A 57,296-nucleotide genomic window follows, 5' to 3' on the forward strand; every position below is an offset into this window, starting at 1 on the left:
CCACGCATGAAGCGGGTAAACCCATCGCCTATGAAGACGATAGCGTGTTGGCAAACGGCCCGGTCAGACGACTGCTGTCACGCCCCGACGCCCTGCACTGCAGCTACAGTGAATTTCACGAAGCCTGGCCGCAGCTGGCCCACAGCGGGCTTTACTCGCCGTTCGGCCACTACTGCCTGCTGCCGCTGGCGGCGGAGGGACGCATCTTCGGCGGCTGCGAGTTTATCCGCCAGAACGACCAGCCGTGGAGCGAAAAAGAGTACCAGCGCCTGCACACCTTTACCCAGATTGTTGCCGTCGTCACCGAACAGATCCAAAGCCGGGTGACTAACAACGTCGATTACGATCTGCTGTGCCGCGAGCGCGATAATTTCCGTATTCTGGTGGCGATCACCAACGCCGTGCTGTCGCGCCTCGACATGGACGATCTGGTCGGCGCGGTAGCCAAAGAGATCCACTACTACTTCAATATCGACGCCATCAGCGTGGTGCTGCGCGGCAACCGCAAAGGCAAGCTGAACATCTACTCGACGCACTATATTGACGTCAACGATCCGGTGCACGATCAGAGCGAAGTGAACGAATCCGGCACGCTGACCGAACGCGTGTTTAAGAGCCAGGAGATGCTCAAGCTCAATCTCCACGAACAGGACAAACTGGCCCCGTACGAGCGCCAGCTGTTTGAAATGTGGGACGATAAAATTCAGACGCTGTGCCTGCTGCCGCTGATGTCGGGCGACAAGATGCTCGGCGTGCTTAAGCTTGCCCAGTGCGACGAAAAAGTGTTCTGCGCCGCCAACCTGAAGCTGCTCAAGCAAATTGCCGAGCGCGTCTCCATTGCCGTCGATAACGCCCTCGCCTATCAGGAAATACACCGTCTGAAAGAGCGTCTGGTGGACGAGAATCTCGCGCTGACCGAACAGCTGAACAACGTTGACGGCGAGTTTGGCGAGATAATCGGCCGCAGCGAAGCGATGTTCAACGTGCTCAAGCAGGTTGAGATGGTGGCGCCAAGCGACAGCACCGTGCTGATCCTCGGCGAAACCGGCACCGGTAAAGAGCTGATTGCCCGCGCCATCCACAATCTGAGCGGCCGTAACAGCCGCCGGATGGTGAAGATGAACTGCGCGGCAATGCCGGCTGGCCTGCTGGAAAGCGACCTCTTCGGCCACGAGCGCGGCGCATTTACCGGTGCCAGCGCCCAGCGCATTGGCCGCTTTGAACTGGCGGATAAAAGCTCCATGTTCCTCGATGAAGTGGGCGATATGCCGCTAGAGCTGCAGCCGAAGCTGCTGCGCGTGTTGCAGGAGCAGGAGTTCGAACGCCTCGGCAGCAATAAGCTGATCCAGACCGACGTACGCCTGATCGCCGCCACTAACCGCGATCTCAAGCAGATGGTGCTGGATCGCGAATTCCGTAGCGATCTTTACTATCGCCTGAATGTCTTCCCGATCCACCTGCCGCCGCTGCGCGAGCGCCCGGAAGATATTCCGCTGCTGGTCAAAGCCTTCACCTTTAAAATCGCCCGCCGTCTGGGGCGCAACATCGACAGCATTCCGGCGGAAACGCTACGTACCCTGAGCCAGATGGAGTGGCCGGGTAACGTGCGCGAGCTGGAGAACGTGATTGAGCGTGCGGTGCTGCTGACCCGCGGCAGCGTGCTGCAGCTTTCTCTGCCGGAGCTGACCTTTGCCCACGAAGAGCCGGAGCCGATGCCGATGGCGGAAGCACCGAAAGAGGGAGAGGACGAATATCAGCTGATTGTTCGGGTGCTGAGAGAGACCAACGGCGTAGTGGCCGGGGCGAAAGGCGCAGCGCAGCGTCTGGGGCTTAAGCGCACCACATTGCTCTCAAGAATGAAACGCCTGGGCATTGATAAAGATACGTTAATGTAAAAACTGTGGCTATACTGACCTCTGATTCAATAACGAGTGAATGGAGGCAGTATCGTATGGCAGTTTCAGCACGTAACCAATTAACAGGCACCATCAGCGCAGTCTCAACCGGCGCGGTCAACAACGAAATCGAACTGACCCTGCCGGGCGGCGCAAAGCTGGTAGCTATCGTCACTCACAGCAGTAAAGAAGCGCTGGGCCTGGTCAATGGTAAGGAAGCCATTGCGCTGATTAAAGCCCCGTGGGTCACGCTGGCAACCGAAGACTGCGGTCTGAAGTTCTCCGCCCGCAACCAGTTTGCCGGTGAAGTCACTCAGGTGACCGAAGGCGCGGTGAACGCTACCGTACATATCAAAACCGATGCTGGCTTTGAGATTGTTGCCGTGGTCACCAACGAAAGCCAGAGCGAGATGAAGCTGGCGAAAGGCAGCCGCGCGATTGCGCTGATCAAAGCGTCCGCGATTCTGATCGCCACCCGCGCGTAAGTTGTCCCCGGCGTCGCGTTGCTCGGCCGGGCTACATTCGGTTCGTAGCCCGGCCGAGCAACGCGACGCCGGGAATAGCACCCACCTCACACCTTCTCGTTTCTCTATTTATGAAACATCGTTTTGTGAATTCATTCCCGTTCTCACGATGTCATGGATGATAAATAAGCGTTTTCCCCGTGGAGACGTCTATGATTCGCTTACCTCTGTCCGCCGCTCTTGCCCTGGCATTTTCCGTACAGACGGCTGTTGCCGCCCTGCCCGTTTTTTCCATCTGGCCTGGTGGCGAAGCGCCCGGCGCTAAAAACAGCCCGGTGAGCTACGCGCTGGTTGAACGCAGCAAAGACCCAAGCCTACCGGACCGTGCCGTTACCGGCATCCGCGCCCCGGAAATCACCGTCTACGCCCCTGCGCATCCGAACGGCGTCGCGCTACTGGTCACCCCCGGTGGCTCTTATCAGCGGGTGGTGCTGGATAAAGAAGGCAGCGATTTAGCCGCACCGTTTAACGCCAAAGGCTACACCCTGTTCGTGATGACCTACCGTATGCCCGCCGATGGTCATGCCGAAGGGGCCAATGCGCCATTAGCTGACGCCCAGCGGGCGCTGCGCACGTTACGCGCTAACGCCACGAAGTGGCATATTGATCCGCAAAAAATTGGCGTGATGGGCTTCTCGGCGGGTGGGCACGTGGCCGCAAGCCTGGAGACGCGCTACGACGAGGCGGTTTATTCCCCACTTGATGCCGTCGATAAACAGAGCGCGCGCCCCGACTTCGTGGTGCTCGGCTACCCGGTTATCTCGATGGATAAAACCATAGCTCACCCCGGCTCGCGCACGGCGCTGATTGGCGACACGCCAACGGCCGAGCAGATTAAGCACTACTCTCCCGAGCGGAACGTCACCGCGCAAACACCACCAACCTTCCTGATGCACGCAGTGGATGACCCGTCGGTACCGGTCGATAACTCGCTGGTGATGTTCAACGCCCTGCGCGCGCACAACGTGCCGACCGAGCTGCATCTGTTCGCCGAAGGGAAGCATGGATTTGGTATTCGCGGTGCCAAAGGCCTGCCTGCCGCCGCATGGACGGATCTGGCAATGAACTGGATTGCTTCGCTGCCGTAAAACTCCCCCGGCGTCGCTGCGCTCGGCCGGGCTACATTCGTTTCGTAGCCCGGCCGAGCAACGCGACGCCGGGTATTGCACCCAGACAAAATTGAGATCTCATTTTTCCCTTTTGATCACAATAATCCAGTAAATCACCTCATTCTCTTCTGTCTCCCCGCCCCGCATTTGCCTAACGTAGATCCCATAACAAACGTCAGGTTAATCCTCCGAGGAGCCCGCAAAATGACTAATCGTATTCAGCGCCTGAAAGACGCCCTCTTCGCCAACCCGCGCGAAATCTCCCTTGAACGCGCCGTCCTCTACACCGAAAGCCATCGTCAGACCGACGGCGAGCCGGTGCTCATTCGCCGCGCCAAAGCCACCGCCCATATTCTCGATAACGTCGCCATCAGCATTCGTGAAGATGAGCTGATTGCCGGCAACCGCACCATCAAACCGCGCGCCGGGATTATGTCGCCGGAGATGGACCCGTACTGGCTGTTAAAAGAGCTGGACCAGTTCCCGACTCGCCCGCAGGACCGCTTCAACATTAGCGATGACGATAAGCGCCTGTACCGCGACGAACTGTTCCCGTACTGGGAAAAGCGCTCGATGAAGGATTTCATCAACGCCCAGATGACCGACGAAGTAAAAGCCGCCGTCAGCACGCAGATTTTCAGCGTCAACCAGACCGACAAAGGCCAGGGCCATATCATTATCGACTACCCGCGACTGCTGAATAACGGCCTGGACGCGCTGGTTAATGAGATGCACGCCCATCTGCGCGAGCAACCTGATAACGTCTTTTATCAGGCGGTGCTGATTCTGCTGGAAGCCTCCCAGCGCCACATCCTGCGCTACGCCGCGCTGGCCGACGAGATGGCAAGCGGCTGCAATGACCCGCAGCGTCGTCAGGAGCTGGAAACCATCGCTAGCATCTCGCGCCATAACGCCGCGCAGAAGCCGGAAAACTTCTGGCAGGCCAGCCAGCTGTTCTGGTACATGAACATCATTTTGCAGTATGAGTCGAACGCCAGTTCCATTTCGCTCGGCCGCTTTGACCAGTACATGCTGCCGTTCTGGCAGGCGTCGCTGAACCACGGCGAAGACCCGGCGTTTATGCAGGAATTGCTCGAGTCCTTGTGGGTGAAGTGCAACGATATCGTGCTGCTGCGTTCCACCAGCAGCGCCCGCTACTTCGCGGGCTTCCCGACCGGCTACACCGCCCTGCTCGGCGGCCTGACCGAGAACGGCCGCAGCGCGGTGAACATCCTCTCCTTTACCTGTCTGGATGCCTACCAGAACGTGCGCCTGCCGCAGCCGAACCTCGGCGTGCGGGTCAACGAACTGATTGACCGCCCGTTCCTGCGCAAAACTGCCGAAACCGTGCGCCTCGGCACCGGTATTCCGCAGATCTTCAACGATGAAGTGGTGGTGCCCGCATTCCTCAACCGCGGCGTGTCGCTGGAAGATGCGCGCGACTACGCGGTGGTCGGCTGCGTCGAACTGTCGATTCCAGGGCGCACCTACGGGTTGCACGATATCGCCATGTTCAACCTGTTGAAGGTGATGGAAATCGTCATGCTTGAGCACGAAGGCAATGCGCAACTCACCTACGACGGCCTGCTGACGAGCATTCGCGACAAGATTCGCCACTACATCAAGCTGATGGTGGAAGGCAGCAATATCTGCGATATCGGCCATCGCGATTGGGCGCCGGTACCGCTGCTCTCCTCGTTTGTTGAAGACTGTATCGCCAACGGCAAAGACATTACCGACGGCGGCGCACGCTACAATTTCTCCGGGGTACAGGGTATCGGTATCGCCAACCTGAGCGATTCGCTGCATGCGCTGAAAGGGATGGTGTTCGACCAGCAGCGCATGAGCTTCGACGAACTGCTGGCGGTGCTGAAGGCCAACTTCGCCACGCCGGAGGGCGAGAAGGTTCGCGCACGGCTGATTAACCGCTTTGAAAAATACGGTAACGACATTGACGATGTTGATAATATCAGCGCCGATCTGCTGCGTTTTTACTGCAAAGAGGTGGAGAAATACCGTAACCCGCGCGGCGGCCAGTTTACGCCGGGCTCCTATACCGTCTCTGCCCACGTGCCGCTGGGGTCGGTAGTTGGCGCGACGCCGGACGGACGTTTTGCCGGTGAACAGCTGGCGGACGGCGGGCTGTCGCCGATGGTCGGCCAGGACGGTCAGGGGCCAACGGCGGTGCTGAAGTCAGTGAGCAAGCTCGATAACTATCTGCTCTCTAACGGCACGCTGCTGAACGTCAAGTTCACCCCGGCGACGCTGGAGGGGGAAAGCGGTCTCAACAAGCTGGCGGATTTCCTGCACGCCTTTACCAAACTCAAGCTCCAGCATATTCAGTTCAACGTGGTGAACGCCGAAACCCTGCGCGAAGCCCAGCAGCGCCCGCAGGATTTTGCCGGGCTGGTGGTGCGCGTAGCGGGCTACAGCGCCTTCTTTGTCGAACTGTCGAAGGAGATTCAGGATGACATTATCCGCCGCACCGCGCATCAGCTGTGAGGTGATTGAGGCGCGCGCCGACACGGCGCGCATTTTCAATATCCAGCGCTATTCGCTTAACGACGGTCAGGGCATCCGCACGGTGGTGTTCTTTAAAGGCTGCCCGCATACCTGCCCGTGGTGCGCCAACCCGGAGTCGATGTCGCCGAAAATCGAGACCGTCCGCCGGGAGAGCAAGTGCCTGCACTGCGCCACCTGTTTGCAGGATGCCGAGGAGTGTCCGTCCGGGGCGTGGGAACATATTGGCCGTGACGTGACGCTGGAATCGCTCGAACGGGAAGTGCTCAAAGACGACGTGTTCTTCCGCGCGTCGGGCGGCGGCGTAACGCTTTCCGGCGGCGAAGTGCTGATGCAGGCCGAGTTCGCCACCCGCTTTTTACAGCGTCTCAAGCAGTGGGGCATTCGCACCGCCATTGAAACCGCGGGCGATACCTCCCCTCGCCGCCTGCTGCCGCTGGCGCAGGCGTGTGATGAGGTGCTGTTTGATCTGAAAATCATGGACTGCGCGCAGGCTCGTCAGGTGCTCAGCATGAACCAGCCGCGGGTGCTGGAGAACTTTCGCCTGCTGGTAACGGAGGGCATCAAGGTGATTCCACGGCTGCCGCTGATCCCCGGTTATACCCTTAACCCCGAGAACGTCGCGCGGATTCTGGCGTTTCTGGCGCCGCTGCCTATTGAGGAAATACATCTGCTGCCTTTCCATCAGTACGGCGAGCCGAAGTATTCCCTGCTGGATCGCGAGTGGGCAATGGCGGGGATAAAAGCGCCGGAGCCCGAGGAGATTGCGCCGATTCAGGCGATGGTGGAACAAGCGGGATATCGGGTGGTGATGGGGGGTTAACGATACCAGACCGCACCGTACAAGTCCCCTCGCCCCTTTGGGGAGAGGGTTAGGGTGAGGGGAACAGGCCAGCACGGTGATAAACCCTCACCCCAGCCCTCTCCCTTAGAAAGGGAGAGGGGGCCGTCCGTGCCAATGCGTTAAACTCTCATTCCACATCCAACAGCCACTTCTGCGCCGGGGTCAACCGGCTCGCCGTTTCCGGCGTTAACCAGCGGCGCTGATCCTGCTGCGCGGTATCCGCACGGTCGATATACAACCCGTGAAGTACCCGGCGGCGCGAGCCTTCGCGGTTGGTGGTGCCGCCGTGCCAGGCGTGGGCGTTGTAGATCATCACGCTGCCTGCCGGCGCCTCAAAAATCACCTCATCCGGGTGCGGTAATCCCACATCCTCCAGCACCTCTTCCGGCAGTTCCGGGCGCAGATGGGTTGCCGGAATAATCCGCGGCGCGCCGTTGGCGGCGTAGAGATCGTCAATCGCCCAGATGGTGTTGACCAGGTGAACCTTCGGGAAATCCGGACGCGGCTTTTTCCAGTCAGCGTGTAGCGGCTGATGGCCGCCGTTGTACAGCGCCTCGCGGGCGTTGAGGCTGGAAATTTTAAACTCGCCCTCAAAGATATAGCGGCAGGCCGACAAAATCAGCGGATGCGACCACACCTTCTCCCACACCACGCCCTTGTTGACGAGGTTCGCCACGCGCGTCGCCGTCTCTTCCTGATGGTGCTCCACCGCCAGGTTCTCCCCTTCTTTCTCCACCAGATAGTCAATGCGCTCGCGCATCGCCGCCAGCCAGTCGGCATCCGCCACGCCGTGGACGATGGTGTAGCCCTGAGTATCCAGTTCATGTTTCATTGTCGCTGACAGTTCGCCACTCGCGCCCAGCGCCTCCAGCCAGAATGCCGCTTGCTTGTCCATACCGCCCTCTCTTTTGTTAACCATTTCACAACATGTATGAAAAGTTACTGCACGAGCGGCTGGCATTCTGTATGAGATAGCTACACAACACTGGATTTTTGTGTACAGCAAAATAAAGTGTGATGAGATTCAAAATCCAGAATAATAACCAGGACATGAGCATGTCAGAACAATCCCTCGTCCCCGTGCTGGAGCAGCTGCTTGCCCGGCAAAGCGACCTTGTCGTGCGGTTTCCGCAAACCTCGCAGCCCACGCCGGAGCTGGCGATGAGCGTGTCGTTTCCCCGTCTGGAGATCGTGCTGGAAGGCGAGCTTGCCGACGGTTGCCTGAGCGCGCCGCTGGGCCCGCTGCAGGCGCTCTATCTGCCCGGTGGACGCTGGAATGCCCCGCAGTGGCAAGGCCCGGCCACCACGCTGAGCATTCTGTTCAGCAAACAGAAGCTCGGCTTCAGCCTGCAGCGGTACGACGGCAAAAAATTCGTGGAAATTCGTAAGCAGCACGTGGCGCGGCTGGGCCCGCGGGTAGGATCGTATCTGCTGCTGGCGATGAACGAACTGGCTATTCGCCCGGTGATGCCCACGGCGCAGATCGTGCTAAGCGGGCTGCTGAGCCACTGTATCGATCAGCTTACCCATCTGGCGGATACGGTGAGCAAGAGCAAAGAGCTGTTTCTCGCCGTTCAGGAGTATATCGACGAGCACGCCGCTGAGGCGCTCAGCCGGGAGACGGTGGCGAAGAAGTTCCATATTACGCCGAACTACCTGTCGCATCTGTTTCAGAAGTCCGGCTCGGTGGGATTCAATGAGTATCTGACCGCCGTGCGGCTTGAGCTGGCGAAGAAATTACTGCGTGGGTATGAGATGAAAATCAAAGAGATAGCCCATCACTGCGGCTTTGAAGACAGCAACTACTTCTGCCGAATCTTCCGCAAGCACACGGCGCGTTCGCCGTCAGAGTACCGCCGTCACTGCCGCACGATGTAGCTATTTTTTCGGGCGATATTTTTCCGGTAGCTCCGGCACCGGGCGACGGTCGTCAATCAGATGACGGATGGTCAGGATCGGGTGACGCCACAGCATACGCGGGCCAGCCCAGCGCATAATCTGCTTCATTTCTTCGCGTTTGGCGGGCTGATAGCAGTGCACCGGGCACTGCTTGCAGGCTGGTTTTTCCTCGCCAAACACGCATTTATCCAGCCGTTTATCGGCATAGGTATTCAGCGCCTGGTAGTGCTCTGCATCGTCCTGCGCCTGCGGGCAGCGTCGCTGATAAAGCGCAATCATGCTGCGGATGGTCCGTTTTTCACGGTCGATGCGTTTGCCTGCCATAGCCTGTTCCTCACCAATAAAGATGCATTAATAATACACGTTTAATGGTGCTTTCGCAGCCGCTTTATGCCTCGTGCTTGTCCACGTGGCCCAGCGGTTTTTCCGGGAAGCAGACGTCGCGCACCCGGCGTTTCAGCTCGGCGGCATCCGGGAAACCCTCGTCGCGCTTGCGATCCCAGATAAGCTCCTCGCCCACGGTAATGGTAAAAATTCCACCGGTACCGGGCACCAGGGTCACCGAGGCGATATCGGTGCTGAAGGTATGCAACAGCTCCTGCGCCATCCAGCTGGCGCGCAGCATCCAGTTGCACTGGGAGCAGTAGGTGACCGTAATAGCGGCTTTCTGCGTCATAACATTCTCACAATGAATTAAAGGACTAATTGTAATCAAATTGTTGCATGCATAGAGATTTATTTGCAAACTTTATTGCAAATGATAATTCCTATCATTACTATTCGCATCACATTAAACGGAGTCGTTCGAAGCGCTTATGGAAAAGCCGACTTCTGGAAGTAGCGAGTGAGCCAATACTAATAACGATGAAAGGCATGGCAACTATGTACAAATCCATTCAATCAGAGGCGTGGTGCAAGAAAAGCCTACTGGTAACCTCTTTGCTTGCAGCGATTTACCAGACTTCCGCCGTTGCGGCTGACACACAGGACAAAACCGCGGCGGTAGACACCGCCGAGCAGATGACCGTCACAGCGCCAGCTCCGGTACTGAAGTCGGGCAATCAGCACGCCATTAGCGCGCAGGAATTGCAGGACAAAGGGGCCAACGACTTTGGTTCCATCATGCGTTATGAACCTCTGATTGGCGCGACCGGCTCCAGCGGCGGCTCCGGCAACGGCAAAAGCGGCTTCGACCGGGGCGGCTACACCGGCTACAACATTCGCGGGCTCGAGAGTAACCGCGTCGGTATCGACGTGGACGGTATCGCCCAGCCAAACGCCACCGGCCGTAGCTACGTTAGCCGCGCTGGCCAGAACACCTTCGGCATTGGCCGCGACTACATTGACCCGTACATGTACGGTAGCGTCGATATTCAGTCCGGTGCCACCGACACCGAAACCGCCAACTCTTCTATCGGCGGCAACGTCTCCTTCCAGCCGAAATCGGCGGACGACTATCTGCACCCGGGCAAAACCAGCGCCTTTAGCTACCGCAGCGGTTATGACTCCGCTGACCGCAGCTGGCACAACGGCCTGACGGCGGCGGGCGGTGATGAAACCCTGCGCGGGATTTTCGTCTACAGCCGTCGTGATGGTCAGGAGACCACTACCAATAGCTCAAGCGTCGACGCTTTCCCGGCAAACTGGCACTCTGACGCATTTATGACCTCGGGGATCTGGCAACCAAACGATCAGCATAAACTGACCAGCACCCTCGATTACTACCATAAAACCAACCATACCCATTACGACGTCTGGAACGACAGCGGCAGCAAGACCATTGGTAACGCGCAGCAGACCAGCCAGACCCGTCGCTGGGGGCTGAGCCTGAAAGATGACTGGACGCCGATGAACGACTTCATCGACAGCATGTCCACCAAGGTGTACTACCAGCACACCGAAGCGCACGACCAGACCTACATGCCGGACAGCTTCACCAGTACCATGGAAACGGTCTACTCGAACTACGATACCGATACCTGGGGTATGCAGACGGCATTGGCAAAAACGCTTGGCCGCCACGATCTGAGCGCTGGCTTCAACGCTAGCACCACCAAAACCCAGCGTCCGTTCAGCCAGTCGCCGATCCCGAGCGTCTTCAGCGAGATCATGCAGCCGGAAGCAGACAGCCGTGAATACACGGTAGCCGGCTTCCTGCAGGATCAGATCAACTTCGATCTCGACGGCCATAACGCGGCGGTGATCCCAGGCGTCCGCGTGGTGCATCAGTCCACCAAGCCAGAGAACCTTAGCAGCCTGACCACTAACAGCACGGTGCTGACGGAGTCATCGGTTTCTAATCTGTATGGCAAAAATTCAGATACTCAGGCGCTGCCGTCGCTGACCTTCCAGTACGACATCACGCCGCGCATGATGACCTATCTGCAGTACAAACGCGGCGCGGAGTTCCCGAACACCAGCCAGCTGTACGGTTCATGGAACCTCGGTTCCAGCTACGCGGGCCGCGGCCAATACGCACTGATCGGCAATACCGATCTGAAAACCGAGACCAGCGACAACTTCGAATGGGGCATGAAGGGCGAGGTGACCGAAGGGATCACCATGCGTACCGCGCTGTTCTACAACAGCTATAAAAACTTTATCGCTTACACCCGTTACACCCGCGCGAACAACCCGGGTCAGTTCACTAACGTACCGTCAAACATCTACACCATTTACCAGGCGGAAAACCGCGATAAAGCCTATATCTACGGCGGTGAGATCAGCGCGAAGTTCAACTTCGGAACCTGGTTTGAACAGGTTGATGGCCTGAGCGCCACCCTGGCTTACGGCTACAGTGAAGGGCAGTCAAAATCCAGCTACAACGGCGACAAATATGTCGACCTCGATAGCGTTGCGCCAATGAAAGCCATCGTCGGCGTGGCGTGGGATGACCCGTCCAAAGTCTACGGTACCGCGCTGACCGCCACCTTCGTGAAAGGCAAACGCGCTACCACCACCAACCGCGAAAGCTACACCAACACCGGCAACACGCTGACGGATTCCACCAAAGAATATATGCGCGTACCTGGCTACGGCATGCTCGACTGGACGGCTTACTGGCGCGTGGCGAAGAACGTCCGTATCAACGGCGGGGTGTATAACCTGACCGACCGTAAATACTGGGACTACCTGAGCAGCCGCAACATTGAAACGTCCACCAACCAGGACGCCAATGATAAATCGCTGGCGGTCATGCCGGGCCGTACCTGGCAGCTGGGCGTTAACGTCGATTTCTGATAACAACATCAATGAAACCTGCCCCCGGCTACTGGCCGGGGTAATTATAAGGAAGAGAGCTATGCAAAACGCACCAACCGAACTGTGGCAGCGCTATCAGGACGTTAAAGCCAACGGCACTGCCAAATACGCTCGCGACATCGCTGCCGTGATGGGTATCAGCGAAGCGGAACTCACCGAAGCGCGCGTCGGCCACGATGCCGTTCGCCTGCAGGATAATGCCCGCGCGATCCTCGCCGCGCTTGAAAGCGTGGGCGAAACCAAATGCATCTGCCGCAACGAATATGCGGTTCACGAGCAGGTTGGCGCTTTCACCCACCAGCACCTTGACGGCCATGCAGGCCTGGTGCTGAACCCACGCGCGCTGGATCTGCGTCTGTTCCTGAGCCAATGGGCCAGCGCGTTTCACGTCAACGATCAGGGTCGCGAAAGCATTCAGTTCTTTGACCCGCACGGCGACGCGGTGCTGAAGGTTTATACCACCGACGCTACGGACAGCGCGGCCTGGCAGGCGCTGATTGCTGAACAGACGCAATCAACCCCAACGCCGCTGGCCCTTCGCCCGGTAGAAAATGCCCGCTACGCCGAGACGGCAGACGGTGCGGCGCTGGAAAAAGAGTGGCGCGCAATGACCGACGTGCATCAGTTCTTCGTGCTGCTGCGCAAATACAACCTCTCACGCCAGCAGGCTTTCCGTCTGGTGAGCGATGACCTGGCCTGCCGTATTGACACCGAAGCGCTGCCTCGCCTGCTGGAAACCATCCAACAGGACGGCAACGAATTTATGATTTTCGTCGGCAACCGCGGCTGCGTGCAGATCTTCACCGGCACGCTGGAGAAGCTGACGCCAATGCGCGGCTGGATCAACATCTTCAACAGTACCTTCACCCTGCACCTGCGCGAAGAAACCATCGACGAAGTGTGGGTCACGCGCAAACCGACCGTGGACGGCCACGTGACCAGCGTGGAACTGTTTGCCAAAGACGGCACCCAGATTGCGCAGCTGTACGGCCAGCGTAGCGAAGGTCACCCGGAGCAGACGCAGTGGCGCAACCAGGTAGATAGCCTGACGGCGGAAGGCCAGACCGTATGAAACGCCTGCTGATACTGTTAGCTGCGCTGCCGCTGTTCTCCAGCGCCGCCGAGCGCATTATCACCCTTGGCGGCGACGTCACCGAAATCGTCTACGCACTGGACGCGCAGTCTCAGTTAGTGGCGCGCGATAGCACCAGCACCTGGCCTGCGGCAACCCGGTCGCTGCCGGATGTCGGCTACCTTCGCCAGTTGAGCACCGAAGGCATCCTCTCGCTGCGCCCGACGCTGGTTCTTGCCAGCAGCCAGGCGCAACCGTCGCTGGTGCTGCAAAAGGTGGAAGGCAGCAAGGTTAAGGTGGTGAACGTGCCGGGCGGCTACGACGCCACGGCAATGGATAACAAAGTTCAGGTCATTGCCGACGCGCTGGGCAAGCAGACGCAGGGCGATGCGCTGCGTAAAACGCTGCACGACGATATGGCAAAAATCCCGGCGCAACCGCTGAACAAGCGCGTGCTGTTTATTCTCAGCCACGGCGGTTCCGGCGCGCTGGTGGCCGGTCAGCAAACGGCGGCAGACGGCGCCATCAAGCTGGCTGGCTTACAGAACGCCATGCAGGGTTTCTACCACTACCGCACCATGTCGCAGGAAGGGGTCATTGCCAGCCTGCCGGATCTGGTGGTGATCTCCGCTGATGGCCTGAAAGGTATGGGCGGCGAAGCCGCGCTGTGGAAGCTGCCGGGGCTGGCGCAGAGGCCTGCCGGGCGCAACAAGCAGGTGCTGGTGATTGACGATATGGCGCTGCTGGGCTTCGGCCCGCGCACGCCGCAGGCGCTGCAACAGCTGCGCCAGAAAGCGGAGCAGTTGCACTGATGAACGTCACCGCCTCACGCCAGCTGTGGCTGATGGTGCTGCTGCTCGTTGCCCTGACGCTGTTTGCCACCACGCTCGGCGCGATGCGCCTGCCGCTGGCAAGCATCTGGCCGTCGGGCGATGAGGTACTGCGCCATATCTGGCTCACCATCCGCCTGCCCCGCGTTCTGCTGGCGCTGCTGGTTGGCAGCGCGCTGGCGCTCTCCGGCTGCGTGATGCAGGGGCTGTTTCGCAACCCGCTGGCGGACCCGGGTCTGCTCGGGATCAGCAGCGGCGCAGCGCTGGCGGTTTCATTCTGGGTGGTGCTGCCGATTTCGGTGCCGGTGCTGGTGGCGCTCTACGCGCCGATGCTGGCGGCGTTTATCGGCAGCCTGGCGGTGATGGCGGTGATTTTTGTCCTCAGCAAAGCGGGAGACGGTTCGCTCTCCCGCCTGCTGCTGGTCGGGATTGCGATCAACGCCCTGTGCGGCGCGCTGGTGGGCATGCTGTCGTGGATTAGCAACGACACGCAGCTTCGCCAGATGTCGCTCTGGGGCATGGGCAGCCTGGGGCAGGCCGAGTGGCCAACGCTGCTGGTCGCCGCCACGCTGATTATCCCTGCGTCGCTGGTAGTCTGGTGGACGGCAGCGCGTCTGAATTTACTTCAGTTGGGTGATGAAGAGGCGCACTACCTCGGCGTTAACGTGCGGGTACTGCAACGGCTGTTGCTATTGTGCAGCGCGGTGCTGGTAGCCGCTTCGGTGGCGATCAGCGGCGTCATTGGTTTTATCGGGCTGGTGGTGCCGCACCTGATGCGAATGTGGCTAGGGCCGGATCACCGGGGGCTTATCCCCGGTTCTTTGCTGGCAGGCGCGATTTTACTGCTGATTGCCGACACCCTCGCCCGCACCATCGCCGCGCCTGCCGAAATGCCGGTTGGCCTGCTAACCAGTCTGCTCGGTGCGCCGTGGTTCCTGTGGCTTATTTTCCGTCAGGAGAGGGGGATGCGTGGATAACCAGTACATTGCACGTTCGCTATCGCTGAAGCTCGGTAAACGCCGGGTGATTGATAACGTCTCGCTGGCGCTACAGTCTGGTGAAGTCACGGCGCTGATTGGCCCTAACGGCGCAGGGAAATCGACCCTGCTGCGGCTGTTGACCGGGTTTTTAACCGCCGACAGCGGCGAGCAACATATCGAAGGTAAAGCGCTTAGCGCGTGGTCCGCCCCCGCCCTCTCCCGCCGCCGCGCGGTGATGCTGCAACGTACGCAGCTCAATGCCAACTGGCCGGTTGAAACGGTAATTGCCATGGGGCGTGCGCCGTGGGGAACGCAGGTTGACCCGGCGCTGATTGCGCGGGTGATGGCCGAAACCGGCTGTACGCACCTGGCAGGCCGCCTCTATCCGGCGCTCTCCGGTGGCGAACAGCAGCGCGTGCAGTTGGCGCGAAGCCTGGCGCAGCTGTGGGGTGAAGATGGCCCGCAGGGCTGGCTGTTTCTGGATGAACCCACTTCGGCGCTGGATCTTTACTATCAGCAGCATCTGCTGCGCCTGCTGAAAAAGCTGACTCGTCGCGGCAAGCTGCACGTCTGTATCGTGCTGCACGACCTCAACCTCGCCGCGCTGTGGGCCGACTCAATACTGCTACTCCATCAGGGAAAGCTGGTGGCGCAGGGCACACCGCAGGAGGTAATTCAGCAATCGGTGATCCACCGTTGGTATGGCGCGGATATCAGCCTGAGCCAACATCCGGATGCCGATGTACCCCAGGTTTATCTGGCGCCATAACGCGCGACACCACTGCGGATTTCCTGAGATAAAGCGGGTGACCGATGCCACCCGCTCACCTCGGTTACTTCACGGAAATGACAATTCGGCGGTAGGAGGTCAGCGACGGTTTACCGTCATCGGTCACCGCCAGAATCAGATGCTCAGTCCCCGCTCGTTTTGCCGTTACCTCAACCGTCGGATGCCCGTTTTCCCCCATCGTTAACACTGCGGGAGCGTTGAGATTATCTTCCCCACGACGTCCCTGTACATCAGCCACCGCCACCGGCTGAGAACTGGCAGAACCCGCTTCAGGATAAAGGAACCAGTTGTAGCCTAACGCGTTGCCATCCGGGTCTTTGGTACCGTCCGCGCTTACCGTCACCACATCACCTACCCTGGCTGTCAGGTAAACCACATCCTGCCCGCCCTGACCGTTCACCACCACCTGCGGATTATGGTTGGCAGATGCAAAGTTCTTCACGCTCCAGTCCATTCTGGCCGCAAAGTCGTGCTGGAAGGCTTCACGCCAGCGCCAGATAGTGGCCTGATTCGAGGTGTACTGCTTACCGTCAACGCCGGTTACCGTATCCGCCGCATTAGGGTTGCCTGGATAAAAATCACCGCCGCTGGTCCAGATAGGCCTCGTTTCATGCTGCGGTTGGCGCACGATATAGCGCCCGCCCCATCCGCCCCAGCCCGGGTTCATGTCGCCGTTAAGGCCGTTGCGAATCAGGTTGAGGAAAGCCGGGGTATCGCCTTCCATAATAAAGAGGTAATGCAGATAGCCTTTCCCCATTGGCCCTTTCGCGCGGATATTTTCATCCAGCCAATGCTGAGACACCGTAGTGAAATCAGCGCCCGGCGCATTACGGTAATACATATCGCCGCTGATACCGGTCCAGGTCGCGCGAGCATAGTCTTCCCCGTTCTGGCTCGATGGATCGACAATATAGGTGATGTCTGGGTAATGTTCACGAACCCAGCTCCCGGCATCATCCTGATCGGAAATGGAGTACACCACCAGATTACGGGTCAGCGCTTGTACCTTTTGCGCTGGCTGCTGGCGAGAGAGATCCTGCAACGCTTGCGCCAGAGTATTCGCACCGCCCCAGAGGTTAATAAACAGCGGGTGCTGCGCGTCTGTACTGCGTTCAATGGCTTTGAGTAACAGGTCGGAACCCGCCGTATTTTTCCCCTCCCCCGTTGCCGCCATGCCATAGCTGGCAAGGCCTGGTGCGACGACTGATTTTAACTGCGCTGACGTCGGGAAACCGGCTGCATGTTTCAACAGGTTAGGTTGCACCTCTGCATAGTGCCCCACCACCAGGTCAATCATATCGGTATGCACTTTTTCACGCTGCCAGGTGGAAGTCGTTGCCACCAGTCCCTCGACGTTCATCTCATTGGAATAGAGTAAAAAACGGGTGAGCGACATCTGGTCATCGGGTTCGTTGCCGATATCCGACAACACGAAAACGCGCGGTTTTGCCTGATACGGCAGCACCTTACCGGCGATCTGCTGGATAGTGGTGTCGGCATGGGTCAGCAGCGGCGTGGCTAACGCCATCATGCCGCTCATTGCCAGTAATACACCTTTCGTTAGCTTGCTCATTCGTTGGTTAATCACGTAAACCTCAATGCGGTGTGTCGGATAGAAAGTACAAACAACATAGTAAACTAAGGAAACAAAGTAAACTGCGCAGGCCGGTTCTGTGATCAAACACACATTGGGATTTTATGATTAAAGGGAAATACGCCCTCGCCGGACGGCGAGGGCGACAGGTTACTTCTGGATTAAATAGCGGATGGTTGGCCCATCCTGCTGGATGTCGAGCACGGTATAGCCGTGATTGCGTGCATCCACCGGGATGTTATTAATCGACTGCGGACAGTCGCTCACCACTTCCAGTATTTCGCCTTTCTTTAACTGCGGCATCGCTTCAAGCGTCGCGACGGCCGGGTACGGACAAGGTTCGCCCACCATATCCAGACGATAGTCCGGGACGATCGTTTTCATACACTCTCCTTCGTAGGAATACTGGCGGAAGCCTGACGGCGGAAGAACCGTTTTTCCCAGCCAAGAATTAACAACAACGCAATCAGCAACAGGCCATAGGTGACCAGCAGGCCGCCGAGCGGGCCAAACGTGGTCAGCAGGTTAACTTTGTCCCAGCTCGTGGCGAGCGACGGGGAAATGTCGTCCCAGTAGTAGGCCAGAATGGTCGAGCCAATCACGTTGCCGAGCCCTACCCACCAGTAGTGCACCTGTCCTTCAACGGCACGGTACATCCAGCCGGTTTCGCAGCCGCCAGCCAGCACAATGCCGAAGCCAAACAGCAGGCCGCCAATTACCGCATTCGGGCCAGCCCACATAATTTTTGGCGCCACGCCCAGCTGCACGTAGCTGAAGATACCGATGGCGCTTACCGCCATGCCGAAGATAATGGCCTTCGCCATTTGTGTGCGGCCGGTGATCCACAGGTCGCGGAACGCCGAGGTAAAGCAGATTTGCGCCCGTTCAATCAGCAGGCCAAAGCCCACGCCGAACAGCATCGCCAGCCCCAGTTTCGGGCTGCCCGCCGCCGTCAGCAGCGCCCAGCCAACCATGCCGATAAACACCAGCATGCCCAAACGGAAGCGGCGGCGCGCCTGCTCAGGACGCTGTGTCAACGGCGATGCCGCCGAGACTTTGACCATTTTGACCGGAATACGGAAGATAGGCAGCAGCGTGAAGCGTGCGCCAAACCATGAGCCGAGGGCCGTCGCCAGCGCGAAGAACCAGGCGTGCAGCGAGAACTGCGGAATGCCCGTAAAGAAGGCGGCGAGGTTACAGCCCATCGCCAGACGTGCGCCAAAACCGGCAATCATGCCGCCGACAATCGCCTGCACAATACGGATGCGGCTTTTCGGCAGACGCAGCTTAACGTTATTGGCCCACAGCGCCGCGGCAAAGCAGCCGCCGAACATGCCGATAATCATCATGCCGTCGATACGCGTCAGCGGCGTGCCGTCGAGGCCAATCAGCTTGTAATAGCCCCAGGTCTCAGTATGTACGCCCGCCAGTTGCAGCAGTTGCCCGCCCCAGCGCGTGAACTCGCCCGTCACCGCCCAGAAGGTGCCGGTGATGCCGAAGTAATAGGTGGAGAGAATACCGGCCGCGATTACCGCGGGAACCGGAGACCAGAATTTGATCAGGAAGGTGTGTTTAAATTGTTGCCATGTCATCGATGTTAGCCTCTGAACTCAGAAGGAGCCTTGTACGAAGAACCGCACAAGAGCCGGGGATTATAGCGGCTAACGCTTTCAGGAGAATGACAACCGTCGCAAAAGGTCGGTGAGATCAATTTGCCGACGAGGCCATTTCAGGACGAGGCCCCCTCTTCTGTTTTCCTGTCCTTCAGACTCCGTTATCATGCAAGTGAAATTCAAAAAATGGACATCACAAACCAATAACTCCCCATCAGCGCAGGATGTTTCTATGAGCCGATACCGTGCCTCAGGCAGTGAAGGAGAGTATGAGAAAAACTCTGATGACCAAGTCCTGACAAATAAGCTGGGGATTACTGATTCTGGCGAGATGGACGAAGCGGAGCTTGTGCTGTTAGAGAAGCTCTATCATTGTATTTTTGAAGAACAGTTTCCAACGGGACAGATGACCGTTGCGTTGTTGAGAAACTGGCATCGCCGCTGGCTGGGAAACATCTATAAGTGGGCTGGGCAAGAAAGGACGGTCAATATCAGCAAAGGGGGCTTTATGTTCGCGCCTTCTGTACAGTTACCAAAACTACTGCACGAATTCGACGTTAAATATCTCGCCCGATATACGCCATGCTCCAACATGAGTGAAGAACAGCTCATAGAGGCTATTGCTGTAACGCATGTAGAGCTGATACTCATCCACCCCTTCCGGGAAGGCAATGGGCGTTTATCACGACTTTTAGCTGATGTGATGGCGGTTCAAGGAGGACACAGGCCGCTTGATTATCAACGCTGGGAGCAAAATAAAACCGAATACATTTCAGCTATCCACGCAGGGATATCAATGGACTACGGCCCGATGCGCTATTGGGTTGGCGCTGCGTTGAGACGAGATTAAACAGCAAGCCGAAGATGGGCGAACTTTTTACGCATCGCTTCAAGCGATGCTTCAATCTTCTCAGAAGACTGCCCCGTCTCAACGGCGGTTGACGTCGCTACCGAACGAACAATGTCGGCGCGAGACGGTTTAACGTAATACACCGGCGTTTTCTTGTCATTGCTCATCACGATTCCTCAGCGACCAAATATGTAATCAGTACTTATTATATCAAGGTTTCGACACGACTTCACACCATCTATAGCCCCAGGCCTCAAGGAGCCATTGCGCCATCAGAAGGCCGTCCTCCGCTTCTGCATCTATAAATGCCGTTACACAAGATCGGTGGCGACGAGGCCATTTCAGGACGAGGCCCCCTCTTCTGTTTTCCTGTCCTTCAGACTCCGTTATCATGCAGCCTACGTACTCATGAAAAAAGAGGCCGGATTTCATGAGATCCACGGCACCAGATGAGTCCGAACACATTACGCACTCAGTAAAATTCAAGAAAATGGACATCACAAACGGATGAGTACAATCGACAATTTCGACGCACACACGCCGATGATGCAGCAGTATCTGAAGCTGAAAGCGCAGCATCCCGAGATCCTGCTGTTCTACCGCATGGGTGACTTTTACGAGATGTTTTATGACGATGCGAAACGCGCATCGCAGCTGCTCGACATCTCGCTGACCAAACGCGGGGCTTCTGCCGGTGAACCTATCCCGATGGCGGGTATCCCGCACCACGCGGTAGAAAACTACCTCGCCAAGCTGGTGAATCAGGGCGAATCCGTCGCCATTTGCGAACAGGTTGGCGACCCGGCCACCAGCAAAGGTCCGGTCGAGCGCAAAGTCGTGCGTATCGTCACGCCGGGTACCATCAGCGATGAAGCGCTGCTGCAGGAGCGCCAGGACAACCTCCTCGCCGCCGTCTGGCAAGACAGCAAAGGCTATGGCTACGCCACGCTGGATATCAGCTCCGGGCGTTTTCGCATCAGCGAACCGGCCGACCGTGAAACCATGGCCGCTGAACTGCAGCGCACGAACCCTGCCGAGCTGCTGTACGCCGAAGATTTTGCCGAGATGGCGCTGATTGAAGGTCGCCGCGGCCTGCGCCGTCGCCCGCTGTGGGAGTTCGAAATCGACACCGCGCGTCAGCAGCTGAATCTGCAATTTGGCACGCGTGACCTGGTTGGCTTTGGCGTTGAAGGCGCACCACGTGGGCTTTGCGCCGCGGGCTGTCTGCTGCAATACGTGAAGGACACCCAGCGTACCTCGCTGCCGCACATCCGTTCCATCACCATGGATCGCCAGCAGGACAGCATCATTATGGATGCCGCCACGCGCCGTAACCTGGAGATAACCCAGAACATGGCGGGCGGGCTGGAAAACACCCTTGCCTCCGTGCTCGACTGCACCGTCACGCCGATGGGCAGCCGTATGCTTAAGCGCTGGCTGCATATGCCGGTGCGCGATATCAAAACCCTGACTGAACGTCAGCAGACCATCGGCGCACTACAGGATGTCACCGCCGATCTGCAACCGGTGCTGCGCCAGGTCGGCGACCTGGAACGTATCCTTGCTCGTCTGGCGCTGCGTACCGCCCGCCCGCGCGACCTCGCCCGTATGCGTCACGCCTTCCAGCAGTTGCCGGAACTGCGTGCGCAACTGGAAAGCGTCGACAGCGCGCCGGTGCAGATGCTGCGCGAGAAAATGGGCGAGTTCACCGAACTACGCGAGCTACTGGAACGGGCGATTATTGATGCGCCACCGGTGCTGGTGCGCGATGGCGGCGTGATTGCCCCAGGTTACCATGAAGAGCTCGACGAGTGGCGCGCGCTGGCCGATGGCGCGACCGACTACCTCGACCGTCTGGAAATTCGCGAACGCGAGCGCACCGGGCTGGATACGCTGAAGGTAGGGTATAACGCCGTCCACGGTTATTACATTCAGATCAGCCGCGGTCAGAGCCATATGGCGCCAATCAACTACGTGCGCCGCCAGACGTTGAAAAACGCCGAACGCTATATCATCCCTGAGCTGAAAGAGTACGAAGACAAAGTTCTGACCTCGAAAGGCAAGGCGCTGGCGCTGGAAAAACAGCTTTATGACGAACTGTTCGACCTGCTGCTGCCGCATCTGGGAGACCTTCAGCAGAGCGCCAGCGCGCTGGCGGAGCTGGACGTGCTGGTGAACCTCGCAGAGCGCGCCTATGCGCTCAACTACACCTGCCCAACGTTTATCGATAAGCCCGGCATCCGGATTATCGAAGGCCGCCATCCGGTGGTGGAACAGGTACTGAACGAGCCGTTTATTGCCAACCCGCTAACCCTGTCGCCGCAGCGTCGAATGCTGATCATTACCGGTCCAAACATGGGCGGTAAAAGCACCTATATGCGGCAAACGGCGCTGATTGCGCTGCTGGCCTATATCGGTAGCTATGTTCCGGCGCAGAGCGTGGAGATTGGCCCTATCGACCGTATCTTCACCCGCGTGGGCGCGGCGGATGACCTGGCTTCAGGCCGCTCAACCTTTATGGTGGAGATGACCGAAACCGCCAATATTCTGCATAACGCCACCGAAAACAGCCTGGTGCTGATGGATGAGATTGGTCGCGGTACGTCAACCTATGACGGTCTGTCGTTGGCCTGGGCCTGTGCGGAGAATCTGGCGAATAAGATCAAGGCGTTAACGTTGTTTGCGACCCACTACTTCGAGCTGACACAGTTGCCGGAGAAAATGGAAGGCGTGGCGAACGTCCATCTGGACGCGCTGGAGCACGGCGATACCATCGCCTTTATGCACAGCGTGCAGGACGGCGCGGCCAGCAAGAGCTATGGTCTGGCGGTAGCGCAACTGGCGGGCGTGCCGAAAGAGGTTATCAAGCGTGCGCGTCAGAAGCTGCGCGAGCTGGAAAGCATCTCACCAAACGCAGCAGCGACGCAGGTCGATGGTACGCAGATGTCGCTATTGTCGGCTCCGGAAGAGGTCTCCCCGGCGGTAGAAGCGCTGGAAGGTCTGGATCCTGACTCGCTGAGCCCACGCCAGGCGCTGGAGTGGATTTATCGTCTGAAGGGAATGGTGTAATTATCCGCGCCGCTTCGCTTATGCTGAAGTGGCGCCTTTATCGCGGTTGAATTTATCGAAAAATAAAAATGTACGCATACGTCAAATGAAAAAAAGCCCTCACCAGTACGGCAAGGGCTTTTAGAATACTACAAACTTCAGGTTTAACATTAATTAACTTACTGAATTATTAATACAATTTATGCTGCTTTCAAATGCACCCGTTTACTACAGATAATATTGGGCATTAAAACTTAAAAACCTCCCTCCATTTATCCTGTTGCACATACCGCCAGCCTTATCACGAACTTAAGCATGGCGCCTTAAACAAGTACATTCCCCCAGCGCGACATATACTCTTTGATGCGTTGCCTTATTACCGTTGCGTTTACCATGGTACGATAATCGCAGCAAATCAATTTAAAACAAGACCTTACATCGTCGCGCATACTCTACCATTTTGCGTTCCAGCACAATCACTACGAGGCCTTAAAACATATTGCATCCCAAACTACAAACTTCGTGGCCTTATTTACAAAATGGTTAACCCCAGTACTTCTGAATAAACACTTACTTTTATTGTGCTGTTAATACTTAATCTACGCATTTATCGCACGGTGTCAACACTGTTTTTAAAACCATGGCTATATTTACATATCCTGGAATATTGAGCGTCTCAGAAATAAGAAAAAAACCAGAATATGAGCAGCGATCCTCGTATAAAAAAACTACAGCGACGAGGCGAAACCCCATCGCTGTTGAGTGCATTAGCGCTTATCTTCCGCCAGCAGCGGTGGAATGCTTGGCACCATTGGCGCGTCATCAATATCTTTCTGCGTCATGCGGAACGCTTCCGGATAATGTTCGCGGCTGGTGCGGCGTAGCGGTTCGGTATCGCGCCAGGTGTACAGGCAATGCTGGCACTGGTATACGGTCCAGACATCTTTTACCGGCGATTTCGCCATCACTTCAATATGTTCATCGGCGCAACGTGGACAAATCATCTTTTCCTCCTTACTTACGGTTAGCCAGCATAGCGGTCAGTTTTTCAGCCCAGGCCTTGGTTTCAGGTAAATCCTGTACCGGCTGGCTGTAGTGACCACGGTTGTCCGGCGCAACCGGCGTGGTAGCGTCGATAATCAGTTTGTCGGTAATCCCCGCCGGGCTTGAGCCGGGGTCGAGCTCCAGCACCGACATATTCGGCAACTGCACCAGATCGCCCGCCGGGTTCACCTTCGACGACAGCGCCCACATCACCTGCGGCAGGTTGAACGGGTCGACGTCTTCATCGACCATAATCACCATCTTCACGTAACCCAGACCATGCGGCGTGGTCATGGCACGCAGGCCAACCGCGCGGGCAAAGCCGCCGTAGCGTTTTTTGGTGGAGATGATCGCCAGCAGGCCGTGGGTGTACATGGCGTTGACCGCCTGCACTTCCGGGAACTCGGCTTTTAGCTGCTGATACAGCGGTACGCAGGTGGCCGGGCCCATCAGGTAGTCAATTTCAGTCCACGGCATGCCGAGGTAGAGGGATTCAAAAATCGGCTTGGTGCGATAAGAGACCTTATCAATTCGCACTACCGTCATGTTGCGGCCGCCGGAATAGTGGCCGGTAAACTCACCGAACGGGCCTTCAATTTCACGCTTACGCCCTTCGATAACCCCTTCGATGATCACCTCAGAGCCCCACGGCACGTCAAAGCCGGTTAGCGGTGCGGTGGCAATCGGGTACGGGCTTTCGCGCAGCGCACCGGCCATCTCATATTCGGACTGATCGTATTTCAGCGGCGTGGCGCCCATCAGGGTAATAATCGGGTCGTTACCAAGGGTGATAGCAATCGGCAGGTCTTCACCGCGCTCTTCCGCTTTATGCAGGTGCAGTGCGATATCGTGCATCGGCACCGGTTGCAGGCCGAGCTTACGCTTGCCCTTCACTTCCATACGGTAGATGCCGACGTTCTGCTTGCCGAAGTTGTCCGGGTCCAGCGGGTCGCGAGAAACGACGCATGCTTTGTCGAGGTAGAAACCGCCGTCACCATCGTTCAGGCGGAACAGCGGCAGGATATCGAACAGGTTAATATCGTCACCATCAACGGTATTTTCCGCCCACGCCGGGTTAGCACGACGCTCCGGTGTAATCGGGAACTTGTCCCAGCGGCGAATAAACTCATCAATCTGTTTTTTCACCGGCGTATTCATCGGCAGACCCAGCGAAATCGCATGGTTCTGCCAGGAGCCGATGGTGTTCATCACCACGCGGGCATCCGTAAAGCCGCGGATATTGTCAAACCATACGGCTGGCGCACCGTCGCCAATACGTCCTGTCGCATTGGCCGCGGCCGCCAGATCCGGTTCGGCGTTTACCTCTTCACTGATTTTGAGCAGCTGCCCCTGGTCTTCCAGCGCCTGCAAAAAACCGCGTAAGTAATCAAAAGCCATTATGCATTCTCCTGTGAAAGTTGTTTCGTCGCCGGTAACCCCTGCCAGCGGCGCGCTTTATCGTGTTTGAGTCCGAACTGATCGAGCACTCGCGTCACCACATGCTGAACAATGTCGTCTACCGTTTCCGGGTGGTTATAAAAAGCCGGCATCGGGGGCACCATCGCCACGCCCATGCGGGAAAGCGCCAGCATATTTTCCAGATGAATAGTGCTGAGCGGCATTTCGCGCGGCACCAGCACCAGCTTGCGCCCCTCTTTCATCACCACGTCGGCAGCGCGCCCAACCAGCCCTTCGGCATAGCCTGCCCGGATACCGGCCAGCGTTTTCATACTGCACGGGATAATAATCATGCCGTCGGTCTGGAAAGATCCGGAGGAGATAGTGGCCGCCTGATCCGCCGGGCTGTGGTTGAAGTCGGCCATGGCCGCGACGTCGCGCGCGCTCCACGGGGTCTCCAGTTCAATGGTAGTTTTCGCCCATTTCGACATGACCAGGTGAGTCTCCACCTCCGGCATCTCGCGCAGCGCCTGGAGAAGCGCAACGCCCAGCGGTGCGCCGGTCGCGCCCGTCATGCCAATAATCAGTCTCATTACTCACCCCAATTTCGTTCGTGTACGAACAATATATTTCAACTTACTCCTGTCGAATGAGGCTGACAAGACGGTTCGTCTTTGCTCGCATTTTTTGTTCAAATTGCCGGGAACGGCTATCATAGGCACCCGCCCCTGTAGGAGAGCCATCATGAAAATCAAAAACGAAGCGTTCCACCTACTTCGCCATCTTTTTCAGCAGCATACTTCACGCTGGCAGCAGGAATTACCCGAACTGACCAAGCCGCAGTATGCGGTGATGCGCTCGATTGCTGAAAGCCCAGGCATTGAACAGGTGGCGTTAACCAGCGTGGCGGTCAGCACCAAGGCCACGCTCGCCGAGATGCTCAGCCGGATGGAGCTCAAAGGGCTGGTGAGACGCGAGCACGACCCTGACGATAAACGTCGCCGGTTTGTCTTTCTGACAGAAGAAGGTGAAGCGCTGCTGGCAGCTAGCCAGCCGGTGGGAAATCGCGTCGATAACGAATTTTTGCAGCGTTTAACGCCCGAAGAACGCGAGCAATTTACGCACCTGGTGCGTAAGATGATGGAATAGCACGGAAAAAAGGCAAAGAAAAAGGCCAGCATTGCTGCTGACCTCTTTGAACAAAACTTTATTACTCGCGGAACAGCGCTTCGATATTCAGCCCCTGAGTCTGCAGGATTTCACGCAGACGACGCAGACCTTCAACCTGAATCTGACGCACGCGCTCGCGGGTCAGGCCAATCTCGCGACCGACATCTTCCAGCGTAGCTGCTTCATACCCCAACAGACCAAAACGACGCGCCAGCACTTCTCGTTGTTTGGCGTTCAACTCGAACAGCCATTTCACGATGCTTTGCTTCATGTCATCGTCCTGCGTGGTGTCTTCCGGACCGTTTTCATTTTCATCGGCCAGGATATCCAGCAGCGCTTTCTCAGAATCCCCGCCCAGCGGCGTATCAACTGAGGTGATGCGTTCATTGAGACGCAGCATACGGCTTACGTCATCAACCGGTTTATCCAGCTGTTCGGCAATCTCTTCCGCACTCGGTTCGTGATCCAGCTTGTGCGACAGTTCACGCGCGGTACGCAGATAAACGTTCAGCTCTTTAACAATATGGATTGGCAGACGAATGGTACGGGTTTGGTTCATGATAGCCCGTTCAATGGTCTGACGGATCCACCAGGTGGCGTAGGTTGAAAAACGGAACCCACGTTCTGGGTCGAACTTCTCTACGGCACGAATCAGCCCCAGATTGCCCTCTTCGATAAGATCCAGCAGCGCCAGACCACGATTGCCGTAACGGCGGGCAATTTTCACCACCAGACGGAGGTTGCTTTCAATCATCCGACGGCGTGAGGCTACATCGCCACGCAGAGCACGACGAGCAAAATAGACTTCTTCTTCAGCGGTCAATAACGGAGAATAGCCGATCTCGCCTAAGTAAAGCTGAGTCGCATCGAGTACACGTTGAGTAGCACCCTGCGATAAGAGCTCTTCTTCCGCGAGTTCGTTGTCACTGGGTTCCTCTTCACTCAAGGCTTTCTCATCGAAAACCTCTACTCCATTCTCATCAAATTCCGCGTCTTCATTTAAATCATGAACTTTCAGCGTATTCTGACTCATTAAGGTGACTCCTACCCGTGATCCCCAGGCAATGCACCTTAGCATGTCACTTTTCAGGCGGCTCCAGCATCGGCCAGCGTCGCCTGAAAGCGTTCATGTGAAGGACTTTGCCGAATTATCGCTGCGGTAAATACTGCAGCGGGTTGACGGATTTCCCCTTGTAACGAATTTCAAAATGCAAACGTGTTGAACTGGTTCCGGTGCTACCCATGGTAGCGATTTTCTGCCCCGCTTTGACGTCCTGTTGTTCCCGGACCAGCATCGTATCGTTATGAGCGTAGGCACTCAGGTAATCATCGTTGTGTTTGATGATAATAAGATTACCGTAACCGCGCAGTGCGTTACCGGCATAGACGACGCGCCCATCGGCGGTTGCGACGATTGCCTGTCCTTTACTGCCCGCAATATCGATGCCTTTGTTGCCACCGTCGGTGCCGCTAAAGTTTTCGATAATCTTGCCGTCAGTTGGCCAGCGCCATGATGAGATTGGCGAACTGGTTGAAGTACTGCTGGCAGTCGGTACGGTTGTGCTCGCAGTTGGTGCCGTTACAGGCGCTGTGACGGTGCTCGTCGCAGGCTTGTTATTAGGCAACATTTTGTTAGCACTTTGTTCACCTGAATCCTCAGAATACGTAATTGTCGTGGTCGACGCAACAGGTGCGGTTGATTTTTGTGCAGGTTTTGAGACTAATCCGGAACTTCCGCTGCTGGCCTGTGAGCTGGCTATCGCCACCGGGTTATTGCCGGTGATCGGCTGCCCGGAAGCGTTACCCACCTGCAGCACCTGACCAACGTTCAACGCGTAAGGCGCGGCCACGTTGTTGCGCTGGGCAAGGTCACGGAAATCATTGCCGGTGACCCAGGCAATGTAAAACAGCGTATCGCCGTGCTTCACCGTATAGGTGCTGCCGCCCGCATAGCTGCCTTTTGGAATATTACCGTATTTACGGTTGTAAACGATGTGGCCGTTCTCCATCTGTACCGGCTGCTCAGCAACGGGCTGAGCAATGCGCGGCTGGGTTTGAACGGGCTGCGTCTGAACCGGCTGTACCGGTTGAATCTGAGGAGTCGACTGCGCCGTGCTGCCCATTTTCGGCGGCGGCGTAATTAACATGCCGGAACTCGTGCTGCTGGAACCGTTACTGTTCACGGAGCTGACTGGCGCTGGGGCATTATTCGATGATGTACAACCGGCCAGCCAAAGTGAAGCCAGTGATAATGCCACAATACGATTAACGGTAAATTTAGGGCTTCCCGCGCTCATTTATCCCCCAGGAATAGGTTAACTGCCAGTGACTGAATACCGCGCAACGCACGTGCTGAACACTGGAAAACGTGTCCACCATACGCTGAATTGGGCCAAAAAACCTCAGAATAATCCGGGTCTCAGGCCAGTTCCCCTTTCACCAGGGGAACAAAACGGACGGCCTCTACGGTATCGATAATGAATTCGCCTCCCCGCCGATGAACGCGCTTCAGATATTGCTGATCATCGCCCACGGGCAAAACGAGAATACCGCCTTCGTCGAGCTGCGACATCAGCGCAACCGGAATCTCCAACGGCGCCGCCGTGACGATAATGGCATCAAACGGGGCGCGCGCCTGCCACCCCTGCCAGCCATCGCCGTGGCGGGTAGATACATTGTGTAAATCAAGCTGCTTCAGGCGACGACGCGCGTGCCATTGCAGGCTTTTAATCCGCTCAACGGAACAGACGTGATGCACCAGATGGGCGAGAATTGCGGTTTGGTACCCCGAACCGGTGCCGATCTCCAGCACCCTTGAATCGGGGGTTAACTCCAGCAGCTCCGTCATTCGCGCTACCATATACGGCTGCGAAATGGTCTGGCCCTGCCCTATCGGCAGCGCAACGTTATCCCACGCGCTGTGTTCAAACGCTTCATCAATAAATATTTCACGCGGCACCTGCGCCATCGCGTCCAGCACCCGTTCGTCATGAATGCCGAGCTGGCGCAGCTGATTAAGCAGGCTCTGGATGCGTCTACTGACTACCATTGCACGTCAACCCTCGCCTGCTCCAGCCAATCGGAAACCACCTCATGCGCGCTATGGGCAGTGAGGTCAACGTGCAGCGGCGTGACGGAGACGTATCCTGCATCAACGGCAGCGAAATCGGTGTCCGGGCCAGCATCGCATTTGTCGCCAGGCGGGCCAATCCAGTAGAGCGTGTTACCGCGCGGATCCTGCTGCGGGATCACTTTATCCGCCGGATGGCGGCTGCCGCAGCGCGTGACGCGAATACCTTTGATTTGATCGAGCGGCAGATCCGGAACGTTAACGTTCAGAATGCGCCCGGTACGTAACGGCTCGCGCGCTAAAGCGCGCAGCAGCGAGCAGGTGATGGCGGCGGCGGTGTCGTAATGCTGATGGCCATTTAGCGAGACCGCCAGCGCGGGAAAGCCAAGGTGGCGGCCTTCCATCGCGGCCGCTACCGTGCCGGAATAGATAACGTCATCGCCCAGATTCGGCCCGGCGTTAATGCCAGAAACCACGATATCCGGGCGCGGACGCATCAGCGCATTCACGCCCAGATAGACACAGTCCGTTGGGGTGCCCATCTGGACGGCGATGTCGCCGTTTTCGAAAGTGAAGGTACGAAGCGAGGACTCAAGCGTCAGCGAATTCGACGCACCGCTGCGGTTACGATCGGGTGCAACTACCTGAACCTCGGCAAACTCCCGTAAGGCTCTGGCCAGCGTCTGAATACCTGGCGCATGGATCCCGTCATCGTTACTCAGCAATATTCGCATAATCACCTGTTGTATTGATAAGTTCCCTTACCACGCTGGTCGCAAAGCTTCCTGCCGGCAGCCAGAAACGCAGTTCGACGGTGACGTCATCCCACCAGTTCCAGCTAAGCTGCTGCGGATAAAGCAGCTGGGCGCGGCGTGCGGCCTCGACCTTTTCCCGCTGCAGCAATGACTGCAGCGCGGTCTCTTCAGCCAGCGTATTTTGTTCAAATTCCAGCGCGGTCCGCTGGGTGCCCCAATCGCCGCTACCGGGCAGCGCGGCGGTAATCATCAGTTCACGCGCGTCCACGCGAGCCTGCAGCACCGCAAGCTCGTCGTCGGTGGCCACAAACCAGCTGCCACGCCCCGCTAATTGTAGCGCATCGCCGTCAACAACTTGATTAAAGTCCGGTTTTTTTAGGCGTTCACTCACAATCTGATTAAACAACGCACTGCGGGCCGCCGACAACCAAAAACTGCGTTTATTACGATCGCGAACCGGCGCGCCGCTCTCGGCCCAGCGCAGCGCGCCAAGCAGGTTGCTGCCGCCAATGCCAAAGCGCTGAGCGCCAAAGTAGTTCGGCACGCCGCGTTCGGCAATCGCCTGCAGCCTGGCTTCGACATCGTCGCGGCCGCTCACTTCGCGCAGTACCAGCGTGAACTGGTTACCTTTCAGCGCGCCTAAACGTAATTTACGCTTATGGCGGGCATATTCCAGTACCTGACACCCTTCCAGCTGGAATTGACTTAGGTCCGGCATCACATTGCCCGGTACGCGGGCGCACAGCCACTGTTCGGTGACCGCATGCTTATCTTTTTGCCCGGCAAAGCTCACTTCCCGGGCATGTATTTTAAGGAATTTTGCCAGCGCGTCGGCAACAAACCGGGTGTTGCAGCCATTTTTCAGAATGCGCACCAGTATATGTTCGCCTTCGCCGTCCGGCTCAAAGCCTAAATCTTCGACCACCAGAAAATCTTCCGGGTTGGCCTTCAGCAGCCCGGTTCCCTGCGGTTTACCGTGCAGGTAGGTGAGTGCGTCAAACGGAATCATGGTTTCGCCTTATGCAGCAGCGCGACCGCTTCACAGGCAATGCCTTCACCGCGCCCGGTAAAGCCGAGCTTTTCGGTAGTGGTCGCTTTTACGTTAACGTCGTCCATATGACAGCCGAGGTCTTCGGCAATAAACACGCGCATTTGTGGGATATGCGGCAGCATCTTTGGTGCCTGAGCAATAATGGTGACATCGACGTTGCCCAGCGTGTAGCCCTTGGCCTGCACGCGTTTCCACGCTTCGCGCAGCAAGGCGCGGCTGTCAGCCCCTTTAAAGGCCGGGTCGGTATCGGGGAACAGTTTACCGATGTCGCCCAACGCCGCCGCGCCCAGCAGGGCATCGGTCAGCGCGTGCAGCGCGACGTCGCCGTCGGAGTGCGCCAGCAGCCCTTTTTCATAAGGGATACGCACGCCGCCGATGATAATCGGGCCTTCTCCGCCAAACGCGTGTACGTCAAAACCGTGTCCAATGCGCATTATGTCTTCTCCAGGTCAACCCAAGCGGGTGAGGTAAAATTCGGCAAGCGCCAGATCTTCCGGGCGAGTAACCTTAATATTATCAGCACGTCCGGCAATCAACTCGGGATGATAGCCGCAATATTCTAATGCCGATGCTTCGTCGGTAATCGACGCCCCTTCATTCAGCGCGCGGGTTAAACACGCCAGCAGCAGTTCACGAGGGAAAAATTGTGGGGTCAGGGCGTGCCACAAATCGTTACGATCGACTGTGTGTGCAATCTCGGCTTTACCGGGTTCGGCACGCTTCATGGTATCGCGTACCGGTGCTGCCAGAATGCCGCCAACGCGGCTGGTGTCGCTTAAGCGGAGTAGTCGCGCAAGGTCATCCTGATGCAGGCACGGGCGCGCCGCATCGTGCACCAGCACCCATTCGGCGTCATCAATCACCTTCAGACCGGCCAGCACGGAATCGGCACGTTCGCTGCCGCCTTCAACGACGGTAATCTGCGGGTGTTGCGCAAGCGGAAGCTGCTGGAAGCGTTCGTCTCCGGCGGAGACGGCGATGATCACCCGCTGGACGCGGGCATTAGCCAGCAGCGCATCCACCGAATGTTCGAGAATCGTTTTGTTACCGATTGAGAGATATTGTTTTGGGCAGTCCGTTTGCATGCGGCGGCCAAATCCGGCTGCCGGCACCACGGCGCATACGCCCGGAAAAGTTACGGCCATGTCGTCATCCTGGGACTGTTTATCGATTAGTTTGCGTTTGCCCCGCACCCTGGCTGCGCTTAGACGCATCCGGAACCAGACGATAGAAAGTTTCGCCCGGACGGGTCATGCTGAGTTCGTTACGTGCGCGTTCCTCGATCGCCTCCTGGCCACCGTTGAGGTCATCAATTTCAGCAAAGAGCTGATCGTTGCGCGCTTTTAATTTCGCGTTGGTTGACTGTTGTACGGTCACATCATCACGGACCTTGCTGAAGTCATGAAGACCATTTTTTCCAAACCACAACGAATATTGTAGCCAGACCAGCAAAGCCAGTAATAGCAGCGTTAATTTACCCATCCTGCCCCCTGAAAAACGGCACTATCATCCCATAACTTGCCGTCATACTCCACTCCAGCCACAGGCGATACCGCATATCGCTGGAAATGTATCATATTTCAAGCGCAGAAAGGCACGTCTGGTCATCGCTCACGTCACGGGTAAGCGCTAATGCAGACGCATTAACTCATAAGCCACATGAATAGCAAACCACACAGAATAGCGACCGTTACCAGGGTTGCAACAATGGTGTAGCCGAGTTTGCCTTTCACTAATGAGTGAAACGCAACGCCGATTACGACCGCGACAGGCATCAGGGCGAGGAAGAAAGGCCAGGTGTACAAAAAGAAGAACAGCGTATTATTGCCGTAATGCAGATAGGGAATACCCAGCGCCATCAACCACGCGACAAAGCCGACAAAAGCCCCTGACAAAGACCATGTGGTCTCATCATAGGTAGGGGCGAGTGACTCGGATTCGGCCACGTTGATGTTCTGAGTATTGCGCATAAATAATCCTGTTAGGCCGGAGCCAAAAAACTCCGGCACGTTTTCAGGATCTGATAATATCGCTCTGCTTGAGTAGATCTAATAATTGCGCAACCAAATTTGTTACTAATTGTTCACCATCAAGGCGGATGGCAGGCCGCTCGGGAGATTCATATGATGAATCAATTCCGGTAAAATTACGCAGTTCACCGGCACGCGCTTTTTTGTAGAGCCCTTTCGGATCGCGCGCTTCACAGGTCGCCAGTGACGTATCGACAAACACTTCAAAGAAGCGGTCATCGCCGACGCGCTCGCGAACCATCTGACGCTCCGCCCGGTGCGGTGAAATAAACGCGGTCAATACAACCAGCCCGGCATCCACCATCAGCTTTGCCACTTCACCCACGCGACGAATGTTTTCCTTACGGTCCGCGTCGGTAAAACCTAAATCGTTACACAAACCGTGGCGCACGTTATCGCCATCCAGCAGATAGGTGCTGACGCCGATTTGATGCAGCGCCTCTTCCAGCGCTCCAGCCACGGTAGATTTCCCCGAGCCCGAAAGCCCGGTGAACCACAGCACAACCCCACGGTGACCATGGAGCTGTTCGCGCTGCTGTGCGGTGACAGGATGAGCGTGCCAGACGACGTTTTCGTCATGCTGAGCCATTACTTGCCTCCCAGCAGATCGCGCGCACCCCAGTGTGGGAAGTGTTTACGCACCAGCGCATTCAGCTCCAGCTCGAAGGCGCTGAATTCAGAGGTGGTCACGGTATCCTGGGTATTTGGCTCGTGCACCATACCGGCACCAACGGTGACGTTGGTTAACCGGTCGATAAAGATAAGGCCGCCGGTCACCGGGTTTTCCTGATATTTGTCGAGCACCAGCGGTTCGTCAAAGGTCAGGTCTACAAGACCGATGCCGTTCAGCGGCAGCGCATCCACTTCACGCTGGGTCAGGTTGTTGATATCCACCTGGTACTGAATGCCGTCCACGCGGGCACGGGTTTTCTTGCCAGCGACTTTGATGTCGTAGCTCTGCCCCGCCGCCAGCGGCTGTTCAGCCATCCATACCACGTCAACGGCGGCACGCTGTACCGACGGCAGCGCATCCTGTGCGTCCAGCAGCAGATCGCCGCGGCTGATGTCGATTTCATCTTTCAGCACCAGCGTTACCGCTTCACCGGCATAGGCTTCCGGTAGGTCGCCATCGAAGGTGACGATACGGGCAACCGTGGACTCCACGCCTGATGGCAGCACTTTAATGCGCTGGCCGACCTTCACGCTGCCCGAGGCAACGGTGCCGGAGAAGCCGCGGAAGTCGAGGTTAGGACGGTTAACGTACTGCACCGGGAAGCGCATTGGCTGGGTGTCCACCGTACGGCGGATCTCCACGGTTTCCAGTACTTCCAGCAGCGTCGGGCCGCTGTACCATGCAATCTTGTCGCTGCTGCTGGCCACGTTATCACCTTCCAGCGCAGAGAGCGGTACGAAGCGAATATCGAGGTTGCCAGGCAGCTGTTCGGCGAAGGTCAGGTACTCTTCGCGAATGCGGTTAAAGGTCTCTTCGCTGTAGTCGACGAGATCCATTTTGTTGATCGCCACCACCAGGTGTTTGATCCCCAGCAGCGTCGAGATAAAGCTGTGACGGCGGGTTTGGTCGAGCACGCCTTTACGGGCATCAATCAGCAGGATCGCCAGGTCACAGGTGGACGCACCGGTCGCCATGTTGCGAGTGTACTGCTCGTGCCCCGGGGTGTCGGCAATAATAAATTTGCGCTTCTCGGTGGAGAAGTAACGGTATGCCACGTCGATGGTAATACCCTGCTCGCGCTCGGCCTGCAGGCCATCCACCAGCAGCGCCAGATCGAGTTTTTCGCCCTGGGTACCGTGACGTTTGCTGTCGTTATGCAGCGAGGAGAGCTGGTCTTCATAAATCTGACGAGTGTCGTGCAGCAGGCGGCCAATCAGCGTACTTTTGCCGTCATCCACGCTGCCGCAGGTCAGGAAGCGCAGCAGGCTTTTATGCTGCTGGGCGTGCAGATACGCTTCCACGCCGCCTTCATCAGCGATTTGTTGTGCAATAGTGGTGTTCATGGCGGCTCCTTAGAAATAACCCTGACGTTTTTTAAGCTCCATGGAGCCAGCCTGGTCGCGGTCAATCACGCGGCCCTGACGTTCACTGGTGGTTGAGACCAGCATCTCTTCGATAATTTCCGGCAGCGTCTGCGCGTCGGACTCTACCGCGCCGGTCAGCGGCCAGCATCCCAGGGTACGGAAGCGCACCATCCGTTTTTTAATCACTTCACCCGGCAGCAAGTCGATACGGTCGTCATCGATCATCATCAGCATGCCATCGCGTTCCAGCACCGGACGCTCAGCGGCCAGATACAGTGGAACAATATCGATGTTTTCCAGGTAGATGTACTGCCAGATATCCAGCTCGGTCCAGTTGGAGAGCGGGAAGACGCGGATGCTTTCGCCTTTGTTAATCTGGCCGTTGTAGTTGTGCCATAACTCCGGGCGCTGGTTTTTCGGGTCCCAGCGGTGGAAGCGGTCGCGGAAGGAGTAGATACGCTCTTTGGCGCGTGACTTCTCTTCATCACGGCGCGCGCCGCCGAATGCAGCATCAAAGCCGTATTTGTTCAGCGCCTGCTTCAGCCCTTCGGTTTTCATGATGTCGGTGTGCTTGGCGCTGCCGTGCACGAACGGGTTAATCCCCATCGCCACCCCTTCCGGGTTTTTATGCACCAGCAGTTCGCAGCCGTAGGCCTTCGCGGTACGGTCACGGAATTCGTACATTTCGCGGAATTTCCAGCCGGTATCAACGTGCAGCAGCGGGAACGGCAGCGTACCAGGATAAAACGCTTTACGCGCCAGGTGCAGCATTACGCTGGAATCTTTACCGATGGAGTACATCATCACCGGATTAGCGAATTCGGCGGCCACCTCACGGATGATATGGATGCTTTCCGCCTCCAGTTGCCGCAGGTGAGTAAGTCGTTTTTGGTCCATAACCGTTCCTTAAGCCTGATTCATTGCACGTCTGTTGTGTTGATGCCGGATTGTGTCGTGTCGTCGGGCGCTTTTTTTTGTTGTTGCGGGTGTCGTGCTACAACTCGCTAACAATCAGCAATAGAGGGACTATAGGGGGTGGTTTAGACCAAATGAAATTACGAAAAGGAATGAGTTGTTACTCAAAGGAATAACGAGCTGAAAAAGCAAATATCAAAAAGTGCTTAACGCCCGCTATTTCCGGCATTTAGGAGGTTTTGAAATTGTGTAATCCCCTTCACGGTTTCATACTACTCACGACTATTTTTTTGCATCGTTGTAAGGACTTCCTATGTTCTCCGCACTGCGCCACTGTCTGACAGCCATGGCGCTCGGCGTCTGCACTCTTCTTCCAGCACAGGCGGCCACCACGCCTCTGGGAACCATCGCTAATACGCAAGCTCGCTATATCGCCACCTATTTCCCTGGCCGCATTACCGGTACGCCAGCCGAAATGCTCTCCGCTGACTACATTCGCCAGCAGTTTGCGCAAATGGGCTACCAGAGCGATATCCGCACCTTTAACAGCCGCTATATCTACACCACCAAAGATAACCGTAAGAACTGGCATAACGTGGTTGGCAGCACGGTGATCGCCGCTCATGAAGGGAAATCACCGCAGCAAATTATTGTGATGGCGCATCTGGATACCTACGCGCCGCATAACGACAGCGACGTGGAGAAAAACCTTGGCGGCCTGACGCTTCAGGGGATTGACGATAATGCGCTCGGCCTGGGCGTTATGCTGGAGCTGGCTGAGCGTTTTAAAAGCATTCCGACGCAGTACGGCATTCGCTTTATCGCCACCAGCGGCGAAGAAGAAGGCAAGCTCGGCGCAGAGAATCTTCTCAAACGTATGAGCAGCGCGGAGAAGAAAAACACCCTGCTGGTTATCAACCTCGATAACCTGGTGGTCGGCGATAAAATCTATTTTAACAGCGGCGTGAAAACGCCCGCCTCGGTGCGCAAACTGACCCGCGACCGCGCGCTGACCCTTGCGCATAGCCGCGGTATTGCGGCGGCAACCAATCCCGGCCTGAATGCGCGATACCCACAGGGAACCGGCTGCTGCAACGACGCGGAAATTTTCGATAAAGCTGGGATTCCGGTGCTCTCCGTTGAGGCAACGAACTGGTCGCTCGGTAAAAAAGATGGCTACCAGCAACGGGCAAAAAGCGCGAGCTTCCCCGACGGCACCAGCTGGCACAACGCCCATATCGACAATCAGCAGTATCTCGATAAAGCGCTGCCGGGGCGTATTGAACGCCGCAGCCGTGAAGTGGTACGGGTGATGATGCCACTGATGCGTGAGCTGGCAAAGGCGAAAACGCGCAGTTGATACCATCAAGGTCAGGCGCCCTGCCTGACCTTTTTTCGCATTACACCGTCGGGATCGTGCCACCATCAATGACGTATTCGCTGCCGGTAATCGAACCAGCCCGCTCAGAGGCCAGGAAGGCAATCAGGTTCGCCACCTCATCCGGCGTCGACGGCCGGCCGAGCGCAATCCCGCCCAGTGAATCCATAATGATCTTTTTGCTGCCTTCGTAGTCAATCCCCTTCTCAACGGCAAGCCGCTCGGCAAAACGAACCGCGGCCTCGGTTTCAATCCATCCCGGCGACACCGTTAAAACGCGCACGCCTTTTGGCGACACTTCTTTGGACAGGCTTTTACTGTAGGTGGATAACGCCGCTTTCGCCGCCGCGTAGGCCGTGGTGGACTCCGGCAACGGCAGCGTGCGCTGGATAGACGAGACGTGAACCACTACACCCTTCCCATTAGCGACCATTGCAGGCAGCAGCAGGCGATCCAGACGGACGGCGGGATAGAGGTTCAACGCCAGCTCCTGCTGCCAGATATCGTCGCTGAGCACCGCGTAGCCCCCAGCTGGCGATGACGACCCGCCCAGCATATGGACGACAATATCAACGCCGCCAAGCTGCGTCTGTACCGCATCGGCCAGCGTCGCGCAGCCTTCTGCAGTGGTGAGGTCAGCGGCAACAAATAGCGCCCCACTGTTGGACGTCGGCTGATGTCTGGCACTGATCATCACCCGTGCCCCCTGCGCTAAAAACAGCGCCGCCGTCGCCGCCCCGGCACCTTTGGTCCCTGACGTGACCAGCACTCGTTTCCCCTCAAGCCCCAGGAAGCTCGGCATAGCCAATCTCCAGTTCAACAATACGGTTCATCATGAGACGGAAATCGTAGTCCAGCACCACCGGGCTCCCCGGAAAGTTACCGCTGACGTTGGCGCGAATCGTGACGATATCGCCACGTGAAAACATGTCGAACGGCTCGGAGACAAAATCATATTGTTCCCTTGAGGCAACCCGCCATGCGCGGATAGCCGTGCGGCCGGTGTAAGTATTCCCCTCGTCTTTGACCACCGCATATTCGGCAAAAGCGCTCATTGCCGTATCGAGACTCTCTTCATTAAAGAAATGTTGTATTGCCATTGGCATGTTCATGCTGCCGCTCCTCTTAAATAAACGTTACGGGTTTACTTTAAGGAGCCGCTATAATTTAAACAATCAGGACAAACATTGATGAAGTAATGAAGGAAACGGGATAATGTCGCGCGTTACGCTCACCGATTTAGAAGCCGTCATGGCCATTGCGCGTCGGGGTACTTTCCGCGCGGCGGCGGTCGATTTAGGCGTCTCCACCACGGCGCTAAGCCACACCATTGCCAAATTTGAGTCCGGGCTTGGCGTCCGACTGTTTAACCGCACCACACGTAGCGTCAGCCTTACCGATGCAGGCCGCCTGTTTATTGATAACGTCGGCCCGTCGCTCCAGGGGGTTTATGACGCCCTGGAGGTCGTCCGTGCCCGTCGCGAAACGCCATCGGGGCTGCTGCGGATTAATACGCCGCCCTTTGCGGCACGCACGATCCTCTCTTCGCTGGTGCTGAAATTTCTGCAGCGCTATCCCGAAATGCAGGTGGATATTGTCACCGATGGCCGCCTGATTGATATCGTGGCGGAGGGCTTTGATATGGGCGTCCGCGTGGCGAAGCTTATCCCCAATGACATGATTGCCATTTCATTAGGCCAGCCCCAGCGCCACGCAATTGTTGCCTCGCCGCAGTATCTGGCACAGCACGGCAGCCCAGAAACGCCCCTCGACCTTCTTCAACACGCCTGCATCCGGGTCAGGCTACCCGACGGCACGATTTATCGCTGGCATCTGGAGAACGCCGGAGAGGTGGTTCAGGTGGATGTTCGCGGGCAGCTCACGCTTGATGAAGCCTCTTTAGCGAGGATTGCCGTGCTGGAAGGTTCAGGTATTGGCTGTTTTCTGGAGCAGGATGTGGTGGAAGATATTGCCGCAGGCCGCTTGATTCGCCTGCTCAGCGACTGGACGCCGCCTTTCCCCGGATTGTGTATCTACTACCCCGGACGTCGCAACCCTTCCGCGGGGCTTGCCGCGTTTCTGGCGATGGCGAGGGAGTCAGCTAGCCAGCAGGGTTGATATCACGCAGCGGAAAAGCCGCTGCGCAATAATGTGATTACCCTTCGTGCAGCCCGCACTCGCGCTTAAGCCCGAAGAAGCGCGTCTCTTCTTCCGCCATGCCCGGTTCCCATTTGCGAGTGGTGTGGGTATCGCCCACTGACAGATAGCCTTGATCCCACAGCGGATGGTACTTCAGGCCATGTTTTTGCAGGTACTGGTAAACCGTACGGTTGTCCCAGTCGATGATCGGCAGCACTTTAAAGACCCCGCGCTGAATGGCCAGCACCGGCAACGTAGCGCGGCTGCCTGACTGCTCGCGGCGCAGGCCGGCAAACCAGGTTTGTGCGTTAAGGTCGCTAAGCGCACGGTTCATCGGCTCAACCTTGTTGATGTCATTGTATTTCTCAATGCCCTCAACGCCCTGCTCCCACAGCTTGCCGTAGCGCGCTTCCTGCCAGGCCGCGCTCTCTTTCGCGCGATAGACCTGCAGGTTGAGTTTGAGTTTGTCCGTTAACTCGTCGATAAACTGATAGGTTTCCGGGAACAGATAGCCGGTATCGGTGAGGATCACCGGGATATCCGGGCGAATCTGATTCACCAGATGCAGGCTTACCGCCGCCTGGATGCCAAAGCTTGAGGAGAGGACATATTCGCCGGGCAGGTTTTCCAGCGCCCAGGCTACGCGCTCCTCGGCGCTCAGTTTTTCCAGCTGGGCGTTGGTTTCGGCCAGTGCTAATACGCGATCGACTTTCGGCAGTTCGTTCAGCGCACTTAAAGACAGTACGGACATAGCAACCTCGTTTGTGTGTTTTCCCCTCACCCCGGCCCTCTCCCCAAAGGGGCGAGGGAGAAAACCAAGCAGCCCCTCTCCTCATGGTACGAGGGAGAAAACTGAACGGTCCCCTCTCCCCTATGGGGAGAGGGTTAGGGTGAGGGGGAAACGGAGTTATTCCCAGAAATCACGCGCTGGATCGAGCACCGGGCGAATGATGCCCGCACGCACCGTAAAGTCGCCGAAGCCTTCACCCGCTTCGCGCTCTTTCGCCCAGCGCCCAACCAGTTCGTCTACGGAAGCGAGAATTTCCGTTTCCGTAATGTTTTCACGATACATACGCGGTATGCGCGTCCCCATGCGGTTGCCGCCCAAATGCACGTTGTAGCGGCCCGGCGCTTTACCTACCAGCCCCAACTCGGCGAGCATGGCACGGCCACAGCCGTTCGGGCAGCCGGTCACGCGCATCACAATGTGCTCTTCAGGAATACCGTGTTTTTCCAGAATATCTTCCACTTTGTCAGTGAACGACGGCAGGAAACGCTCGGCTTCCGCCATCGCCAGCGGACAGGTCGGGAAAGACACGCAGGCCATGGAGTTTTCACGCTGCGGCTTCACCGCATTCATCAGCCCATGGTCACGCGCCAGCTTCTCGATCTTCGCCTTCTGGCTTTCCGGTACGCCAGCGATGATCAGGTTCTGGTTCGCAGTGATGCGGAAATCGCCTTTGTGGATCTTCGCGATCTCCAGCAGTCCGGTTTTCAGCGGACGGCCCGGGTAATCGAGAATACGACCGTTTTCGATAAACAGCGTCAGGTGCCAGTTATCGTCGATCCCTTTTACCCAACCAATGCGATCGCCGCGACCGGTGAACTCGTAAGGGCGGATTGGCTCAAATTTGATCCCTGCACGACGCTCAACCTCTTCCTTGAAGGTGTCGACGCCGACGCGCTCAAGGGTGTATTTGGTTTTGGCATTTTTACGGTCGGTACGGTTACCCCAGTCGCGCTGAGTCGTCACCACCGCTTCCGCTACCGCCAGCGTATGCTCAAGCGGCAGATAGCCGAACTCGCTTGCCGTACGGGCGTAGGTTTTCTTGTTGCCGTGCTCAATGGACAAACCACCGCCGACCAGCAGGTTGAAGCCCACCAGCTTGCCATTTTCGGCAATCGCCACGAAGTTCATGTCGTTAGCGTGCAGATCGATATCGTTCTGCGGCGGGATCACCACGGTCGTTTTAAATTTACGCGGCAGATAAGTTGAACCGAGGATCGGCTCTTCGTCCGTCGTCGCCACTTTCTCCTGATCGAGCCAGATCTCAGCATAGGCGCGGGTGCGCGGCAGCAGATGCTCAGAAATTTTCTTCGCCCACTCGTAGGCCTCGGCGTGCAGCTCTGACTCATACGGGTTGGAGGTACACAGCACGTTACGGTTCATGTCGTTGGCGGTGGCCAGCGCATCAAGCCCGACGGAGTGCAGCATCTGGTGAACCGGCTTCACGTTCTTCTTCAGAATGCCGTGGAACTGGAAGGTCTGACGGTTGGTCAGACGGATGCTGCCGTAAATGGTGTTGTCAGCGGCGAATTTATCGATGGCCTTCCACTGCGTGGTGGTGATCACCCCGCCCGGCAGACGGCAGCGCAGCAGCATCGCATGACGCGGCTCCAGCTTCTGCTCGGCGCGTTCGGCGCGAATGTCACGGTCATCCTGCTGATACATGCCGTGGAAGCGGATCAGCAGGAAGTTATCGCCGTGGAAGCCGCCGGTCAGACCGTCGTTCAGGTCTTCCGCGATGGTGCCGCGCAGGAAATTACTTTCACGCTTCATGCGCTCGGCGTCAGTCAGTTTGCCTTCGACCACTAAAGGCCCTGGGTATTTTTCGCTCATTAGTAGACATCTCGCTGATAACGGCGCTCAACGCGCAGCTCACTTAAAAATTCATCCGCCGATTCGATGTCCATTGCACCAAATTCAGCAATCACTTCCAGCAATGCCTGCTCAACGTCTTTCGCCATGCGATTAGCGTCGCCGCAGACATAAATGTGGGCACCGTCATTGATCCAGCGCCACAGTTCCGCGCCCTGTTCGCGCAGTTTGTCTTGTACGTAGATTTTTTCTTTTTGGTCACGTGACCAGGCCATATCGATACGGCTCAGCACGCCTTCTTTTACGTAACGCTGCCACTCCACCTGGTAGAGGAAATCCTCGGTGAAATGTGGGTTACCAAAGAACAGCCAGTTTTTGCCTTCAGCGCCATCGGCCGCGCGCTGCTGCATAAAGGCGCGGAACGGTGCAATACCGGTGCCCGGGCCAATCATAATAACCGGCGTCTGCGGGTTAGCCGGCAGGCGGAAGTTATCGTTATGTTCGATGAATACGCGGACTTCGCCCTCTTCTTCCACGCGGTCGGCGAGGAAACTTGAGGCGCCACCGGCGCGTGCCCGGCCTTCAATCTCGTAGCGCACAACGCCAAGGGTCACGTGCACTTCGCTCTCGACTTCCGCCTGCGAAGAGGCAATGGAGTAGAGGCGCGGCGTTAACGGACGCAGCAGGCCAATCAGCGCATCGGCATCCAGCTGAGCCGGAGAGAAACGCACCATGTCGACAATCGGCGTAGTCGCGGCATACTGCTGCAGCTGCGCTTTATCGCCCACCAGCGGCAGCAGAGATTCACTGCGGGTCAGCGTGGCGTAGTTTTCCACGATATTGGCGGTGTTGACCGTCAGCTCGAAGTGCCACTGCAGCGCATCGGCGAGCGGCAGCGTTTTGCCCTCAACCGTGACCGACTCGTCGCCCTTGAGCCACAGCAGTTCAACCAGTTCTTTGACCAGCTCTGGGTCGTTCTGATACCAGACGCCCAGCGCATCGCCCGGCTGGTAGCGCAGGCCGGAGTCGCCGAGATCGATTTCGATATGGCGAACATCTTTTTCTGAATCACGGCCGGTGATTTTCTGGTTCACCGACAGCGACGCCGTGAGCGGGGCTTCCTTGGTGTACGGGCTAGAGTGGATGTCGTTAACCGCTCCGCTCGCCGCCGCCTGAACGGAAGGTGCCGCCGGCGCACGCGCTTTCAGCACCTCAACCAGACGCGCACGCCATTCGGCGGCCGCGGCCTGATATTCCACGTCGGCATCCACGCGGTCGAGCAGACGTTCACCGCCAAGCTCAGCCAGCTTGCTGTCGAAATCTTTACCGGCCTGGCAGAAGAACTCATAGGACGTGTCGCCCAGCCCCAGCACCGCAAAGGCGGTATCAGTGAGCTTCGGCGCTTTCTTCGAGAACAGGAACTTATGCAGCGCCACGGCTTCTTCCGGCGCTTCCCCTTCACCCTGTGTAGACGCTACAACAACCAACAGCTTTTCTGACGCGATTTGTTTGAATTTATAATCCCCGGCGTTCACCAGGTTCACGTTCAGTTTGGCAGCCAGCAGATCGTCACGCAGCGCTTCCGCCACGCGGCGGGCGTTGCCCGTTTGCGACGCAGAGATAAGCGTAATGCTTGGGACTTCAGCGGCGACCGGTGCGGCAGCGACTGCGCCCGCACCAGGCTGCTGATTAAGCACGCCCCAAAAATAGCCGGAAACCCAGGCAAGCTGGGTTGGTGATAAATCGGTTGTGGCCGCCTGAAGGCGTGCCATCTGCTCCGGGTTTAGCGGGAGCAACGCTGAAGGGGGGGACTGTGTTGTCATGCGTCGTTATGTTCCAGTAGCAAAGCTGTTTCTAATCAGGAAAAACAGAACTGAATGTAAGGTTAACGACGTCGATAATAACAATTAAAGAAGTGATAGAAATATCAAATAACCAAATGGACTAACCTGTTTTCCTGGTAGTTATTAGCGATAAAACAGGTTGAATAACACATTGATATAATTAGAAAATAATCATCATTAAGATTAATACTTGTACTCATTGTCTATTTGCCCGTTTTAGTTAATGCAGAAAAATGTGCATTCGGGTACTATGCGGCGTTTTTTTCCGCAAGACTGAGAGTTCATGATGTCCACCACACTGTTTAAAGATTTCACCTTCGAAGCCGCCCACCATCTGCCGCACGTGCCGGAAGGACACAAATGCGGTCGCCTGCACGGCCACTCGTTTATGGTGCGTCTTGAGATCACCGGTGAAGTCGATCCTCATACCGGTTGGATCATGGATTTTGCCGAACTGAAAGCGGCATTCAAGCCAACCTACGATCGTCTGGATCACTACTACCTGAACGATATTCCGGGCCTCGAAAACCCAACCAGCGAAGTGTTGTCCCGCTGGATCTGGGAACAGGTAAAACCGGTCGTTCCGCTGCTTAGCGCAGTAATGGTTAAAGAAACCTGCACGGCCGGCTGCGTTTATCGCGGCGAGTAAGTCAGCCTGCACGCGGGGAGTCGGTTCACGCCTCCCCCGTTTTCCCTTCAGTAGCGTCCTATCACATTCATTTCCCTAATCTTTCAGAATGCGGCCTCCGCCCAGGAAAAATGACGAAGTTCTGTCACACTCATTGGGTTGGTTAATACATTGTGAGGAATAAGGGATGAAGAAAACGCTTCTCGCCGCAGCGATGCCGGCACTGTTATTGTTCTCAGGACTGAGTCAGGCGCAAACCCCACCCGAAGGCTATCAGCTTCAGCAGGTGCTGATGATGAGCCGTCACAACCTGCGCGCGCCGCTGGCGACCAACGGCAGCGTGCTGGAGCAGTCAACGCCGAACGCCTGGCCTGAGTGGGATGTCCCCGGCGGCCAGTTGACCACCAAAGGCGGTGTACTCGAAGTCTATATGGGCCACTATATGCGTGAGTGGCTGGCGCAGCAGGGTATAGTCACCAGCGGCGAATGCCCGGCACCCGACACGGTATACGCCTACGCCAACAGCCTGCAACGCACCGTCGCTACCGCGCAGTTCTTTATTAACGGCGCCTTCCCTGGCTGCGACGTCGTGGTTCATCACCAGGAAAAAATGGGCACCATGGACCCCACGTTCAACCCGGTGATCACCGACGACTCTGCCCAATTCCGCGAGCAAGCGGTACAGGCAATGGAGAAGGCGCGCCAGGCCAAACAGCTCGACGAGAGCTACAAGCTGCTGTCACAGATTGCCCGCTATCAGGATTCTCCATCCTGCAAAGAAAAACAGCAGTGCTCACTGACCGAAGCGAAAGACAGCTTTAGCGCCAATTACCAGAAAGAGCCTGGCGTTAAGGGGCCGCTGGCGATAGGTAACTCACTGGTTGATGCGTTCACGCTGCAATATTACGAAGGGTTCCCGCTAGACCAGGTGGCCTGGGGGGAGATCAAAACCGACCAGCAGTGGCGTCTGCTTTCACAGCTGAAAAACGGCTATCAGGACAGCCTGTTCACCTCGCCGGAAGTGGCGCGCAACGTGGCGAAACCGCTGGTGAAATATATCGATAACGCGCTGGTGACCGAAGCGGCGAAAACGCCAAAAATCACCGTGCTGGTAGGGCACGACTCGAATATTGCCTCGCTGCTGACGGCGCTAGATTTCGACGCCTACACGCTGCCGGGACAGTACGAGCGCACGCCGATTGGCGGGAAAATTGTCTTCCAGCGCTGGCATGATACGAAAGCGAATCGGGAATTGATGAAAATTGAGTATGTTTATCAGAGCGCCGATCAGCTGCGTAACGCCGATACGCTGACGTTGAAGACGCCACCGCAGCGCGTCACGCTGTCGCTGAAAGGCTGCCCGGTAGATGCCAACGGTTTCTGCCCGATGGATACCTTCTCGAAGGTGATGAACGACGCGGCGAAATAACGCTTAACGTAGCCCGGCCGAGCAACGCGACGCCGGGAATTCCCCGGAGTCGGCGCAATGCGCCTCGTCCGGGCTACGAATCTAATCAGGCAATATTCAGATATTTGTGCGTCTGCATCGACAAGCGCCAGTTGCGCGCAATGCAGGTTTCAATGCACAGACGGGTGGCATCATCTTTCTGGCTGATTGGCTGCAGCGCAATAATACGCGGTTTGTCATCGCTCAGCGTATCCAGCAGTTCATCCAGCGCTTCAATATCACGCACGCGGCCTACCGGATGTTTGATTTCATCGGCTCGTTCCAGCGCCTGCGACAGCACGTCATAGCCGCCGCGCATATTCACCTTCGGCGATACGGTCACCCAGGTATCCGGCGTGCAGCGCACTTCATGGGTACCGCTGGTTTCAATCTGGCAGCTGTAGCCGTTTTGCTCGAGCAGCGCCGTGAGCGACGTTAAATCATGGATGCAGGGTTCACCACCGGTAATCACCACGTGACGCGCAGTCCACCCCTGGCGACCAATAATCGCCAGCAGGTCTTCGCTACTCGCCGCCCCCCATTTGTCGCTCTCTTTGGTTTTTGCCAGGATACTGAACAGCGATACTTCCCGATCGCTAAGCTTTTCCCAAGTATGCTTAGTATCACACCAGGCACAGCCTACCGGGCATCCCTGTAAACGAATAAAAATGGCGGGGACGCCAGTAAAATAACCTTCACCCTGCAGGGTCTGGAACATCTCGTTAATCGGGTACTGCATCATCAACTCTTCAGTAGTGGTAAACCGTTATTATTGCATACTTCGCGCCAACGATCCCTCGCACTTCTTGCGCAACCGCATGCGAAGATAAGGGGAAGTGCCGCCTTCCTGCGTTTCGTACTCATTATCGGGCAATACCTTTAAATACCACACCTTGCCTATGGCTTTTAAAATTAACTTACTCCGTTGTCGATTCGTTAATTGTATTACGGAGCAAATTAATCATCTTCAATCATTTTAAAAACCTTCATAAATAACACGCACCTTTCCGTACGAGAATTTATTTTACCGCGACAAAACCAGCCATTTATCATGTAACAAGAGATGTTCATTTTTACAGTTATGAAATAACCATTAAATTAATAAACACCAATAAAAACAATGAATTGATTTTTAAATTGAAAATAATTGAATCTTTTTAAATAGTATATTGTCAAATTTAACCCGCTTCACTCCATAAGCTTAAAATAAGCTTAAGCCCTCCCTTTATTGCTCCATTCTTTATTTAACTGCCGTTTACTTTCCCGATCCTAGAATCCGCAAACCAACCATGACGAGACAGTATTCATGAATACACTATTAATCACAGGCGTTACCGGTTTTCTGGGCGGCGCGGCACTGGAAGCAATCCTCAATAGCCACAGCGGCGTTAATTTACTGCTTTTAGTCCGTGCGGATAACGGTGAAGCCGCTGTCGCAAGGGTTAAGGAGAACTTACGTAAATTCAATATCGATGAAGAGAAGTTGGCGAAGATCACCCCACGCAATATCTTGCTCGGTGACCTGGCCTCCCCGGAGAATTTCCTCAACGATACACGCCTGGACAGCGTGACCCACGTGCTGAACTGCGCCGCCGTCGCGTCATTCGGTAGCAACCCGCTGATCTGGAAAGTAAACGTAGAAGGCACGCTGCAGTTTGCTCATCGTATGGCGAAGGTCGAGGGGTTACAGCGCTTCCTGCACGTTGGTACGGCAATGTCCTGCTCGCCTGAGCCGGATTCTCTGGTCGCTGAAAGCGCAGAGTTCCGTGAGCGCGCCGAGCATCTGGTGGAGTATACGCACTCCAAATCCACCATCGAACAGCTGATGCAGCAACAATTACCCGCGCTGCCGCTGGTGATTGCCCGCCCTTCTATCGTCGTGGGCCACACCCATCACGGCTGCCAGCCTTCCAGCAGCATTTTCTGGGTCTTCAGCATGGGGTTGATGCTGCAAAAATTCATGTGCTCTATGGAAGACCGCATCGATGTGATCCCGGTAGACTACTGCGCCAGCGCGCTGCTTATGCTGCTGACGGCAACGGTCGCTCAGGGAGAGGTGGTGCATATTTCGGCCGGTGAAGAGAACAGCGTCCGCTTTGCCGATATCGACAACGCCATGGCTTCCGCGCTGGAGCAAGCGCCGGTGGGCGATAAGTATGCTCAGGTCAGCTATGAAACGCTGGTCAAAATGCGCCGCGAGCTGAAAACCATTTTCGGCCCGTGCAACGAACGGTTGATGCTGAAGGCAATGCGCCTGTACGGGGCTTTCGCCACGCTGAACGTGCGCTTTAGCAACGACAAATTGCTGAGTATGGGGATGCCAAAACCCCCTCGCTTTACTGACTATATTGACCGCTGCGTGCAGACCACCCGCGGGCTGACCATCCCGCAGCAGATGGCGGTCGATTTTAAGTAAAAAAAATGCCAGCCCGAGGGCTGGCATTTTTATATCAGAGAAAGTCGGGCTTATGCCTGACCTTTGATCTCTTTACGACCGTTGTACGGCGCTTGTTCACCCAGAGCTTCTTCGATACGAATCAGCTGGTTGTACTTAGCAACGCGGTCAGAACGGCTCATAGAACCAGTTTTGATCTGGCCAGCAGCGGTACCAACAGCCAGGTCAGCGATGGTAGCGTCTTCAGTTTCGCCAGAACGGTGAGAGATGACAGCGGTGTAGCCAGCGTCTTTCGCCATTTTGATCGCAGCCAGAGTTTCGGTCAGGGAACCGATCTGGTTGAATTTGATCAGGATGGAGTTAACGATGCCTTTTTCGATGCCTTCTTTCAGGATCTTGGTGTTGGTTACGAACAGATCGTCACCAACCAGCTGGATTTTGTCGCCCAGTACTTTGGTCTGGTATGCGAAACCAGCCCAGTCAGATTCGTCCAGGCCATCTTCGATGGAGACGATTGGGTACTGTTTGGTCAGTTCTTCCAGGAAGTGAGTGAATTCTTCGGAGGTGAATGCTTTGTTGCCTTCGCCAGCCAGAACGTATTTACCGTCTTTGTAGAATTCAGAAGCTGCACAGTCCATCGCCAGAGTGATGTCTTTGCCCAGCTCGTAGCCAGCTGCTTTAACCGCTTCAGCGATAACAGCCAGAGCTTCAGCGTTGGAACCCAGGTTAGGAGCGTAGCCGCCTTCGTCACCAACTGCAGTGTTCATACCTTTAGCTTTCAGAACTTTAGCCAGGTTATGGAACACTTCGGAACCCATACGTACGGCTTCTTTCAGGGATTTCGCGCCAACTGGCTGAATCATGAATTCCTGAATGTCGACGTTGTTGTCAGCGTGCTCGCCGCCGTTGATGATGTTCATCATCGGAACTGGCATGGAGTATTTGCCTGGGGTACCGTTCAGTTCAGCGATGTGAGCGTACAGTGGCAGACCTTTAGCAGCTGCTGCTGCTTTGGCGTTTGCCAGAGATACGGCCAGGATTGCGTTCGCGCCGAAGTTGGATTTGTTCTCAGTACCGTCCAGATCGATCATGATCTTGTCGATGCCAGCCTGATCTTTAGCATCTTTACCCAGCAGAGCCTGAGCGATTGGGCCGTTTACAGCGCCAACAGCTTTCAGTACGCCTTTACCCATGAAGCGAGATTTGTCGCCATCGCGCAGTTCCAGCGCTTCGCGGGAACCAGTAGAAGCACCTGACGGGGCTGCTGCCATACCAACGAAACCACCTTCCAGGTGAACTTCTGCTTCAACAGTCGGGTTACCACGGGAGTCGATGATTTCACGACCGATGATTTTAACGATTTTGGACATTAGGTTTTCCTCAGTACAAGTTAAACTAAAACTCCAGACAAACAACGCCCCTCGTGGGGCGTTGCCGTTCTAACTTTTCTTACTTCTGACGCTTCTGGTACTCGCTCGCGGCTTTCACGAAGCCAGCAAACAGCGGGTGCCCATCACGCGGCGTGGAAGTAAACTCCGGATGGAACTGACAAGCAACGAACCACGGGTGGTTCGGAACTTCGATGATCTCGACCAACTGATCATCCCCGGAACGGCCCGCAACGCGCAGACCTGCAGCTTCAATCGGTTTCAACAACATGTTGTTGACTTCATAGCGGTGACGGTGACGCTCAACGATAGTTGGCTCGCCGTACATCTGGCGGACCAGGCTGTCATCGCTAAGCTGGCACTGCTGTGCGCCAAGGCGCATTGTGCCGCCGAGATCGCTCTTTTCAGTACGAACTTCGACATTGCCATCTTCATCACGCCATTCGGTAATGAGCGCCACAACCGGGTACTTACAGTCTGGCACAAATTCCGTAGAGTTGGCGTTTTCCATGCCTGCAACGTTACGCGCGAATTCGATCAGCGCAACCTGCATACCCAGGCAGATGCCCAGATAAGGAATTTTGTTTTCACGCGCATAGCGTGCGGTAGCGATCTTACCTTCAACACCACGGTAGCCGAAGCCGCCAGGGATCAGGATAGCATCCAAATCTTTCAGAATTTCGACGCCGCGCGTTTCCACATCCTGCGAATCAATCAGCTTGATGTTGACGGTTACGCGGTTTTTCAGGCCACCGTGTTTCAGCGCTTCAATCACCGATTTATAAGCATCTGGCAGTTCAATGTACTTGCCGACCATACCAATCGTGACTTCGCCTGCCGGGTTCGCTTCTTCGAAGATAACCTGTTCCCATTCGGCCAGGTTTGCTTCCGGGCAGTTCAAGCTGAATCGTTTACAAATATAATCGTCCAGCCCCTGAGATTTCAACAGGCCTGGAATTTTATAAATGGAATCGACGTCTTTCATTGAAATAACGGCTTTTTCTGGCACGTTACAGAACAATGCAATTTTTGCACGTTCGTTGGCCGGAACCGCACGATCGGAACGACAGATCAGAATATCTGGCTGAATACCGATGGACAGCAGCTCTTTCACGGAGTGCTGAGTCGGTTTGGTTTTGACTTCGCCCGCGGCTGCCATATATGGCACCAGAGTCAGGTGCATGAACAGCGCGTTTTCACGACCGATATCCACGGCCAGCTGACGAATCGCTTCCAGGAATGGCAGGGATTCGATATCACCGACGGTACCGCCGATTTCAACCAGCACCACATCATGACCTTCGCCACCGGCGAGGACGCGTTCTTTGATCGCGTTAGTGATGTGTGGGATAACCTGCACGGTTGCGCCCAGATAGTCGCCACGACGCTCTTTGCGCAGGACATCTGAGTAGATACGACCGGTAGTGAAGTTATTGCGGCGAGTCATTTTGGTACGAATGAAGCGCTCATAGTGACCCAGGTCCAGGTCGGTTTCAGCGCCGTCTTCGGTAACGAACACTTCCCCGTGTTGGATCGGGCTCATGGTGCCAGGATCGACGTTAATATACGGATCCAGTTTCATCATGGTCACGTTGAGGCCACGGGCTTCAAGAATGGCTGCCAGGGATGCTGCGGCAATGCCTTTACCCAGAGAGGATACGACCCCGCCGGTCACAAAAATATAGTTCGTTGTCATGCTGGACCTGAGAAGTTAGGGTGAAACGATGGAATAACCAAGACGGGAAAGTAGTATACCCGAACATGGCGAGCGCCACAAACTTTCATTCTCGCTCCTCAATCGCCGCAGAAACAAACATGGGGAGTGAGAAAATAGCCCCTTTGGGGTAAAAGTTTTTGACGCAAATCAAGCGCTTGTCATTTAAGATTTCGCACTTTTCGCCCTTTCCCACAAAAATTCTTTAGAGATCAGATTCCTGCCGTTTTACCTGCTGCCAAACTTCTTCCATCACATCCAGATCCACACCGGTCATTTCCAGGCCACGTGCGGCGACAATCCGCTCAACTTCGCGGAAACGGCGCTCAAATTTTTCGTTCGCCTTCTGCAATGCGGTCTCTGCTTTTACCCCTAAATGGCGAGACAGGTTAACGGTGGCAAACAACAGGTCGCCCACCTCTTCTTCCAGTTTAGCCTCGTCGACCACCGCCTGCCTGGCTTCGTCCATCACTTCGTCGATCTCTTCGTAAACTTTATCGAGCACCGGGCCAAGCGTGGTCCAGTCAAAGCCAACCGCCGAGCAGCGCTTCTGGATTTTGTGCGCCCGCATCAGCGCCGGGAAGGCGCGCGGAATATCGTCCAGCGCGGAGTGCTGCGCTTTCTCTGCCCGTTCAGCGGTTTTGATTTTCTCCCAGCGGGTCAACACTTCCTGGCTGTTTTCGGCGCTGGCGTCGCCAAAGATGTGCGGGTGACGACGCTCCAGCTTATCGCTGATAGCGGCGCAAATATCGTTGAAATCAAAGCGCCCCTCTTCCTGGGCCATCTGCGCGTAAAACACCACCTGGAACAGCAGGTCGCCCAGTTCGCCGCGCAGGTCGTCAAAGTCTTCGCGCGCAATGGCGTCGAGCACTTCGTATGTCTCTTCCAGCGTGTAAGGGGCGATGGTGCTGAACGTCTGCTCTTTATCCCACGGGCAGCCGTTTTCCGGGTCACGCAGGCGCTGCATGATGCCGAGCAGTCGGTCGATTTGAGTCATGATGATTCCTTGCAAAAAGAGAGAGTTACCCTCCCCCATTGGGAGAGGGTAAAAAGAACATTAACCGCCGTGCAGTCGACGGGCGTCGATCACGTCCGGCACCTGGTTCAGCTTGCCGAGCACACGGCCCAGCACCTGCAGGTTGTAGATTTCGATGGTCATGTCGATAGTCGCCATCTGTTGCTTGGTGTCGCTACGGCTGGCCACGCCCAGCACGTTCACCTTCTCGTTGGCGAGAATGGTGGTGATATCGCGCAGCAGGCCGCTGCGATCGTTGGCCTGAACGCGCACCACCAGCGAGTAGCCCGCCGAGTAGCTTTCACCCCACACGGCATCAACGATGCGCTCCGGCGCGTGCGACTGCAGCTCCGCCAGCTGTTCGCAGTCCGCCCGGTGCACGGAAATCCCGCGCCCCTGGGTGATAAAGCCGACAATCTCGTCACCGGGAATAGGCTGACAGCAGCGCGCGATATGGTGCATCAGGTTACCGACACCTTCCACCACGACGCGACCGTTATCTTTGCTGCGGTTCTGCGGCGTATAGGTCTTCTGCTGAAGCTGTTTCAGCGCGGCGGCGTCCTGCTCGGCGGCGCTCGGCTTATTGAACTGCGCCTGCAGGAAGTTCACCATCTGGTTGAGGCGAATGTCACCGCCGCCGATGGCCGCCAGCAGCTCTTCCACGTCGTTAAAGTTGTAACGCGGCAGCAGGTGCTTCTCGGCCTCCTTGAGGCTGATGCCCAGATGCTCCAGCTCGTCGTCGAGGATCTGCCGCCCGGCTAGCACGTTCTTGTCTTTGTCCTGTTTACGGAACCAGGCGTGGATTTTCGAACGTCCACGGCTGGTCGTTACGTAACCGAGGTTCGGGTTCAGCCAGTCACGGCTCGGGTTTGGCTGCTTCTGGGTGATGATTTCTATCTGGTCGCCCATCTGCAACTGATAGGTGAACGGCACGATGCGCCCGCCAATCTTGGCGCCGATGCAGCGGTGACCGACGTCGCTATGAATGTGGTAGGCGAAGTCCAGCGGCGTGGAGCCTGCCGGAAGGTCCACCACGTCGCCTTTTGGCGTAAACACATACACGCGGTCGTCGAAGACCTGGCTGCGCACTTCGTCGAGCATTTCGCCGGAGTCGGCCATCTCTTCCTGCCACGCAATCAGTTTACGCAGCCAGGCGATACGATCTTCGTGGCCGGAACGCGGCCCGCTTGCTGTGCCAGTACCCTCTTTGTATTTCCAGTGCGCGGCAACGCCCAGCTCGGCGTCTTCGTGCATCTGTTTGGTACGAATCTGGATTTCAACCGTTTTGCCGCCCGGCCCTAATACCACCGTATGGATGGACTGGTAGCCGTTGGGTTTCGGGTTTGCGACGTAGTCATCAAACTCATCTGGCAGGTGGCGATAGTGAGTGTGCACTATCCCCAACGCGGCGTAGCAGTCCTGCAAACGTTCCGCGACGATACGCACCGCGCGCACGTCAAACAGCTCGTCAAAAGCGAGGTGCTTTTTCTGCATTTTGCGCCAGATGCTGTAGATGTGTTTCGGGCGACCGTACACTTCGGCCTTCACGCCTTCGGTCTTCATTTCGCTGCGCAGGTGGCCGACGAAATCGGAAATATAGTGCTCGCGGTCAATACGGCGCTCGTGCAGCAGCTTCGCGATGCGCTTGTACTCTGCTGGGTGCAGATAACGGAAGCAGTAATCTTCCAGCTCCCATTTGAGCTGGCCGATGCCTAAGCGGTTAGCCAGCGGCGCATAGATGTTGGTACATTCTTTAGCCGCCAGCACGCGTTCATCTTCCGGCGCATCCTTCACTTCGCGCAGGTGGGCAATACGTTCGGCAAGCTTGATAACCACGCAGCGGAAATCATCCACCATCGCCAGCAGCATGCGGCGGACGTTATCCACCTGCTCGGAGGAGACCGCATCGGTATGGGTAGCTTTCAGTTGGCGAATAGCCGCCATGTCGCGCACGCCGTGAATCAGAGTCACGACGGATTGACCGGCGCTTTCGCTCAGCACTTCTTCACTGACAACGTTAGCGTCTACTAACGGAAACAGCAGCGCGGCTCTTAACGTGTCGTTATCCATACTCAGCGTAGAGAGGATTTCAACCATCTCCACGCCGCGCCACAGCATCAGTTCGGCGTCATCATGTCCTACGGTCTGGCGGCGACAATAATCCCAGGTCTCGGCTAAGCGTTCACACGACTGCTGGCTGGAAATTCCCAGACTTGCGATCCATTTTTGTGGGTCAAATTCACCAGCTTTATTGAGATGTGCACTTCTTACCGCAACCATTGTCCTCTCCTTTCAGGGACCGGCCTGTCGAAGTCGACAAGCCACCGTTATTACCTACGCTCAAACAGCACCATAGATTCCTGGTGCCCAGTGTGCGGGAACATATCAAGCATTGCCATACGCTGAATTTGGTACCCCGCATTCAACAACGCCTCGCTATCGCGCGCCAGCGTTGCCGGATTGCAGGAAACGTATACCACCCGCGTTGGCGCTAATTTTATAACATGCTGCATCACGCCCGGTGCGCCAGCACGGGCGGGATCGAGTAAAACCTTGTCAAAACCATGCTTCGCCCACGCCTGAAGCGTGACATCCTCTTCCAGATTCTCGTGGAAGAAGGTGACATTCTCCAGGTGGTTCAGCGCGGCATTTTCTCGCCCTTTCGCCACCAGCGCCGGGACGCCTTCAACGCCGACGACGCTTTGCGCGCGGGTGGCCAGCGGCAGGGTAAAGTTCCCCATTCCGCAGAACAGATCGAGTACACGGTCAGTTGACTGTACATCGAGCCACGACAACGCCGTTGCAACCATCTGCTGATTCACGCCGTCGTTTACCTGAATAAAATCGCGCGGGCTGAAGGTTAAGCGTAGCCCGTCTGACGAATACCAGGGCTCCTCGCCGGTCACGCATTCAAGTATCTCGCTTTCCGGCGCCAGATAAAGGGCAACGCCGGAAGAATGCGAAAAGCGTTCCAGTTTTTCTTTATCTTCATCCGAGAGCGCCGCCGTATGACGCAGTACCATCAGCGGACCGTTGTCGGCACTGACCAGTTCAACGTGTCCGAGCTGACGTTTTCCCTTCAGGCTCTCCAGACATTCCCGCACGGTGGGCAGCAACGCCTCAAGATTGGGCACCAAAACGGGGCACTGCACCACTTCGACAATGTCGTTCGAATTCGCTTTGCGAAAACCCATCTGCAATTTTTGCGTTTTAGGCTGATAATTCACGCTCAGCCGCGCCCGACGGCGGTATCCCCAGGGTTCGCCCGAGATAACGTCATCGACGTCATGTTTCATTAACCGGTTCAACGCCTCGCGTTTGCTGCGCTGTTGTAGTGCAACGGCAGCATGCTGCTGCTGGCAACCGCCGCAGACGCCAAAATGCGGGCAACGCGGGGTTTCACGCTCGGAACTGGTGGTCAGGCGGCGTTTTACCTGCCCGCGCGCGTACTGTTTTTTATCTTCCGTCAGGGTCACTTCCGCGCTTTCATCTGGCAATAAGCCATTGATGAATAATGCTTTACCGTTGTGGCGCGCCACACCTTGCCCGAAGGGATCAAGACTGCTGACTGTCACGGTTATGATCTGGCGCGTCGTCACGCGCCGTTTTGCAGAGTAGAATTGCGCCATCGTAGAGATTGTTCTCAATCAAAAATATTGCCCTGATTCTCCCACAACGGACCTCCATGACCAACTACAGCCTGCGTGCAAGAATGATGATTTTGATCCTGGCGCCGACCGTACTTATCGGTTTACTGCTCAGTATCTTCTTCGTCGTACACCGCTATAACGACCTGCAGCGTCAGCTGGAAGACGCCGGTGCCAGCATTATTGAACCGCTCGCCGTCTCCAGTGAATATGGTATGAATTTGCAAAATCGCGAGTCGATCGGCCAATTGATCAGCGTGCTGCATCGTCGCCATTCCGATATTGTGCGCGCCATTTCCGTATACGATGAACACAACAAGCTGTTCGTCACCTCTAACTATCAGCTGGATCCCAGCGAGCTGCAGCTGCCGCGCGGCACGGCGTTTCCCCGAAGGCTAAGCGTCACGCGGCTTGGCGATATCATGATTCTACGTACGCCGATTATCTCCGAGCACTACTCACCGGACGAGTCGCCGCAGTCGGATGCCAAAACGCCGATCAACATGCTGGGCTATGTGGCGCTAGAGCTGGACCTTAAATCGGTGCGGCTCCAGCAGTACAAAGAGATTTTCATCTCCAGCGTGATGATGCTGTTCTGTATCGGTATTGCGCTGATCTTCGGCTGGCGGCTGATGCAGGACGTCACGGGGCCAATTCGCAACATGGTGAATACCGTTGACCGCATCCGACGAGGGCAGCTCGATAGCCGCGTTGAAGGCTTTATGCTCGGCGAGTTGGATATGTTGAAAAACGGTATCAACTCGATGGCCATGTCGCTGGCTGCCTATCATGAGGAGATGCAG

Annotated in this window: 53 protein-coding genes (2 of these 53 cut by a window edge); 20 read left to right on the top strand and 33 right to left on the bottom strand. The window is 56.5% G+C overall.

Annotation, left to right across the window (positions count from 1 at the left end):
• The 5 genes from flhA to AB2B48_RS13025 form a co-directional block, all read left to right on the top strand.
• Positions 1-1,895 carry the 3' portion of a formate hydrogenlyase transcriptional activator FlhA gene (gene flhA, locus AB2B48_RS13005; RefSeq protein WP_368299340.1) on the top strand. The gene continues 187 nt to the left of window position 1, outside the view, so the window shows 1,895 of its 2,082 coding nt (coding positions 188-2,082); the start codon falls outside the window, past its left edge; it ends in the stop codon at positions 1,893-1,895.
• A gap of 56 nt (positions 1,896-1,951) precedes the next feature.
• A complete protein-coding gene (locus AB2B48_RS13010) occupies positions 1,952-2,380 on the top strand; it encodes a TOBE domain-containing protein (RefSeq protein WP_368299341.1) in 429 nt (142 codons plus the stop codon).
• 191 nt (positions 2,381-2,571) lie between these two features.
• Complete coding sequence (locus tag AB2B48_RS13015; protein ID WP_368299342.1) at positions 2,572-3,507, top strand: alpha/beta hydrolase; 936 nt, start codon at positions 2,572-2,574, stop codon at positions 3,505-3,507.
• 225 nt (positions 3,508-3,732) lie between these two features.
• On the top strand, positions 3,733-6,030 hold the full coding sequence (locus tag AB2B48_RS13020) for a formate C-acetyltransferase (protein ID WP_220439922.1): 2,298 nt from the start codon (positions 3,733-3,735) through the stop codon (positions 6,028-6,030).
• The gene (locus tag AB2B48_RS13025) at positions 5,996-6,871 is read left to right on the top strand and encodes a [formate-C-acetyltransferase]-activating enzyme (RefSeq protein WP_368299343.1); all 876 of its coding nucleotides are present in this window, start codon (positions 5,996-5,998) and stop codon (positions 6,869-6,871) included. Before AB2B48_RS13020 ends, AB2B48_RS13025 begins: the two co-directional genes overlap by 35 nt.
• Before the next feature lie 148 nt (positions 6,872-7,019).
• Here the strand turns inward: AB2B48_RS13025 and AB2B48_RS13030 are convergent, their stop codons facing one another.
• A complete protein-coding gene (locus AB2B48_RS13030; protein WP_185668035.1) occupies positions 7,020-7,787 on the bottom strand; it encodes a phytanoyl-CoA dioxygenase family protein in 768 nt (255 codons plus the stop codon).
• Positions 7,788-7,948: 161 nt separating this feature from the next.
• Here AB2B48_RS13030 and AB2B48_RS13035 point away from each other — a divergent pair, with 161 nt between their 5' ends.
• Complete coding sequence (locus tag AB2B48_RS13035) at positions 7,949-8,770, top strand: helix-turn-helix transcriptional regulator (RefSeq protein ID WP_368299344.1); 822 nt, start codon at positions 7,949-7,951, stop codon at positions 8,768-8,770.
• Here the strand turns inward: AB2B48_RS13035 and AB2B48_RS13040 are convergent, their stop codons facing one another.
• Both AB2B48_RS13040 and AB2B48_RS13045 read right to left on the bottom strand, forming a co-directional pair.
• Positions 8,771-9,115, bottom strand: coding sequence for a nitrous oxide-stimulated promoter family protein (locus AB2B48_RS13040; RefSeq protein WP_333012760.1), 345 nt, complete (start codon positions 9,113-9,115; stop codon positions 8,771-8,773).
• Between the two features lie 64 nt (positions 9,116-9,179).
• A complete protein-coding gene (locus AB2B48_RS13045) occupies positions 9,180-9,467 on the bottom strand; it encodes a SelT/SelW/SelH family protein (RefSeq protein WP_185668032.1) in 288 nt (95 codons plus the stop codon).
• A gap of 206 nt (positions 9,468-9,673) precedes the next feature.
• Here AB2B48_RS13045 and AB2B48_RS13050 point away from each other — a divergent pair, with 206 nt between their 5' ends.
• The 5 genes from AB2B48_RS13050 to AB2B48_RS13070 all read left to right on the top strand — a co-directional run bounded on the left by AB2B48_RS13050 (position 9,674) and on the right by AB2B48_RS13070 (position 15,703).
• Complete coding sequence (locus AB2B48_RS13050; RefSeq protein ID WP_185668031.1) at positions 9,674-12,031, top strand: TonB-dependent receptor domain-containing protein; 2,358 nt, start codon at positions 9,674-9,676, stop codon at positions 12,029-12,031.
• Positions 12,032-12,092: 61 nt separating this feature from the next.
• A complete protein-coding gene (locus tag AB2B48_RS13055) occupies positions 12,093-13,124 on the top strand; it encodes a hemin-degrading factor (RefSeq protein WP_368299345.1) in 1,032 nt (343 codons plus the stop codon).
• Positions 13,121-13,936: a heme/hemin ABC transporter substrate-binding protein gene (locus AB2B48_RS13060; RefSeq protein WP_368299346.1), complete on the top strand. Its 816-nt coding sequence runs from the start codon at positions 13,121-13,123 to the stop codon at positions 13,934-13,936. The genes AB2B48_RS13055 and AB2B48_RS13060 overlap by 4 nt, the downstream gene beginning before the upstream one ends.
• Entirely contained in the window at positions 13,936-14,931 is a 996-nt protein-coding gene (locus AB2B48_RS13065; protein ID WP_185668028.1) for a FecCD family ABC transporter permease, read from the top strand. The genes AB2B48_RS13060 and AB2B48_RS13065 overlap by 1 nt, the downstream gene beginning before the upstream one ends.
• The gene (locus AB2B48_RS13070; protein ID WP_368299347.1) at positions 14,924-15,703 is read left to right on the top strand and encodes a heme ABC transporter ATP-binding protein; all 780 of its coding nucleotides are present in this window, start codon (positions 14,924-14,926) and stop codon (positions 15,701-15,703) included. Before AB2B48_RS13065 ends, AB2B48_RS13070 begins: the two co-directional genes overlap by 8 nt.
• Before the next feature lie 64 nt (positions 15,704-15,767).
• Here the strand turns inward: AB2B48_RS13070 and AB2B48_RS13075 are convergent, their stop codons facing one another.
• The 3 genes from AB2B48_RS13075 to yedE form a co-directional block, all read right to left on the bottom strand.
• Positions 15,768-17,297, bottom strand: a complete 1,530-nt coding sequence (locus AB2B48_RS13075; protein ID WP_368299348.1) for a DUF1593 domain-containing protein — start codon at positions 17,295-17,297, stop codon at positions 15,768-15,770.
• Positions 17,298-17,468: 171 nt separating this feature from the next.
• Positions 17,469-17,702, bottom strand: a complete 234-nt coding sequence (gene yedF, locus AB2B48_RS13080) for a sulfurtransferase-like selenium metabolism protein YedF (RefSeq protein ID WP_035892595.1) — start codon at positions 17,700-17,702, stop codon at positions 17,469-17,471.
• Complete coding sequence (gene yedE / locus AB2B48_RS13085) at positions 17,699-18,910, bottom strand: selenium metabolism membrane protein YedE/FdhT (protein ID WP_368299349.1); 1,212 nt, start codon at positions 18,908-18,910, stop codon at positions 17,699-17,701. Before yedE ends, yedF begins: the two co-directional genes overlap by 4 nt.
• Before the next feature lie 253 nt (positions 18,911-19,163).
• On the opposite strand from yedE, the gene AB2B48_RS13090 reads away from it, so the two are divergent.
• Positions 19,164-19,781, top strand: a complete 618-nt coding sequence (locus tag AB2B48_RS13090) for a Fic/DOC family protein (protein ID WP_368301962.1) — start codon at positions 19,164-19,166, stop codon at positions 19,779-19,781.
• Here AB2B48_RS13090 and AB2B48_RS13095 read toward each other — a convergent pair.
• Positions 19,778-19,948, bottom strand: a complete 171-nt coding sequence (locus AB2B48_RS13095) for a hypothetical protein (protein WP_368299350.1) — start codon at positions 19,946-19,948, stop codon at positions 19,778-19,780. The two genes, AB2B48_RS13090 and AB2B48_RS13095, sit on opposite strands and share 4 nt — an antisense overlap.
• Before the next feature lie 340 nt (positions 19,949-20,288).
• Here AB2B48_RS13095 and mutS point away from each other — a divergent pair, with 340 nt between their 5' ends.
• A complete protein-coding gene (mutS, locus tag AB2B48_RS13100; protein WP_368299351.1) occupies positions 20,289-22,850 on the top strand; it encodes a DNA mismatch repair protein MutS in 2,562 nt (853 codons plus the stop codon).
• Between the two features lie 746 nt (positions 22,851-23,596).
• On the opposite strand, the gene AB2B48_RS13105 is transcribed toward mutS, so the two are convergent.
• From AB2B48_RS13105 to AB2B48_RS13115, 3 genes are read right to left on the bottom strand one after another with little or no spacing between them, the layout of a single operon-like run.
• Positions 23,597-23,833 carry a non-oxidative hydroxyarylic acid decarboxylases subunit D gene (locus AB2B48_RS13105; protein WP_035892892.1) on the bottom strand — a complete coding sequence of 79 codons (237 nt, stop codon included), beginning with the start codon at positions 23,831-23,833 and terminating at the stop codon, positions 23,597-23,599.
• 10 nt (positions 23,834-23,843) lie between these two features.
• Positions 23,844-25,271, bottom strand: coding sequence for a non-oxidative hydroxyarylic acid decarboxylases subunit C (locus tag AB2B48_RS13110; RefSeq protein ID WP_368299352.1), 1,428 nt, complete (start codon positions 25,269-25,271; stop codon positions 23,844-23,846).
• A complete protein-coding gene (locus AB2B48_RS13115) occupies positions 25,271-25,864 on the bottom strand; it encodes a non-oxidative hydroxyarylic acid decarboxylases subunit B (protein ID WP_368299353.1) in 594 nt (197 codons plus the stop codon). Before AB2B48_RS13115 ends, AB2B48_RS13110 begins: the two co-directional genes overlap by 1 nt.
• A 151-nt stretch (positions 25,865-26,015) precedes the next feature.
• Here AB2B48_RS13115 and AB2B48_RS13120 point away from each other — a divergent pair, with 151 nt between their 5' ends.
• Complete coding sequence (locus AB2B48_RS13120) at positions 26,016-26,420, top strand: MarR family winged helix-turn-helix transcriptional regulator (protein ID WP_185668022.1); 405 nt, start codon at positions 26,016-26,018, stop codon at positions 26,418-26,420.
• Between the two features lie 61 nt (positions 26,421-26,481).
• Here AB2B48_RS13120 and rpoS read toward each other — a convergent pair whose 3' ends face one another.
• The 12 genes from rpoS to cysD all read right to left on the bottom strand — a co-directional run bounded on the left by rpoS (position 26,482) and on the right by cysD (position 36,281).
• Positions 26,482-27,474: an RNA polymerase sigma factor RpoS gene (gene rpoS / locus AB2B48_RS13125; protein WP_035892885.1), complete on the bottom strand. Its 993-nt coding sequence runs from the start codon at positions 27,472-27,474 to the stop codon at positions 26,482-26,484.
• A gap of 115 nt (positions 27,475-27,589) precedes the next feature.
• Positions 27,590-28,738, bottom strand: coding sequence for a murein hydrolase activator NlpD (gene nlpD / locus AB2B48_RS13130; protein WP_185668021.1), 1,149 nt, complete (start codon positions 28,736-28,738; stop codon positions 27,590-27,592).
• 122 nt (positions 28,739-28,860) lie between these two features.
• Positions 28,861-29,490, bottom strand: a complete 630-nt coding sequence (locus AB2B48_RS13135; protein ID WP_368299354.1) for a protein-L-isoaspartate(D-aspartate) O-methyltransferase — start codon at positions 29,488-29,490, stop codon at positions 28,861-28,863.
• A complete protein-coding gene (surE, locus tag AB2B48_RS13140) occupies positions 29,484-30,245 on the bottom strand; it encodes a 5'/3'-nucleotidase SurE (protein WP_185668019.1) in 762 nt (253 codons plus the stop codon). Before surE ends, AB2B48_RS13135 begins: the two co-directional genes overlap by 7 nt.
• Positions 30,226-31,275: a tRNA pseudouridine(13) synthase TruD gene (gene truD, locus AB2B48_RS13145; protein ID WP_368299355.1), complete on the bottom strand. Its 1,050-nt coding sequence runs from the start codon at positions 31,273-31,275 to the stop codon at positions 30,226-30,228. The genes surE and truD overlap by 20 nt, the downstream gene beginning before the upstream one ends.
• Positions 31,272-31,751 (bottom strand): 2-C-methyl-D-erythritol 2,4-cyclodiphosphate synthase, encoded by a 480-nt coding sequence (gene ispF, locus AB2B48_RS13150; RefSeq protein WP_185668017.1) that lies wholly within the window; start codon positions 31,749-31,751, stop codon positions 31,272-31,274. Before ispF ends, truD begins: the two co-directional genes overlap by 4 nt.
• A gap of 15 nt (positions 31,752-31,766) precedes the next feature.
• Positions 31,767-32,462, bottom strand: a complete 696-nt coding sequence (gene ispD, locus AB2B48_RS13155) for a 2-C-methyl-D-erythritol 4-phosphate cytidylyltransferase (protein ID WP_368299356.1) — start codon at positions 32,460-32,462, stop codon at positions 31,767-31,769.
• Positions 32,463-32,481: 19 nt separating this feature from the next.
• Complete coding sequence (ftsB, locus tag AB2B48_RS13160) at positions 32,482-32,799, bottom strand: cell division protein FtsB (protein ID WP_185668015.1); 318 nt, start codon at positions 32,797-32,799, stop codon at positions 32,482-32,484.
• A gap of 161 nt (positions 32,800-32,960) precedes the next feature.
• Positions 32,961-33,287, bottom strand: a complete 327-nt coding sequence (locus AB2B48_RS13165; RefSeq protein WP_185668014.1) for a DUF3561 family protein — start codon at positions 33,285-33,287, stop codon at positions 32,961-32,963.
• Between the two features lie 43 nt (positions 33,288-33,330).
• Complete coding sequence (cysC, locus tag AB2B48_RS13170) at positions 33,331-33,936, bottom strand: adenylyl-sulfate kinase (protein ID WP_185668013.1); 606 nt, start codon at positions 33,934-33,936, stop codon at positions 33,331-33,333.
• On the bottom strand, positions 33,936-35,363 hold the full coding sequence (gene cysN / locus AB2B48_RS13175; protein ID WP_220439934.1) for a sulfate adenylyltransferase subunit CysN: 1,428 nt from the start codon (positions 35,361-35,363) through the stop codon (positions 33,936-33,938). Before cysN ends, cysC begins: the two co-directional genes overlap by 1 nt.
• A 9-nt stretch (positions 35,364-35,372) precedes the next feature.
• The gene (cysD, locus tag AB2B48_RS13180; protein WP_368299357.1) at positions 35,373-36,281 is read right to left on the bottom strand and encodes a sulfate adenylyltransferase subunit CysD; all 909 of its coding nucleotides are present in this window, start codon (positions 36,279-36,281) and stop codon (positions 35,373-35,375) included.
• Positions 36,282-36,612: 331 nt separating this feature from the next.
• Here cysD and AB2B48_RS13185 point away from each other — a divergent pair, with 331 nt between their 5' ends.
• The gene (locus tag AB2B48_RS13185) at positions 36,613-37,659 is read left to right on the top strand and encodes an aminopeptidase (RefSeq protein ID WP_368299358.1); all 1,047 of its coding nucleotides are present in this window, start codon (positions 36,613-36,615) and stop codon (positions 37,657-37,659) included.
• A 40-nt stretch (positions 37,660-37,699) separates the two neighbouring features.
• On the opposite strand, the gene AB2B48_RS13190 is transcribed toward AB2B48_RS13185, so the two are convergent.
• Together AB2B48_RS13190 and AB2B48_RS13195 are read right to left on the bottom strand one after the other, a co-directional pair.
• On the bottom strand, positions 37,700-38,479 hold the full coding sequence (locus tag AB2B48_RS13190; RefSeq protein ID WP_368299359.1) for an SDR family oxidoreductase: 780 nt from the start codon (positions 38,477-38,479) through the stop codon (positions 37,700-37,702).
• Positions 38,457-38,777, bottom strand: a complete 321-nt coding sequence (locus AB2B48_RS13195; protein ID WP_368299360.1) for a nuclear transport factor 2 family protein — start codon at positions 38,775-38,777, stop codon at positions 38,457-38,459. Before AB2B48_RS13195 ends, AB2B48_RS13190 begins: the two co-directional genes overlap by 23 nt.
• A 115-nt stretch (positions 38,778-38,892) precedes the next feature.
• Between AB2B48_RS13195 and AB2B48_RS13200 the strand changes: the two genes are divergently transcribed.
• Positions 38,893-39,795 carry a LysR family transcriptional regulator gene (locus AB2B48_RS13200; protein ID WP_220439936.1) on the top strand — a complete coding sequence of 301 codons (903 nt, stop codon included), beginning with the start codon at positions 38,893-38,895 and terminating at the stop codon, positions 39,793-39,795.
• Between the two features lie 37 nt (positions 39,796-39,832).
• Here AB2B48_RS13200 and cysH read toward each other — a convergent pair whose 3' ends face one another.
• The 3 genes from cysH to cysJ form a co-directional block, all read right to left on the bottom strand.
• Entirely contained in the window at positions 39,833-40,567 is a 735-nt protein-coding gene (gene cysH, locus AB2B48_RS13205) for a phosphoadenosine phosphosulfate reductase (RefSeq protein ID WP_185668006.1), read from the bottom strand.
• A 156-nt stretch (positions 40,568-40,723) separates the two neighbouring features.
• Positions 40,724-42,436, bottom strand: a complete 1,713-nt coding sequence (gene cysI / locus AB2B48_RS13210) for an assimilatory sulfite reductase (NADPH) hemoprotein subunit (RefSeq protein WP_185668005.1) — start codon at positions 42,434-42,436, stop codon at positions 40,724-40,726.
• Positions 42,436-44,238, bottom strand: a complete 1,803-nt coding sequence (gene cysJ / locus AB2B48_RS13215; protein ID WP_220439937.1) for an NADPH-dependent assimilatory sulfite reductase flavoprotein subunit — start codon at positions 44,236-44,238, stop codon at positions 42,436-42,438. The genes cysI and cysJ overlap by 1 nt, the downstream gene beginning before the upstream one ends.
• Before the next feature lie 304 nt (positions 44,239-44,542).
• On the opposite strand from cysJ, the gene queD reads away from it, so the two are divergent.
• Both queD and agp read left to right on the top strand, forming a co-directional pair.
• A complete protein-coding gene (gene queD, locus AB2B48_RS13220; RefSeq protein ID WP_163446301.1) occupies positions 44,543-44,908 on the top strand; it encodes a 6-carboxytetrahydropterin synthase QueD in 366 nt (121 codons plus the stop codon).
• A gap of 166 nt (positions 44,909-45,074) precedes the next feature.
• Entirely contained in the window at positions 45,075-46,316 is a 1,242-nt protein-coding gene (agp, locus tag AB2B48_RS13225) for a bifunctional glucose-1-phosphatase/inositol phosphatase (RefSeq protein ID WP_368299361.1), read from the top strand.
• 85 nt (positions 46,317-46,401) lie between these two features.
• Here the strand turns inward: agp and queE are convergent, their stop codons facing one another.
• A complete protein-coding gene (gene queE / locus AB2B48_RS13230) occupies positions 46,402-47,073 on the bottom strand; it encodes a 7-carboxy-7-deazaguanine synthase QueE (protein WP_368301963.1) in 672 nt (223 codons plus the stop codon).
• Positions 47,074-47,640: 567 nt separating this feature from the next.
• Here queE and AB2B48_RS13235 point away from each other — a divergent pair.
• Positions 47,641-48,750, top strand: coding sequence for an SDR family oxidoreductase (locus AB2B48_RS13235; RefSeq protein ID WP_368299362.1), 1,110 nt, complete (start codon positions 47,641-47,643; stop codon positions 48,748-48,750).
• 50 nt (positions 48,751-48,800) lie between these two features.
• Here the strand turns inward: AB2B48_RS13235 and eno are convergent, their stop codons facing one another.
• The 5 genes from eno to rlmD form a co-directional block, all read right to left on the bottom strand.
• Positions 48,801-50,099 carry a phosphopyruvate hydratase gene (gene eno, locus AB2B48_RS13240; protein ID WP_035892853.1) on the bottom strand — a complete coding sequence of 433 codons (1,299 nt, stop codon included), beginning with the start codon at positions 50,097-50,099 and terminating at the stop codon, positions 48,801-48,803.
• Positions 50,100-50,178: 79 nt separating this feature from the next.
• Positions 50,179-51,813: a glutamine hydrolyzing CTP synthase gene (gene pyrG / locus AB2B48_RS13245; RefSeq protein ID WP_035892851.1), complete on the bottom strand. Its 1,635-nt coding sequence runs from the start codon at positions 51,811-51,813 to the stop codon at positions 50,179-50,181.
• Positions 51,814-52,036: 223 nt separating this feature from the next.
• Positions 52,037-52,828, bottom strand: a complete 792-nt coding sequence (gene mazG, locus AB2B48_RS13250) for a nucleoside triphosphate pyrophosphohydrolase (RefSeq protein WP_035892850.1) — start codon at positions 52,826-52,828, stop codon at positions 52,037-52,039.
• Positions 52,829-52,888: 60 nt separating this feature from the next.
• Positions 52,889-55,126: a GTP diphosphokinase gene (gene relA / locus AB2B48_RS13255; protein ID WP_185667999.1), complete on the bottom strand. Its 2,238-nt coding sequence runs from the start codon at positions 55,124-55,126 to the stop codon at positions 52,889-52,891.
• A 50-nt stretch (positions 55,127-55,176) separates the two neighbouring features.
• On the bottom strand, positions 55,177-56,475 hold the full coding sequence (gene rlmD / locus AB2B48_RS13260; protein ID WP_368299363.1) for a 23S rRNA (uracil(1939)-C(5))-methyltransferase RlmD: 1,299 nt from the start codon (positions 56,473-56,475) through the stop codon (positions 55,177-55,179).
• Positions 56,476-56,531: 56 nt separating this feature from the next.
• Here rlmD and barA point away from each other — a divergent pair, with 56 nt between their 5' ends.
• Positions 56,532-57,296 carry the 5' portion of a two-component sensor histidine kinase BarA gene (gene barA, locus AB2B48_RS13265; protein WP_333012747.1) on the top strand. Its footprint extends 1,989 nt past the window's final position, so the window shows 765 of its 2,754 coding nt (coding positions 1-765); its start codon is at positions 56,532-56,534; the stop codon falls past the right edge of the window.

Source organism: Kluyvera sichuanensis (assembly GCF_040930405.1).
Taxonomy (GTDB): Bacteria; Pseudomonadota; Gammaproteobacteria; order Enterobacterales; family Enterobacteriaceae; genus Kluyvera; species Kluyvera sichuanensis.

Coding starts and splice junctions, on each gene's coding strand:
- eno (WP_035892853.1), bottom strand. CDS start 50,099: ATGTCCAAAATCGTTAAAATCATCGGTCGTGAAATCATCGACTCCCGT.
- cysI (WP_185668005.1), bottom strand. CDS start 42,436: ATGAGCGAAAAATACCCAGGGCCTTTAGTGGTCGAAGGCAAACTGACT.
- ftsB (WP_185668015.1), bottom strand. CDS start 32,799: ATGGGTAAATTAACGCTGCTATTACTGGCTTTGCTGGTCTGGCTACAA.
- truD (WP_368299355.1), bottom strand. CDS start 31,275: ATGATTCCGTTTGACGCACTCACCTACCTGCACGGTAAACCGCAGGGA.
- AB2B48_RS13135 (WP_368299354.1), bottom strand. CDS start 29,490: ATGGTAGTCAGTAGACGCATCCAGAGCCTGCTTAATCAGCTGCGCCAG.
- AB2B48_RS13165 (WP_185668014.1), bottom strand. CDS start 33,287: ATGCGCAATACTCAGAACATCAACGTGGCCGAATCCGAGTCACTCGCC.
- surE (WP_185668019.1), bottom strand. CDS start 30,245: ATGCGAATATTGCTGAGTAACGATGACGGGATCCATGCGCCAGGTATT.
- AB2B48_RS13115 (WP_368299353.1), bottom strand. CDS start 25,864: ATGAGACTGATTATTGGCATGACGGGCGCGACCGGCGCACCGCTGGGC.
- AB2B48_RS13015 (WP_368299342.1), top strand. CDS start 2,572: ATGATTCGCTTACCTCTGTCCGCCGCTCTTGCCCTGGCATTTTCCGTA.
- AB2B48_RS13045 (WP_185668032.1), bottom strand. CDS start 9,467: ATGACGCAGAAAGCCGCTATTACGGTCACCTACTGCTCCCAGTGCAAC.
- AB2B48_RS13200 (WP_220439936.1), top strand. CDS start 38,893: ATGTCGCGCGTTACGCTCACCGATTTAGAAGCCGTCATGGCCATTGCG.
- AB2B48_RS13090 (WP_368301962.1), top strand. CDS start 19,164: ATGAGCCGATACCGTGCCTCAGGCAGTGAAGGAGAGTATGAGAAAAAC.
- AB2B48_RS13065 (WP_185668028.1), top strand. CDS start 13,936: ATGAACGTCACCGCCTCACGCCAGCTGTGGCTGATGGTGCTGCTGCTC.
- AB2B48_RS13185 (WP_368299358.1), top strand. CDS start 36,613: ATGTTCTCCGCACTGCGCCACTGTCTGACAGCCATGGCGCTCGGCGTC.
- rpoS (WP_035892885.1), bottom strand. CDS start 27,474: ATGAGTCAGAATACGCTGAAAGTTCATGATTTAAATGAAGACGCGGAA.
- AB2B48_RS13055 (WP_368299345.1), top strand. CDS start 12,093: ATGCAAAACGCACCAACCGAACTGTGGCAGCGCTATCAGGACGTTAAA.
- AB2B48_RS13040 (WP_333012760.1), bottom strand. CDS start 9,115: ATGGCAGGCAAACGCATCGACCGTGAAAAACGGACCATCCGCAGCATG.
- yedE (WP_368299349.1), bottom strand. CDS start 18,910: ATGACATGGCAACAATTTAAACACACCTTCCTGATCAAATTCTGGTCT.
- AB2B48_RS13035 (WP_368299344.1), top strand. CDS start 7,949: ATGTCAGAACAATCCCTCGTCCCCGTGCTGGAGCAGCTGCTTGCCCGG.
- cysJ (WP_220439937.1), bottom strand. CDS start 44,238: ATGACAACACAGTCCCCCCCTTCAGCGTTGCTCCCGCTAAACCCGGAG.
- AB2B48_RS13060 (WP_368299346.1), top strand. CDS start 13,121: ATGAAACGCCTGCTGATACTGTTAGCTGCGCTGCCGCTGTTCTCCAGC.
- AB2B48_RS13190 (WP_368299359.1), bottom strand. CDS start 38,479: ATGCCGAGCTTCCTGGGGCTTGAGGGGAAACGAGTGCTGGTCACGTCA.
- mazG (WP_035892850.1), bottom strand. CDS start 52,828: ATGACTCAAATCGACCGACTGCTCGGCATCATGCAGCGCCTGCGTGAC.
- ispD (WP_368299356.1), bottom strand. CDS start 32,462: ATGGCCGTAACTTTTCCGGGCGTATGCGCCGTGGTGCCGGCAGCCGGA.
- cysN (WP_220439934.1), bottom strand. CDS start 35,363: ATGAACACCACTATTGCACAACAAATCGCTGATGAAGGCGGCGTGGAA.
- AB2B48_RS13030 (WP_185668035.1), bottom strand. CDS start 7,787: ATGGACAAGCAAGCGGCATTCTGGCTGGAGGCGCTGGGCGCGAGTGGC.
- pyrG (WP_035892851.1), bottom strand. CDS start 51,813: ATGACAACGAACTATATTTTTGTGACCGGCGGGGTCGTATCCTCTCTG.
- agp (WP_368299361.1), top strand. CDS start 45,075: ATGAAGAAAACGCTTCTCGCCGCAGCGATGCCGGCACTGTTATTGTTC.
- AB2B48_RS13120 (WP_185668022.1), top strand. CDS start 26,016: ATGAAAATCAAAAACGAAGCGTTCCACCTACTTCGCCATCTTTTTCAG.
- nlpD (WP_185668021.1), bottom strand. CDS start 28,738: ATGAGCGCGGGAAGCCCTAAATTTACCGTTAATCGTATTGTGGCATTA.
- AB2B48_RS13010 (WP_368299341.1), top strand. CDS start 1,952: ATGGCAGTTTCAGCACGTAACCAATTAACAGGCACCATCAGCGCAGTC.
- AB2B48_RS13195 (WP_368299360.1), bottom strand. CDS start 38,777: ATGGCAATACAACATTTCTTTAATGAAGAGAGTCTCGATACGGCAATG.
- AB2B48_RS13235 (WP_368299362.1), top strand. CDS start 47,641: ATGAATACACTATTAATCACAGGCGTTACCGGTTTTCTGGGCGGCGCG.
- relA (WP_185667999.1), bottom strand. CDS start 55,126: ATGGTTGCGGTAAGAAGTGCACATCTCAATAAAGCTGGTGAATTTGAC.
- ispF (WP_185668017.1), bottom strand. CDS start 31,751: ATGCGCATTGGACACGGTTTTGACGTACACGCGTTTGGCGGAGAAGGC.
- AB2B48_RS13050 (WP_185668031.1), top strand. CDS start 9,674: ATGTACAAATCCATTCAATCAGAGGCGTGGTGCAAGAAAAGCCTACTG.
- AB2B48_RS13025 (WP_368299343.1), top strand. CDS start 5,996: ATGACATTATCCGCCGCACCGCGCATCAGCTGTGAGGTGATTGAGGCG.
- yedF (WP_035892595.1), bottom strand. CDS start 17,702: ATGAAAACGATCGTCCCGGACTATCGTCTGGATATGGTGGGCGAACCT.
- AB2B48_RS13095 (WP_368299350.1), bottom strand. CDS start 19,948: ATGAGCAATGACAAGAAAACGCCGGTGTATTACGTTAAACCGTCTCGC.
- cysD (WP_368299357.1), bottom strand. CDS start 36,281: ATGGACCAAAAACGACTTACTCACCTGCGGCAACTGGAGGCGGAAAGC.
- mutS (WP_368299351.1), top strand. CDS start 20,289: ATGAGTACAATCGACAATTTCGACGCACACACGCCGATGATGCAGCAG.
- cysC (WP_185668013.1), bottom strand. CDS start 33,936: ATGGCTCAGCATGACGAAAACGTCGTCTGGCACGCTCATCCTGTCACC.
- AB2B48_RS13020 (WP_220439922.1), top strand. CDS start 3,733: ATGACTAATCGTATTCAGCGCCTGAAAGACGCCCTCTTCGCCAACCCG.
- rlmD (WP_368299363.1), bottom strand. CDS start 56,475: ATGGCGCAATTCTACTCTGCAAAACGGCGCGTGACGACGCGCCAGATC.
- queD (WP_163446301.1), top strand. CDS start 44,543: ATGATGTCCACCACACTGTTTAAAGATTTCACCTTCGAAGCCGCCCAC.
- AB2B48_RS13110 (WP_368299352.1), bottom strand. CDS start 25,271: ATGGCTTTTGATTACTTACGCGGTTTTTTGCAGGCGCTGGAAGACCAG.
- AB2B48_RS13075 (WP_368299348.1), bottom strand. CDS start 17,297: ATGAGCAAGCTAACGAAAGGTGTATTACTGGCAATGAGCGGCATGATG.
- cysH (WP_185668006.1), bottom strand. CDS start 40,567: ATGTCCGTACTGTCTTTAAGTGCGCTGAACGAACTGCCGAAAGTCGAT.
- AB2B48_RS13105 (WP_035892892.1), bottom strand. CDS start 23,833: ATGATTTGTCCACGTTGCGCCGATGAACATATTGAAGTGATGGCGAAA.
- queE (WP_368301963.1), bottom strand. CDS start 47,073: ATGCAGTACCCGATTAACGAGATGTTCCAGACCCTGCAGGGTGAAGGT.